At 65.5% G+C, this 48,815-nt stretch carries 43 protein-coding genes and 1 pseudogene (1 of these 44 cut by a window edge); 28 read left to right on the top strand and 16 right to left on the bottom strand.

Annotated elements, in window-relative coordinates; genetic code table 11:
* A partial coding sequence (locus AC16HO_RS16385; protein WP_484335588.1) for a helicase HerA-like domain-containing protein occupies positions 1–1,328 on the bottom strand: 1,328 nt, incomplete at its 3' end.
* Between the two features lie 194 nt (positions 1,329–1,522).
* On the opposite strand from AC16HO_RS16385, the gene AC16HO_RS16380 reads away from it, so the two are divergent.
* The 3 genes from AC16HO_RS16380 to AC16HO_RS16370 all read left to right on the top strand — a co-directional run bounded on the left by AC16HO_RS16380 (position 1,523) and on the right by AC16HO_RS16370 (position 5,506).
* Positions 1,523–3,058 carry a transglycosylase SLT domain-containing protein gene (locus AC16HO_RS16380; protein WP_395642298.1) on the top strand — a complete coding sequence of 512 codons (1,536 nt, stop codon included), beginning with the start codon at positions 1,523–1,525 and terminating at the stop codon, positions 3,056–3,058.
* Positions 3,059–3,107: 49 nt separating this feature from the next.
* Positions 3,108–4,022: an alpha/beta hydrolase gene (locus AC16HO_RS16375; protein WP_395642297.1), complete on the top strand. Its 915-nt coding sequence runs from the start codon at positions 3,108–3,110 to the stop codon at positions 4,020–4,022.
* A gap of 209 nt (positions 4,023–4,231) precedes the next feature.
* A complete protein-coding gene (locus AC16HO_RS16370; protein ID WP_395642296.1) occupies positions 4,232–5,506 on the top strand; it encodes a hypothetical protein in 1,275 nt (424 codons plus the stop codon).
* 88 nt (positions 5,507–5,594) lie between these two features.
* Here AC16HO_RS16370 and asd read toward each other — a convergent pair whose 3' ends face one another.
* Together asd and AC16HO_RS16360 are read right to left on the bottom strand one after the other, a co-directional pair.
* Positions 5,595–6,434: an archaetidylserine decarboxylase gene (gene asd, locus AC16HO_RS16365; RefSeq protein WP_395642295.1), complete on the bottom strand. Its 840-nt coding sequence runs from the start codon at positions 6,432–6,434 to the stop codon at positions 5,595–5,597.
* Between the two features lie 131 nt (positions 6,435–6,565).
* On the bottom strand, positions 6,566–7,207 hold the full coding sequence (locus tag AC16HO_RS16360) for an SCO family protein (RefSeq protein ID WP_395642294.1): 642 nt from the start codon (positions 7,205–7,207) through the stop codon (positions 6,566–6,568).
* Between the two features lie 39 nt (positions 7,208–7,246).
* On the opposite strand from AC16HO_RS16360, the gene prmB reads away from it, so the two are divergent.
* From prmB to AC16HO_RS16295, 13 genes are all read left to right on the top strand, one after another.
* Positions 7,247–8,164, top strand: a complete 918-nt coding sequence (prmB, locus tag AC16HO_RS16355; protein ID WP_395642293.1) for a 50S ribosomal protein L3 N(5)-glutamine methyltransferase — start codon at positions 7,247–7,249, stop codon at positions 8,162–8,164.
* 45 nt (positions 8,165–8,209) lie between these two features.
* Positions 8,210–9,316 (top strand): chorismate synthase, encoded by a 1,107-nt coding sequence (gene aroC / locus AC16HO_RS16350; RefSeq protein ID WP_395642292.1) that lies wholly within the window; start codon positions 8,210–8,212, stop codon positions 9,314–9,316.
* 9 nt (positions 9,317–9,325) lie between these two features.
* Complete coding sequence (locus AC16HO_RS16345; RefSeq protein WP_395642631.1) at positions 9,326–10,303, top strand: 2-hydroxyacid dehydrogenase; 978 nt, start codon at positions 9,326–9,328, stop codon at positions 10,301–10,303.
* Positions 10,304–10,399: 96 nt separating this feature from the next.
* Positions 10,400–11,428, top strand: a complete 1,029-nt coding sequence (locus tag AC16HO_RS16340) for an aspartate-semialdehyde dehydrogenase (protein WP_395642291.1) — start codon at positions 10,400–10,402, stop codon at positions 11,426–11,428.
* 328 nt (positions 11,429–11,756) lie between these two features.
* Positions 11,757–14,171 carry a motility hub landmark protein FimV gene (locus AC16HO_RS16335; protein ID WP_395642290.1) on the top strand — a complete coding sequence of 805 codons (2,415 nt, stop codon included), beginning with the start codon at positions 11,757–11,759 and terminating at the stop codon, positions 14,169–14,171.
* 90 nt (positions 14,172–14,261) lie between these two features.
* Positions 14,262–15,047 (top strand): tRNA pseudouridine(38-40) synthase TruA, encoded by a 786-nt coding sequence (truA, locus tag AC16HO_RS16330; RefSeq protein ID WP_395642289.1) that lies wholly within the window; start codon positions 14,262–14,264, stop codon positions 15,045–15,047.
* Positions 15,044–15,691, top strand: coding sequence for a phosphoribosylanthranilate isomerase (locus tag AC16HO_RS16325; protein WP_395642288.1), 648 nt, complete (start codon positions 15,044–15,046; stop codon positions 15,689–15,691). The genes truA and AC16HO_RS16325 overlap by 4 nt, the downstream gene beginning before the upstream one ends.
* Positions 15,692–15,701: 10 nt before the next feature.
* Positions 15,702–16,700 carry a cupin-like domain-containing protein gene (locus AC16HO_RS16320; RefSeq protein WP_395642287.1) on the top strand — a complete coding sequence of 333 codons (999 nt, stop codon included), beginning with the start codon at positions 15,702–15,704 and terminating at the stop codon, positions 16,698–16,700.
* 245 nt (positions 16,701–16,945) lie between these two features.
* Complete coding sequence (gene trpB, locus AC16HO_RS16315) at positions 16,946–18,190, top strand: tryptophan synthase subunit beta (protein WP_395642286.1); 1,245 nt, start codon at positions 16,946–16,948, stop codon at positions 18,188–18,190.
* Entirely contained in the window at positions 18,187–19,008 is an 822-nt protein-coding gene (gene trpA / locus AC16HO_RS16310; RefSeq protein ID WP_395642285.1) for a tryptophan synthase subunit alpha, read from the top strand. The genes trpB and trpA overlap by 4 nt, the downstream gene beginning before the upstream one ends.
* Before the next feature lie 166 nt (positions 19,009–19,174).
* Positions 19,175–20,041 carry an acetyl-CoA carboxylase, carboxyltransferase subunit beta gene (accD, locus tag AC16HO_RS16305; protein WP_395642630.1) on the top strand — a complete coding sequence of 289 codons (867 nt, stop codon included), beginning with the start codon at positions 19,175–19,177 and terminating at the stop codon, positions 20,039–20,041.
* Between the two features lie 52 nt (positions 20,042–20,093).
* A complete protein-coding gene (locus AC16HO_RS16300) occupies positions 20,094–20,381 on the top strand; it encodes a GIY-YIG nuclease family protein (RefSeq protein WP_395642284.1) in 288 nt (95 codons plus the stop codon).
* 111 nt (positions 20,382–20,492) lie between these two features.
* Positions 20,493–20,774, top strand: a complete 282-nt coding sequence (locus AC16HO_RS16295; protein WP_395642283.1) for a HigA family addiction module antitoxin — start codon at positions 20,493–20,495, stop codon at positions 20,772–20,774.
* A gap of 22 nt (positions 20,775–20,796) precedes the next feature.
* Here the strand turns inward: AC16HO_RS16295 and AC16HO_RS16290 are convergent, their stop codons facing one another.
* Positions 20,797–21,756 (bottom strand): acetyl-CoA carboxylase carboxyltransferase subunit alpha, encoded by a 960-nt coding sequence (locus tag AC16HO_RS16290; RefSeq protein WP_395642282.1) that lies wholly within the window; start codon positions 21,754–21,756, stop codon positions 20,797–20,799.
* Between the two features lie 84 nt (positions 21,757–21,840).
* Positions 21,841–25,404, bottom strand: coding sequence for a DNA polymerase III subunit alpha (gene dnaE, locus AC16HO_RS16285; protein WP_395642281.1), 3,564 nt, complete (start codon positions 25,402–25,404; stop codon positions 21,841–21,843).
* Positions 25,405–25,589: 185 nt separating this feature from the next.
* On the opposite strand from dnaE, the gene AC16HO_RS16280 reads away from it, so the two are divergent.
* Together AC16HO_RS16280 and AC16HO_RS16275 are read left to right on the top strand one after the other, a co-directional pair.
* Positions 25,590–26,723 (top strand): efflux RND transporter periplasmic adaptor subunit, encoded by a 1,134-nt coding sequence (locus tag AC16HO_RS16280; RefSeq protein ID WP_395642280.1) that lies wholly within the window; start codon positions 25,590–25,592, stop codon positions 26,721–26,723.
* A 10-nt stretch (positions 26,724–26,733) separates the two neighbouring features.
* A complete protein-coding gene (locus AC16HO_RS16275) occupies positions 26,734–29,829 on the top strand; it encodes an efflux RND transporter permease subunit (RefSeq protein ID WP_395642279.1) in 3,096 nt (1,031 codons plus the stop codon).
* A 26-nt stretch (positions 29,830–29,855) separates the two neighbouring features.
* Here the strand turns inward: AC16HO_RS16275 and AC16HO_RS16270 are convergent, their stop codons facing one another.
* The 7 genes from AC16HO_RS16270 to AC16HO_RS16240 form a co-directional block, all read right to left on the bottom strand.
* Positions 29,856–30,335, bottom strand: a complete 480-nt coding sequence (locus AC16HO_RS16270; RefSeq protein ID WP_395642278.1) for a hypothetical protein — start codon at positions 30,333–30,335, stop codon at positions 29,856–29,858.
* Between the two features lie 23 nt (positions 30,336–30,358).
* Positions 30,359–31,132, bottom strand: a complete 774-nt coding sequence (locus AC16HO_RS16265) for a hypothetical protein (protein WP_395642277.1) — start codon at positions 31,130–31,132, stop codon at positions 30,359–30,361.
* Positions 31,133–31,166: 34 nt separating this feature from the next.
* On the bottom strand, positions 31,167–32,039 hold the full coding sequence (locus AC16HO_RS16260; RefSeq protein ID WP_395642276.1) for a transporter substrate-binding domain-containing protein: 873 nt from the start codon (positions 32,037–32,039) through the stop codon (positions 31,167–31,169).
* 11 nt (positions 32,040–32,050) lie between these two features.
* Positions 32,051–32,986, bottom strand: coding sequence for a DUF3011 domain-containing protein (locus tag AC16HO_RS16255; protein WP_484335587.1), 936 nt, complete (start codon positions 32,984–32,986; stop codon positions 32,051–32,053).
* A 66-nt stretch (positions 32,987–33,052) separates the two neighbouring features.
* Complete coding sequence (locus tag AC16HO_RS16250; RefSeq protein WP_395642274.1) at positions 33,053–34,213, bottom strand: MFS transporter; 1,161 nt, start codon at positions 34,211–34,213, stop codon at positions 33,053–33,055.
* 18 nt (positions 34,214–34,231) lie between these two features.
* Positions 34,232–35,575 (bottom strand): HdeD family acid-resistance protein, encoded by a 1,344-nt coding sequence (locus AC16HO_RS16245; protein WP_395642273.1) that lies wholly within the window; start codon positions 35,573–35,575, stop codon positions 34,232–34,234.
* 187 nt (positions 35,576–35,762) lie between these two features.
* Positions 35,763–36,968, bottom strand: coding sequence for an esterase/lipase family protein (locus AC16HO_RS16240; RefSeq protein ID WP_395642272.1), 1,206 nt, complete (start codon positions 36,966–36,968; stop codon positions 35,763–35,765).
* Between the two features lie 296 nt (positions 36,969–37,264).
* Here AC16HO_RS16240 and AC16HO_RS16235 point away from each other — a divergent pair, with 296 nt between their 5' ends.
* From AC16HO_RS16235 to AC16HO_RS16225, 3 genes are all read left to right on the top strand, one after another.
* Positions 37,265–37,651, top strand: coding sequence for a YciI family protein (locus AC16HO_RS16235; RefSeq protein ID WP_395642271.1), 387 nt, complete (start codon positions 37,265–37,267; stop codon positions 37,649–37,651).
* Positions 37,652–37,767: 116 nt separating this feature from the next.
* Complete coding sequence (locus AC16HO_RS16230; protein WP_395642270.1) at positions 37,768–38,013, top strand: hypothetical protein; 246 nt, start codon at positions 37,768–37,770, stop codon at positions 38,011–38,013.
* A gap of 6 nt (positions 38,014–38,019) precedes the next feature.
* Positions 38,020–38,697, top strand: coding sequence for a GNAT family N-acetyltransferase (locus AC16HO_RS16225; protein WP_395642269.1), 678 nt, complete (start codon positions 38,020–38,022; stop codon positions 38,695–38,697).
* Positions 38,698–38,725: 28 nt separating this feature from the next.
* Here the strand turns inward: AC16HO_RS16225 and AC16HO_RS16220 are convergent.
* Positions 38,726–39,531: pseudogene (locus AC16HO_RS16220) on the bottom strand (DUF72 domain-containing protein).
* A gap of 91 nt (positions 39,532–39,622) precedes the next feature.
* Here AC16HO_RS16220 and AC16HO_RS16215 point away from each other — a divergent pair.
* From AC16HO_RS16215 to AC16HO_RS16205, 3 genes are all read left to right on the top strand, one after another.
* A complete protein-coding gene (locus AC16HO_RS16215) occupies positions 39,623–40,531 on the top strand; it encodes a carbon-nitrogen hydrolase family protein (protein WP_395642268.1) in 909 nt (302 codons plus the stop codon).
* Between the two features lie 53 nt (positions 40,532–40,584).
* Positions 40,585–42,468 carry a molecular chaperone HtpG gene (gene htpG / locus AC16HO_RS16210; RefSeq protein WP_395642267.1) on the top strand — a complete coding sequence of 628 codons (1,884 nt, stop codon included), beginning with the start codon at positions 40,585–40,587 and terminating at the stop codon, positions 42,466–42,468.
* A 96-nt stretch (positions 42,469–42,564) separates the two neighbouring features.
* The gene (locus tag AC16HO_RS16205) at positions 42,565–43,221 is read left to right on the top strand and encodes a histidine phosphatase family protein (RefSeq protein WP_395642266.1); all 657 of its coding nucleotides are present in this window, start codon (positions 42,565–42,567) and stop codon (positions 43,219–43,221) included.
* A gap of 20 nt (positions 43,222–43,241) precedes the next feature.
* Here AC16HO_RS16205 and ada read toward each other — a convergent pair whose 3' ends face one another.
* Together ada and AC16HO_RS16195 are read right to left on the bottom strand one after the other, a co-directional pair.
* Positions 43,242–44,309, bottom strand: coding sequence for a bifunctional DNA-binding transcriptional regulator/O6-methylguanine-DNA methyltransferase Ada (gene ada, locus AC16HO_RS16200; protein ID WP_395642629.1), 1,068 nt, complete (start codon positions 44,307–44,309; stop codon positions 43,242–43,244).
* A gap of 170 nt (positions 44,310–44,479) precedes the next feature.
* Complete coding sequence (locus AC16HO_RS16195) at positions 44,480–45,430, bottom strand: DMT family transporter (protein ID WP_395642265.1); 951 nt, start codon at positions 45,428–45,430, stop codon at positions 44,480–44,482.
* A 188-nt stretch (positions 45,431–45,618) separates the two neighbouring features.
* On the opposite strand from AC16HO_RS16195, the gene AC16HO_RS16190 reads away from it, so the two are divergent.
* Positions 45,619–46,428: a PDZ domain-containing protein gene (locus AC16HO_RS16190; protein ID WP_395642264.1), complete on the top strand. Its 810-nt coding sequence runs from the start codon at positions 45,619–45,621 to the stop codon at positions 46,426–46,428.
* 29 nt (positions 46,429–46,457) lie between these two features.
* Positions 46,458–47,405, top strand: a complete 948-nt coding sequence (locus AC16HO_RS16185) for a peptidylprolyl isomerase (protein WP_395642263.1) — start codon at positions 46,458–46,460, stop codon at positions 47,403–47,405.
* An 83-nt stretch (positions 47,406–47,488) separates the two neighbouring features.
* On the opposite strand, the gene AC16HO_RS16180 is transcribed toward AC16HO_RS16185, so the two are convergent.
* Positions 47,489–48,013, bottom strand: a complete 525-nt coding sequence (locus AC16HO_RS16180; protein WP_395642262.1) for a 3-hydroxyanthranilate 3,4-dioxygenase — start codon at positions 48,011–48,013, stop codon at positions 47,489–47,491.
* Between the two features lie 140 nt (positions 48,014–48,153).
* Between AC16HO_RS16180 and AC16HO_RS16175 the strand changes: the two genes are divergently transcribed.
* Together AC16HO_RS16175 and AC16HO_RS16170 are read left to right on the top strand one after the other, a co-directional pair.
* A complete protein-coding gene (locus AC16HO_RS16175; protein WP_395642261.1) occupies positions 48,154–48,705 on the top strand; it encodes an isochorismatase family protein in 552 nt (183 codons plus the stop codon).
* Positions 48,692–48,815, top strand: the start of a protein-coding gene (locus tag AC16HO_RS16170) for a GlxA family transcriptional regulator (protein ID WP_395642260.1). Its footprint extends 836 nt past the window's final position; only the first 124 of its 960 coding nucleotides appear in the window; its start codon is at positions 48,692–48,694; its stop codon lies off the right edge, out of view. Before AC16HO_RS16175 ends, AC16HO_RS16170 begins: the two co-directional genes overlap by 14 nt.

Raw genomic sequence — 48,815 nt, 5'->3', positions numbered from 1 at the left:
GCGCCGGCGGGCGCGGCTCCGGCGCCGGCAGCGGCGCGCGCCTTGAGCAGCTCGAACGCCGATTCGCGATCGACCGCCGTCTCGTACACGCCGGCGACGAGCGAATTCGCGATCAGCGCCTGGCGCTGCTCGGTGCTGATCGGCCCGATCTGGCTGCCGGGCAGCAGCACGAACGCGCGCTCGGTCGGGCACGGGCGGCCCTTCGCGTCGAGAAAGCTCACGAGCGCCTCGCCGACGCCGAGCTCGGTGATCGCGGCGCCGATGTCGAGGCCGGCGTTCGGCCGCATCGTCTCGGCCGCCGACTTGACCGCCTTCTGGTCGCGCGGCGTGAATGCGCGCAGTGCATGCTGCACGCGGTTGCCGAGCTGGCCGAGCACGACGTCGGGCGCATCGTCGGGGTTCTGCGAGCAAAAGTACACGCCGACGCCCTTGGAGCGGATCAGGCGCACGACTTGCTCCACGCGCTTCTGCAGCGCAGGGGGGCAGTCGTCGAACAGCAAGTGCGCCTCGTCGAAGAAGAACACGAGCTTGGGTACGTCGAGGTCGCCGACTTCGGGCAGCTTCTCGAACAGCTCGGACAACAGCCAGAGCAGGAAGGTCGAGTACAGCATCGGCTTGAGGATCAGTTGATCCGCGGCGAGGATGTTGACTACGCCGCGCCCGGACATGTCCTGACGCATGAAATCGGCGAGGTCGAGCGCGGGTTCGCCGAAGAACGCATCGCCGCCGGCATTCTCGAGCTGCAGCAGCGAGCGCTGGATCGCCGCGATCGAGGTCGGGCTGATCAGGCCGTACTGCGCGGACAGTTCCCTGGCGTTGGCCTTGTCCGCGGCGAAGTTGAGCAGCGCGCGCAAGTCCTTGAGGTCGAGCAGCAGCCAGCCGTGGTCATCGGCGGCCTTGAACACGACTTCGAGCACGCCGGACTGCACGTCGTTGAGTTCGAGCAGGCGCGCGAACAGGGTCGGGCCCATCTCGGACACGGTCGCGCGCACCGGATGGCCGAGTTTGCCGTAGATGTCCCAGAAAATCACCGGATTCGCGCTCGGGGTGAAATTCGTGATGCCGAGCCTGTCGAGGCGCGACTGGAGTTTGTCGTTGACTACGGCGGCCTGTGACAACCCGGCGAGATCGCCTTTGACGTCGGCGAGGAACACCGGTACGCCGAGCTTGGAAAAACCCTCGGCCATGACCATCAGCGACACCGATTTGCCGGTGCCGGTCGCACCCGCGATCATGCCGTGGCGGTTGCCGTACTTCGCGTGCAGAAACACGTCCGGCGATTTGCTGCCCGCCAGTTGGCTCTTGCCGAGCAGGATGTCGTTGGCCATTGCTACCCCGTGTCCGTCGAAAACTCCGCGTGAATATTCGCATGACCCGGTGTGCCGCGACAAAGCAATTTCGCCGCGACATGCGTTCGATCCCGCGAACCGCGGCTGAATGGATGAGCGTGGTCGTGAATCAAGGGTTGTCGCATCGCTGCGCGCTGTGTAACGTGTGCGCGTTTCTTCGTCGGGTGATCGGAATGTTGAATTTTCGTTTGAGTGTCGCGGTTGTGGTGACGATCGCGCTTGCCGGGTGTGCCGGCAATCCGGCGCAGAAGCAGTCGGCGAAGAACGGGCAGGAAAAGCCGAGCCCAGCGGTCGCTGCGCTGTACACGCGCCTCGCCGACGACGAGAAGCGTTACTTCGCCGCGCGCGACCTGGCCACGTTCAGGGCCGACGAGGCTGCGGCGACGGCGTCGTACCAGTGGGCGTGGAACGACGCGCAGGACGCGGCCGCGCTCTGCGCGAAGACGCACGGCTGCGACACGGCGAAGTTCGATGTGGCATTTGCGCGCATGTCCGGACAGGCGGTGGCTGCGGCGCCTGCGGGCGAGGAGGCGACGACACCGGAGGCGACGACGAATGCGGGCGAGATCTCCGCGGTCGCCGCGGCTGTGCCCGAAGTGAGCCGTACGGTGACGCTGCTCAAGGGCCGCGAGTTGTCCGAGGTGATGACGCTCAACGGCCCGGTCAAGGTTGCGCTCGAAGAGTGGTTGACCACGCTGCGCCCGTTCCTGATGGACACCTACGAAAACTACCAGTACATGCGCTACCTGATGTGGCCGGAGTACGAGAAGGCCAAGCTGCCCGAGGCGATCCTGTTCGGCATCATGGCCAAGGAGTCGGGCGGGCGGGTGCATGCCTATTCGCGCTCGGGCGCGGCGGGCCTGCTGCAGTTCATGCCGGCCACCGGGCAGCGCTTCGGCCTCGGCTTCGTCGACGGTTTCGATCAGCGCTACGACCCGCAGCTTGCGGCGCGTGCCAACGCTGCCTACCTCAACGAGCAGCTCGCGATCCTCAACAACAATCTCGAGATGGTGATCGCGGCGTACAACGGTGGCGAAGGGCGCATGCAACGACTGGCCAAGAACGCGCCCGACGCGAGTTTCTGGGACCCGGAAATTTTTGCCCAGCTGCCGCCGGAGACGCGCGATTACGTGCCGGTCGTGCTTGCCGCGGCATGGCTATATCTGCATCCGGAAAAATACAATCTGGTGTTTCCGAAGATCGATGGACGCCCCGGCACGCTGGTGCTGCAGAAGAGGGCGTCGCTGGCCGAACTCGCCGTGTGCCTGGGTTCGGAAGGCAACGCGCACGATGGCTGGTTCCGCACGCTGCGCAACCTCAACGCTTCGGTCGATCCGCGTGAGCCGTTGCCGGCATCGACGCCCTTGCGTGTGCCACTGCAACTCGTCACGCTGTACGAAAAGAACTGCATGCGCGGCGTGTGGGGCTCGGTTGCCAGCGACCTGCACGAGGCCGTGCTGGCCACGCCGGTGCAGACCGCGCTCGTCAGTGCGACGCGCAGACCGCCGCCTCCACCGCCGGTGGCGAAGGCGCGCTCCAGGGCCGCGCCGACCTACGTCGTGCGTCGCGGCGAGACGCTGAGCTCGATCGCGCGCAAATTCGGCTGCGGCAACGCCAACGAGCTGGCCCACGCCAACGGCATCAAGCCCAGGGACGTTGGCAACGTGCATCCCGGGCGCGTGCTCCAGGTCGGCGTCTGCACGCGCTAGTCCAGCGCCGAGCAAAATGAACGCGTCGTTCGCCATGCGATGCGCATGCATGCTGCCGACGCTGCTGCTTGCGTGTTGTGCGGCGCCGCCCACGCGCCACGCTTCCGCTGCACCACAGGGCGAAATCGTCGAGGCCGGCGCGTACTCGCCGGCGCTCGAAGGCAGAATCGACTATCGCATCTACCTGCCGCCTGGATACCCCGGCTCGACGCAGCGCTATCCCAGCCTGTACCTGCTGCATGGACGCGGCGATTCGATGACCGCATGGGCACACGTCAAGAACGATCTCGATGTGCTGATCGCTGCCGGGAAAATTCCGCCGCTCATCGTCGTCATGCCGGATGCGCCATGGTCCGGTCGCGGCAACTGGTATGTGGACTCCGCCTACACTGGCACCGACCATCCCGGCCGACCGGTCGAGACGGCGTTGACGCGCGATCTGGTTGCAGCGATCGATGCGCGCTACCGCACCGTCGCCGAGCGCAGCGCACGCGCGGTCGGCGGCTACTCGATGGGCGGCGCGGGCGCGCTGCGTTACGTCATCATTCATCCGAAGCTGTTCGCTGCGGCACTCGTGCTCAGTCCCGCGGTCTACCATCCGCTGCCGCCGAAGGATTCCTCGACGCGCGAATACGGCGCCTTCGGCGTCGGCAGCGCGCGCTTCGACGAGGACCGCTATCGCAGCCTGAGTTATGCCGCCGCGTTGCCGCGCTTCGATCCGCATTTCCCCGTGCGCGTGTTCCTCGCGGTCGGCGACAAGGAGCATGTCAATCGTGCAGCGGAAGACGCAAGCCACGACCTCGATTTCGAAACCGCCGTCGTCTACAACAAGCTCGTGCGCACGCCGGGCGTCGCCGCCGACTGGCGCGTGTTCGGTGGCGGGCACGACTGGGACGTTTGGCAGCCCGCTTTCGTCGAAGGCGTGCAGAAGCTGTTTCGCCGCACCGCCACACCGCGCGATTGACATTTTCGCGTCGACCGACACAAACTCCGGGACGCTGCTGCCGCGTGCAGCGCAAGGATTGCCGCACCGCTCGCCCATGCGGCAGGGAGCAGTACGAGGGCGAAGCCCGTCCACCGTGTTCCGTCGCCGAGATCCCGAGCCCGTCCACCGGGCCGGGCCGGCAGCGGCACGGCTGCCGGTTCAAGGTCATTTCGCAAGAGGGTTCTTCGATGAAAGCAATTCGGACGGCGGCGCTTGCCGCCGGCATCAATGCACTATGCCTTTTCGTTTCCGCCCAGGCCGGCGCTGCCGGCGACAGCCGCTGGTCCGATGTGACCAGCAGCATGCGGGTCGCCCCCGCGCTGACGCCGAACACGCTCGGCGACGCCGCGCAGGATCTGGTCTACGTGCCGATCGCACCGTGCCGCATCGTCGATACGCGCCAGTCCTACGGCGGCTCGGGTCCGCTCGCGGCAAATTCGACGACCGCGTTCGACGGCGTTGCCGCCAGCTTCGCCGGGCAGGGCGGCAAGGCGAGTGATTGCGGAATTCCCGCCGGCGCCGCCGCGCTCGCGACGACGATCGGAGTGCTCGATGCGACCGCCCAGGGCGATTTGCGCGTTTGGGCCGCGGACGGAACCGTCCCCAACGCGTCGATCGCGGTGTTCAGCCCGGCCGTTACCGGAGCGCCACAGCCCGGCCAGATATTCTTCAGCGGTGCCTCGGCGATCATTCCGTTGTGCCAGACCGGGTGTCCGCAAGGCAAGGAATTCAAAGTGCTCGCCGAGGCCGCGCAGCTGGATCTGACGATCGACGTGACCGGCTACTTCCGTGCGGCGGTAATGCCCGCGGTCGCCAACGGCGCGGGTCAGGGTCTCAACTGGGGCACGATCGCGCGCGACGTGGTCGGCAACGCGACCGCGCAGCTGCGCAACGACGGCACCGCGCCGCTCGGCACCGGCTCGCTCGAGATCACGGTCGGCAGTGGCAGCGACAAGGTCCATTTCGGCGATCAAGTGTCCTTTGCCGGTACGGCGCTTGCGACCGTCAGTCAGGTCGGCTACGTGGTCAAGACGACGCAGGAAAACATCGACGCGGCCAGTGGCGCCGCGAACATGCCGTCGATTCAGATTGAACTGTGGACCAAGGGCGTCGTCGGTTCCGGCTATTCGACTCTGAACTATTCACCCACGGTCAATTCGACGGCGTATGCGTGGAGCGGCTACATTGACGCCGCTGCCGATACGAGCAACGCCTGGGGACTCACCGGGTCGGCATTCAACAGCCCGGCGACGGCGGCAAATTGCGGCATCAACGGTCCGCGTTGCACGTTCGCGCAGGTGAAGACGCTGCTGACGTCACCGCCCTACAACGCGACCATGATCAGCTTTGGCGTGGGCAAGGGCCGCGACTATCCCTGGCACGGCGAGATCGACAGCGTGCGCCTGAATGGCACGACCTACGACTTCGAGGCACAGGGCGTGCGCAGCGTGCCGACGCCTTGACGCGCCGACGCCGCACCGCGCAGGCCATGCGCGGCGGAAACGACGAAAAACGCCCGCATTGCGGGCGTTTGTTTTTTGCCCGGACCGGTCACGCGAAGCGGGCCATGGCCTGGCCGACCTTGATCGTGGCGCCGGCAGTCATCCGCGGCTCGAAGACGAGCGGCGCCGCGTTGAGCAGGATCACGGTCGAACCCATGTTGAAACGGCCCATTTCGGCGCAACGTTCGAGGCGGATGTGTTTCTCGCGCCAGTCCTTGTGCGTGATCGTGTTCGCGTAAGGCGGGATCTCGAGGCCGCTCCACACCGTCTCCACGCTCGACACGAGCATGGCGCCGACCATGACGACGCAGAACGGCCCGTGCTCGCCGTCGAAATGGCAGACCAGGCGCTCGTTGCGCGCGAACAGCCGCGGCACGCCTTCGACCGTGAACGGCGCGACGCTGAACAGGCGGCCGGGAATGTGCACGGTCTCGCGCAGCGTGCCGGCCAGCGGCATGTGCACGCGGTGATAGTCGCGCGGCGACAGGTACACGGTGGCGAATTGTCCACTAGTATACTTTTGCGCTTCGAGTTCGTCGCCGAGCAGTTCGGCGACGCTGAAGTCGAAGCCCTTGGCCTGGAAGATGCGCCCGCCCTGGATCGCTCCGGCCTGGCTGATCCTGCCGTCGGCCGGGCAGGCGAGCGCACGCGGATCGACCGGCGCGGTGCGCGCGCCCGGCGCGAGCGCACGCGTGAAGAACGCATTGAAGCTTGCGTAGGCGCGCGGGTCGGGCTGCGCGGCGTCGCCCATGTCCACGGCGTAGTTCTTCACCACGGCGTCGATGAGGAAATTCTTCCACGGCGCCCACGTCCAGCGTGTCGCCCGGTAGATAACGCGCGACAGTGCGCGGTGCGGCAGCAGGTATTGCAGGAGTAGGCTGAGGGTCATGGTCGAGAGCAGAGCATCTTTAACACGGATAAAATCTGATGAGAGCGGATAAATGCGGATCAAGATTTGACAGTATTTTCATCCGCCTTGATCGGCTCTTTATCCGCTCTGATCTGCGTTAAACGCTTTCGTTATTTCAAGTTCGCCAGCGTGGTCATGTCGTCGGCGAGATCCTTTGCCGCGAATGGCGGACGGAACAGGCCGACGAGGCGGCCCTGCGGATCGACGATGACGATGGATCCGGAATGATCGACTTCGATGCTGCCGTCGTCCTTCTTCGTGCGTGAATAGACGATGCCGAGCGCGCGCGTGAGCTTGCTCAGTTCGGCGTCGGTGCCGGTCGCCGCGAGGAAGTCGGGACTGAAGAAGCCGACGTACTTGGCCAGCGTGTCGGGCGTATCGCGCTCGGGATCGACCGAAACGAAATCGACGCGCAGCTTGTCCTGCGCGCCGCGCTTGCCCAAGGACGCCCAAGCCGCCTTGAGTTCGGCCAGCGTGGTCGGGCAGACGTCGGGGCAGGTCGTGTAGCCGAAGTAGACGAAGTTCCAGTGACCGCGCCAATCGGCCAGCGTCAGCGGCTTGCCATTTGCCTGCTGCAACTGGAAGTCGGGGATCGTGCGCGGCGCGGGATAGAGCAGGGCGCCGGCGAGTTTCGGTTGCGCCGGTGGGTGCGCGTAGCGGTTGCCGAGCCACAGGCCGAAGGCTGCGACGACGGCCGCGAGGACGATCAGCAGGGCGACATTCGGACGCGTGGCGGGAGCAGGCGAGGTCATGCCGGCATTATAGCGGGGCCGATTCGGTATACTTCGGCCATGACCACCGAACTTTCCACGATCATCGACTGGATCCGCTACGGCGCGAGCCGTTTCGCCGGTGCCGGGCTGACCTTCGGCCACAGCTACGACAACGCGCTCGACGAAGCCACGCACCTCGTGCTGCACACGCTGCATCTGCCGCACGATCTGTCGCCGGCCTACGGCTCGGCCAGGCTGACCGCAGCCGAGAAGAAGGCCGTGCTCAAGCTGATCGAGCGTCGGGTCAAGGAACACAAGCCGGTCGCCTACCTGACCGGCGAGGCCTGGTTCGCCGGGCTCAAGTTCAAGTCCGACGAGCGTGCCCTGGTGCCGCGCTCGCCGATCGCCGAGATGATCTTGAACGGCTTCTCGCCCTGGCTGGACAATGTCGAGGTACATCGCGCGCTCGACCTGTGCACGGGCTCGGGCTGCATCGGCATCGCGATGGCCGCGCACAATCCGGGCTGGCACGTCGATCTCGTCGACGTCAGCGACAAAGCGCTGTCGCTGGCGAAGGAGAACATTGCCTTTCAGAACGTTGAAGACCGCGTACGCGCGGTCAAGTCCGACCTGTTCGCCAGACTCAAGGGCGAGGTCTACGATCTGATCGTCAGCAACCCGCCCTACGTCACCGAGGACGAATTCGCCGCGCTGCCGCCCGAATACGACCATGAGCCGGCGCTGGGTTTGAAGGCAGGCCACGACGGCCTCGATTTCGCCCTGCGCATCCTCGACGAGGCGCCGGCGCATTTGTCGAAGGGTGGCATGCTGATCGTCGAAGTCGGCGAATCGGAGCGCGCATTGAGCGAACTGCTGCCGAAGCTGCCGCTCAACTGGATCGAGTTCGAGGTCGGACAAATGGGCGTGTTCGCGATCGCGCGCGAGGAAATCGTCGCGCATGCGAAGGCGATCAAGGCGGTGTTGAAGAAGCGCTAGCTTCTCCTCTTCCGTCGGGAGAAGGAAATCAAAAGCGAGTCGAGTGTGTCGAGCAATTCTTTCGGAAAACTTTTTACCGTCACGACCTTCGGCGAAAGTCACGGCCCCGCGATCGGCTGCGTCGTCGACGGCTGCCCGCCGGGGCTGGAAATCGCTGCAGAAGAATTCCGCCGCGACCTCGACCGCCGCGCGACCGGCAAATCGCGCTACACCTCGCAGCGGCGCGAGGCCGACGAGATCGAGATTCTTTCCGGGGTCTTCGAAGGCAAGACCACGGGCACGCCGATCGCGCTGCTGATCCGCAACACCGACGCGCGTTCGAAGGACTACGCCGAAGTCGCGCAGACGTTCCGTCCTGCGCATGCGGACTACACGTATTGGCAGAAGTACGGCATCCGCGATCCGCGCGGCGGCGGGCGCTCGAGCGCGCGCGAGACAACGATGCGTGTCGCCGCGGGTGTGATCGCGAAAAAATGGCTCAGGCAGCGCTTCGGCGTTACCGTGCGCGGTCACCTCTCGCAGATCGGCGAAATCGTGCCGAAGGCGTTCGACTGGAATGTGGTCGAGGATAATCCGTTTTTCTGGCCCGACGCGGCGATGGTTTCCGAACTGGAAAAGTACATGGACGCGCTGCGCAAGTCGGGCGACTCGGTCGGTGCGCGCGTCACCGTCGTCGCCGACGGCGTGCCACCGGGCTGGGGCGAGCCGATCTACGGCAAGCTCGATCAGGACCTCGCCGCGGCGCTGATGTCGATCAACGCGGTCAAGGGTGTCGAGATCGGCGACGGTTTCGCCTGCGTCGCCCAGCGCGGCAGCGGGCATCGCGACGAGATCACGCCGCAGGGTTTTCTGTCCAATCACGCCGGCGGCATTCTCGGCGGCATTTCCTCGGGCCAGCAGATCGTCGCCTCGATGGCACTCAAGCCGACCTCGAGCATCCTGATTCCAGGGCGCAGCGTGAACCTCGCGGGCGAGCCCATCGACGTGCGCACGATCGGCCGCCACGACCCCTGCGTCGGCATCCGCGCGACGCCGATCGGCGAGGCGATGGTTGCGCTCGTGCTGATGGATCACGCGCTGCGGCATCGCGCGCAGTGCGGTGACGTGGGCGAGATCGAACCGCGCATTTCGGGTTCGGTCGAAAGGAGCTAGCCCGTGAGCATGCAAGCGGAGCGTCCTCGCGTCTGGGTTTCGCGCCCGCTGTTCGACGACATCCTCGGCCGGTTGCGTGAACATTTCGACATCGAAGTCGAAAACGAAGATCACGACTGGTCGCGCGAACAGATGGCGCAGAAGCTGCGCGACAAGACCGGCGCGATCCTCGGTGTGGCCGACCCGGTCGACGCGAGTGTGATCGCGCACACGCCGTTGCTGCGCGCGGTCGCCAACCGCGGCGTCGGCTACAACAATCTCGATATCGCCGCATTGAAGAAGGCCGGCATCATCGCGACGAACACGCCCGGCGTGCTCGACGAAACCACCGCGGACTTCGCCTGGACGCTGATGCTCGCGGCCGCGCGGCGCGTGACCGAGGCCGAACGCTGGCTGCGCGCCGGCAACTGGAAGGGCATGTCGTTCCACATCATGCTCGGCGGCGACATTTACGGCAAAACGCTCGGGGTTTTCGGCATGGGCCGCATCGGTCAGGCGATCGCGCGGCGCGCGGCCGGCTTCCGCATGCCGGTGATCTATCACAATCGTTCGCGCGTCGCGGCCGACATCGAGGAGGCCTGCGAGGCGCGCTACGTCGATCGCGACACGCTGTTGCGCGAGGCGGATTTCATCGTGCTTGCCGTGCCGCTGAGCGCCGAAACGCGGCACATGATCGGCGCGGCGGAGCTGGCGGCGATGAGGCGCGACGCCTACCTGATCAACATCGCGCGCGGTGGCGTGGTCGACGATGCGGCACTGGTCGCGGCGCTGCGCGAAAAACGCATCGCCGGCGCGGGTCTTGACGTATTCGAGCACGAACCCGAGGTACCGGCCGAGATGCTCGCGCTCGACAACGTCGTGCTGACGCCGCACATCGGCAGCGCCAGCCTGGCGACGCGGCGGGCGATGGCGTCGCTGGCGGTCGACAACCTGATTGCGGCGCTCGGCCATGGCCTGAATGCGGGGCGGCCGCTCAATGTCATTTAGACGTCCAGACGGCTGTTTTACGCCCCCGGATTCGCGTGCTATGCTGCTGCGCAACAAACAAGAATCCACTCCCCGAAGCCGCGAGTTGACGTCACGATGAGCAAGAAAGAGAAATACAAGGTTGCAATGGTCGGTGCCACCGGCGCCGTCGGTGAAACGTTGTTGGGCATACTCGCCGAGCGCAAATTCCCGATATCCGAACTCGTGCCGCTGGCGAGCGAGCGCAGCGCGGGTGGCAAGGTCGAGTTCAACGGCAAACAGATCACCGTGCAAGACCTCGCGAAATACGACTTCCATGGCGTCGACATCGCGTTCTTCTCGGCCGGCGGCAGCGTGTCGAAAGTGCACGCGCCGCGTGCCGCCGCAGCGGGTGCGGTCGTCATCGACAACACTTCGGAATTCCGCTATCAGGACGACATTCCGCTCGTCGTCAGCGAAGTCAATCCGCATGCGATCGCGGGCTACACCCGGCACGGCATCATCGCCAATCCGAACTGTTCGACGATGCAGATGCTGGTCGCGCTCGCGCCGATCCACCGCAAGTACGGCATCACGCGCATCAACGTGGCCACCTACCAGTCCGTTTCGGGCGCGGGGCGTTCGGGCGCGGAAGAACTCGGCAAGCAGACCGCGGCGCTGCTCAATTTCCAGGAATATCCGCCGTCGAAGTTCAGCAAGCAGATCGCGTTCAACGTGATCCCGCACATCGACGAGTTCCAGGCCAACGGCTACACCAAGGAAGAAATGAAGATGGTCTGGGAGACACAGAAGATTCTAGAGGACAAGTCGATCCTCGTGAACCCGACTGCGGTGCGCGTGCCGGTGTTCTACGGCCACTCCGAAGCGGTGCACATCGAAACACGCGACAAGGTCACGGCCGAGCAGGCGCGTGCGCTGCTCGAAACCGCGCCCGGCGTGAAAGTGATCGACGAGCGCAAGGCGGGCGGCTATCCGACCCCGGTCGGCGACGCGGCAGGCAAGGACGAAACCTTCGTCGGCCGCATCCGCGAGGATGTCTCCCACCCGCACGGGCTGGATCTGTGGATCGTCTCCGACAATATCCGCAAGGGTGCCGCGCTCAACGCAGTGCAGGTCGGCGAGTTGCTGATCGCTTCATATCTTTGAGCAAGTTTCGACCTCTCCCTGAGTTTTCCCGGCTCGGAAAAACCTGTCGCGGATCGAGTACGCAGGTGCTCGATCCGCGACAGTCGAGCCCGGGCTTTCCCGGAACCGGGAGCATCCGGAAAAGCCCGGAACCAACTTTTTCGGGCCATCCTTGATCGGGTAGGCATTCCGCGGCCACGCTCGCGTTGCCGAGCCCTTGCGAAAAGCGCAATGGCGTTTCATAGTTATGCCCCTTAGATGATGTGCATTCTAAGAAATGCATGACCGGGGCTATCCCGGTGTTCCAGCGTTGCGCCTGAATCAAATCCGATTCCTCGGGGGAAATGCCATGAAAGGGCCGATCAAATCCGTGCTGTCCGTTGCCTTGGCGATGGCCACAAGTCAGGTGTTCGCGCTGGGTCTGGGGCCAATCCAGATCAAGTCCGGGCTCAACCAGCCGCTGCTTGCGGAAATCCCGGTCGTCGCCGATACGGCGGCGGAAGTCGAGGACCTGCGTGTGGGCCTGGCTTCGGCCGAGGATTTCCAGCGTGTAGGCCTGAGCCGGGCGCGCGTTACCGTGCCGATCGAATTCAGCGTCGCCAGCAACGGCCGCGGCCAGAAGGTGATCCGGCTGACGACCAAGGAGGTCGTGCGCGAACCCTTCCTCGATTTCCTGATCGAGGCAAGCTGGAGCAAAGGCAAGCTGTTGCGCGAATATTCGGTGCTGCTCGACCCGCCTGTGACCGCGCCGGCCGTGCTCGCGACCGCGCCGAAGGTCGCGGAAAAGCCGAAACCGGTCGAGGCCACGCCGCGCGCGCCGGCCAGCCAGCCGCGCGAGGAAACGCCAAAGCCCGTAGCGCAGGCCGCTCCGGTGTCGCGTTCGGCCCCGGCGGCCGCGGCGGCTCCGGCTCCGGCCAAGGGCGAGTACACGGTGCAGCGCGGCGACACGCTGTCACAGATCGCGAACGAGGTCGGCGACAATCCACAAGACTTCAATCGCACGCTGCTGGCCCTGTACAAGGCCAACCCGGAAGCGTTCTATCGCGACAACATGAATGCGCTGAAAACTGGCGCGGTGCTGCGCATTCCGACGTCCGCAGAGGTGCGTGCTGCCGGCTCGCTGAACGAGGCTGCGGCGGCCGTGCGCGCGCAGCAGCAATCCTGGCAAGGACTCAACGCCGCGACGCTGGTCGCGAACACGGGCGCCGCGCCCGCGACCGACAAGCCGGCGGCGGCAGCCGCCGGACAGAAGCACGGAGCCGAGCGCCTGGCTCTGGTGCCGCCATCCGCGAGCACCGGCAACGAGACCGGCACCAGCCATGGCGGCTCCGCGGAGGGCAGCAAGGATGCAGCCGCACTGCGTGCCGATCTTTCGCGCACCAAGGAGGCATTGACCAGCCGCGACCAGGAATCCAGCGAACTGAAGTCGCGCGTCGCCCAACTCGAGGACATCAACAACAAGAGCCAGCGCCTGATCTCGCTCAAGGATTCGGAAATCGCCGAACTGCAGAACAAGCTCAGGCAACTCGAGGCCGGCAAGGGCATCACTAAACCGGGGGAAACCGCCGCTGCAGAGCAGGCAGCCAAGCAGACGGCATCCGCGGCCCCGACACCGGCACCGACAACACCGGCAGCTCCGACGCCCACGCCGGCAGCGCCAGCGGCGGCCGCCCCGACACCCGCGTCCGGATCTGTGTCGGCGGCGCCGGCAACTGCGCCTCCCGCCGGGAACCCGCCTGCCGCGACCCCTGCGGCTGCGGAGCCGTCCGCGGTGGCTGCGAACCAGCCGGCAGCTCCGGCAACACCTCCGCCTTCACCCGCCCCCAAACCTGCCGCAGCCGTCGCCAAACCGGCAACGCCGCCTGCGGCGGCGAAGCCATGGTATGCCGACTACGTCGGCGACAATCCCTATTTGGTCTATGGCGGCGCCGGTGGGGTGCTTCTCCTGCTCGCGGGGTGGCTGCTGAAGCGCGCGTCCGGCGGGAAGAAACCCAATCCGCGCCCCGCGATCGCCGCGATGGCCGTGGCGGATTCCGAAGCGGTCGCGGAAGATCCGCACGCGCAACTGGAGCCGGAATCCGAGATCGAGCACCACCATGACGGTGCGCCGGATGCGGATGCCGCCTACGCCGAGCCGCACGCCGGCGAAGACGACGAAATGGAGCAGTTGCGCCATCATTTCGACGACGGCGACAGCGACCGCTTCGTTGCGCTCGCGCATGAGCTGCACGAGAAATACCCGGAAGATTCGGCCGAATGGCAGGAGGTCGCCGAATTGGGCCGACAACTGCTGCCGGGCAGTCCGCTGTTCGCCGCCGCCGCGTACGTCGGGCATGGCGGTCATGATCCCGACAATTTTTTCTTCGACGAGGAACCGGGTTCGAGCGGCGAAATCGCCGCAGCCGCGGAAATTGACGCCCACGATACCCGGATCAAGGCGATGGACGATCTCGATGAGCCGCTTGCGTTCGAGCCGCACGGGCACCCGGGCGAGAAGACCGACGAGTTGCGCCACATGGAGTTCAAACGCGAGCTCGACAAGCACCTCGACCTCGAGTCCGAACAACTGGCCGAGGAGGAAAATGCCGGCAGCCGCCAGGGCTTCCTCGACGAGGATACGATAGGCACACGCCTGGATCTTGCCCGCGCCTACCTCGACATGGGCGATCCGGAAGGCGCGCGCTCGATGCTCGACGAGGTGCTCAGCGAAGGCAGCGCGGCACAGAAGGAAGAGGCACGCAAGCTGCTTGCCGAATTGAGTTGAGCGTTGCACACGGCCGCCGGCGAGCGGCGGCGTCGACAGAAGGGCGCGCTGATACAATCGGCGCGCTTTCTTGTTTTCGGCAGAAGTCTTTTGCGCATCGCACTCGGCATCGAATACGACGGCACCGACTTTCACGGTTGGCAACGGCTGAGCCACGGGCCCAGCGTGCAGGCGGCGGTCGAAGCGGCGCTGTCCCGGGTTGCCGACCAGCCGGTCGAAATCCTCTGTGCCGGGCGCACCGATGCCGGCGTGCACGCGCGCTGCCAGGTCGTGCATTTCGATGCCGACGCAGCGCGCAGCATGCGCGGCTGGACCTTGGGCGCGAGTTCGAATCTGCCGAGCAGCGTCGCGGTACTCTGGGCGCAGGTCGTCGCCGACGATTTCCATGCGCGCTTTTCCGCGCTCGCGCGCCGCTATCGCTACACTATCCTCAACCGCCCGGTGCGCGCCGCGCTTGAAGCGCGATACGTCGCCTGGGAGCGCGCGCCGCTCGATGCCGCGGCGATGCACGCCGCCGCGCAGGCTCTCGTCGGCGAACACGATTTCAGCGCCTTCCGTACGGCCGCCTGCCAGGCACGCACACCGATGCGTTGCGTGCACGAAATTTCGGTAGCGCGCGAAGGCGACCGCGTGGTCGTCGAAATCCAGGCCAACGCGTTCCTGCATCACATGGTGCGCAATGTCGTCGGCAGCCTGCTGCCGGTCGGGCGCGGCGAGCAAGCCCCCGACTGGATTGCACGGCTGCTGGCAGGCCGTGACCGCGCCGCGGCCGGGCCGACCGCCGTTGCCCAGGGGCTCACCTTCGTGCGACCGTACTATCTTTCACAATATGGTTTGCCAGCCGAATTGGGCTGGCCGGCGGAGGAGGCACGATGAAGCCGGGATATCGGAATCTGCGCACACGCATCAAGTTCTGCGGGATGACGCGAATCGAAGACGTGCATGCCGCGATCGCGCTTGGCGTCGACGCGATCGGCGTCGTGCTGACCGAGCAGAGCAAGCGCTTCGCCGGCATCGAACGTGCGGTTGAGATCCGCATGTTGTTGCCGCCCTTCGTCGATTTCGTCGCGCTGTTCATGGACGACCAGCCGGGCTTCATCGCCGAGGCGGTCGCTGCGGTGCAGCCGGACCTGTTGCAATTCCACGGCGGCGAGACGGCGGAGGAATGCGTGCGTTATCGCGTGCCGTACCTGAAAGCGATCGCGATGGGCGGGGGCGTCGATCCGGCCGCAATGGTGCGTACGCATCCTGCGGCGGCAGGTTTCGTGCTCGACGGTCATGCGGTGGGCGAGCAGGGTGGCAGCGGCAAGAGTTTCGACTGGTCGGCCGCAACGCAGGTTTTCGTCAAGCCCGTCGTGCTCGCGGGCGGCTTGAATGCGGACAACGTCGGCGTGGCAATCCGCGCAGTCCGTCCGCATTCGGTCGACGTATCCAGCGGCATCGAATCGGCGCCGGGGATCAAGGATGCGGCCAGGTTGCGCGCCTTCGTCGACGCCGTGCGCGCGGCGGACGCGGCATAAGCGAACGTGCATGACCGAAGCGATCGAGGAATTCGAAGGCGCGAACGCGTTCGCGCGCGAAGACCTGATCGGTCGCGAGCGGCCGCTCGTAATCCGCGGCCTGGTGGGCGACTGGCCGCTCGTGTGCGAATGCCTTGCCGATGCCGGTTTCGCCGCCCGCCTTGCCGCGTTCGACAGCGGCGTGCCGGTCGATGCGGTGGTGATGCAGCCTGAAGAGGACGGCGTGATCGGCTACAACGCGGACTTCGACGGCTTCAACTACGAACATCACCGCGTTCCGGTCAGCAAGGGCCTGCAACGGCTGCTCGATCTGGCCGGACACGAACGCGTGCCCGGCATCGCGATCCAGAGCGCGCCGATCGCGAAATGCCTGCCGGGTTTTCTCGCCGGACACACGCTGCCGTTTCTCGATGCCGGCGTGGAGCCGCGCATCTGGATCGGCAACCGCGTCACCACGCCGGCGCATTTCGACGAGTATCACAATATCGCCTGCGTGTTGCGCGGGCGGCGGCGCTTTACCCTGTTCGCACCCGAGCAGGTCGGCAACCTCTACATCGGGCCGCTCGAATTCGCGCCGACCGGCGCGGCAATCAGCCTGGCGAGGCTCGACCGCCCGGACGATCCGCGGTGGCCGCGCCTGAAGACGGCGCTCGCCGCGGCGCAGGTCGCCGAACTCGCGCCGGGCGACGCGATCTACATTCCGCCGATGTGGTGGCATCACGTCACCTCGCTCGACCCGATCAACGCGCTGGTCAACTACTGGTGGAAATTCGTGCGCAGCGACGGTTATGCACCGCCCACGGCGCTCGGCTGTCTCATGCACGACATCCTGGCGTTCAGGTCGCTGCCTGCGGCCGAGAAGCGCGCGTGGAAGACGTTGCTCGATCATTACGTCTTCGGCGAGGACGATCCCGCTGCGCATATCCCGCCCGGGCGTCGCGGCATGCTTGGCGCATTGACGCAGGAACAGGTCGCGAAGCTGCGCGAGACGATACGCCGCTATCTTTGATCGGCCGATGCAGCGCAACCGCGCAGGATTGTGTACGCTATGTCCGTACCATGAGCATTTCGCCCCGTCCATTGCCGCCGTCCGGTCGCTCGCTGCGCCGTTGGCGCCGCGTGCCTGCGGCTGCGGTCCGGTAAGCGAGGCCGCACGGCGCGCCGTCGCGCGCGGGGCCATCGCGGCCCGATCACGAATTGAAGCCGGGCTCGCACGATGTTGCGATCGCGGCGCAAACCGATCCGGAGAATCTCATGCTGGCAAAACCTTTCGACAGCGCCGCGTCCGCCGCGGCATCCATCGATTTTTCGCAGTACCCTGACGAGCACGGCCGCTTCGGCGAGTACGGCGGCCTCTACGTCGCCGAAACCTTGATGGAACCACTGGCAGAACTGCGCGAGGCGTATCTGCGCCTGCGCCAGGACCCCGAGTTCATCGCCGAACTCGACCGCGATCTCACCCACTACGTCGGCCGTCCCAGCCCGATCTACCACGCCGAGCGCCTGTCGAAGAAAATCGGCGGCGCGCAGATCCTGTTCAAGCGCGAAGACCTGAATCACACCGGCGCGCACAAGATCAACAACACCGTAGGCCAGGCGCTCGTCGCCAAGCGCATGGGCAAGCGCCGCATCATCGCCGAAACCGGCGCCGGGCAGCACGGCGTCGCCAGCGCCACGGTCGCAACGCGGCTCGGCCTCGAATGCGTCGTCTACATGGGCGCGGTCGACATCGAGCGGCAGAAGATCAACGTCTACCGCATGAAGCTGCTCGGCGCCGAAGTCGTGCCGGTGACGTCGGGATCGAAGACGCTCAAGGATGCGCTCAATGAGGCGATGCGCGACTGGGTGACCAACGTCGCCGACACGTTCTACATCATCGGCACGGTCGCCGGCCCGCATCCGTATCCGATGATGGTGCGCGACTTCAACGCCATCGTCGGCCGCGAGGCGCGCGCGCAGATGCTCGCGCAATACGGCCGCCTGCCCGATGTCATAACCGCCTGCGTCGGCGGCGGCTCGAATGCGATCGGCCTGTTCCACGCGTTCCTCAACGATCGCGACGTTGCCATCGTTGGTGCCGAGGCCGCCGGCGACGGCATCGAAACCGGCCGCCATGCCGCCTCGCTCGCCGCGGGCCGCCCCGGCGTGCTGCATGGCAACCGCACCTACGTCATCTGCGACGACGACGGCCAGATCACCGAGACCCACTCGATCTCGGCCGGTCTGGATTATCCCGGCGTCGGCCCCGAGCATGCCTGGCTCAAGGACACGGGCCGGGCCAGCTACGTCGGCATCACCGACGACGAAGCGCTGGCCGCGTTCCACGAACTGGCGCGTAGCGAAGGCATTCTCGCCGCGCTCGAATCCAGTCATGCGGTGGCGCAGGGCATCAAGCTCGCGCGTGATCTGCCGAAGGACGAACTGGTTCTGGTCAACCTGTCCGGGCGTGGCGACAAGGACGTGCATACGATCGCGGCGCGCGAAGGGATCGCACTATGAACCGCATCGATCGACGTTTTGCCGAACTCAAGGCCGCCGGCCGCACCGGCCTGATCCCGTTCATCACGGCGGGCGATCCATCGCCCGAGCATGTCGTGGCGCTGATGCACGCGCTGGTCGAGGCAGGTGCCGACGTGATCGAACTTGGCGTGCCTTTTTCCGATCCGATGGCCGACGGCCCCGTGATCCAGCACGCCAGCGAGCGTGCGCTGGCCAAAGGCGTGGGTTTGGCGCGGATTCTCGGCTGGGTCGGCGAATTCCGCCGCCGCGATGCGAACACGCCCGTCGTGCTGATGGGCTATCTCAACCCGATCGAAATCCATGGCTACGCGGAATTTGCTGACGAGGCGGTCGCCGCCGGCGTGGATGGCGTACTGCTGGTGGATTGCCCGCTCGAGGAATCGGCGACGATCAAGCCGTTGGCCGACGCGGGCCTGCATCGCATCTTTCTCGCCGCGCCGACCACGCACGACGCGCGCCTCGCCGCGCTGATCCGCGAGGCGAGTGGATTTTTATACTATGTCTCGTTTGCCGGCGTGACCGGCGCGAACCGGCTCGATCTCGCGCCCGTGCGCGCGCGCGTGGCGGCGATCAAGACGCTGGCGCCTGCGCTTCCGGTCGCGGTCGGCTTCGGCGTGCGCGATGCGGCCTCGGCGGCCGCGATCGCCGGATTCGCCGATGCGGTCGTCATCGGCAGCGCGCTGGTCGAGCAACTGGCGAACTCCGCGGGCGCGAGTGCGGTCACGGACGCCGCGCGTGCATTTCTTGCGCCGATCCGCAAGGCTCTGGACGCGGGTTCGGCGAAAAATGCCGCGTGAGCCGGACAACCAGGATGTGCCAAGGCCGGTACAGCCGGTAGAATGGCCGGCTCCGGCATCGCCCGATCCGGTTCCATCCACGCCGCCGCCGGCGGAATCGGCGGCGGAGCGCATCGCCAGCGCGATGCCCGATACCGGACTATTCGATCGCGAGAATGACTACGACATGAGCTGGCTACAGAAATTGATGCCTTCGCGCATCCGTACCGAAGGCGGCACCAACAAGGGCAAGGTGCCCGAAGGCCTGTGGGAAAAATGCGAGGGCTGCGGTGCCGTGCTCTACGGCCCCGAGCTCGAGCGCAATCTGCAGGTCTGTCCGAAGTGCGGTCATCATCATCCGATCGCCGCGCGCAAGCGGCTCGCCGCGCTGTTCGACGAAGGCTCCACCGAGGAGTTGTTCGCCGCGCTCGAACCGGTCGACGCGCTCAAGTTCAAGGACTCGAAAACTTACAAGGCGCGCATCGCCGTCGCGCAGAAGAACACCGGCGAGAAGGACGCGCTGATCGCGATGCAGGGCAGGCTCAAGGCGCAGCCGTTGATCGCGGTCGCGTTCGAGTTCGCCTACATGGGCGGCTCGATGGGCTCGGTCGTCGGCGAGAAGTTCACCCTCGCTGCGGAGCGCGCGCTCGAACGGCGCGCGCCGTTCGTCTGCTTCTCCGCGACCGGTGGCGCGCGCATGCAGGAAGGCCTGTTCTCGCTGATGCAGATGGCCAAGACCTCGGCCGCGATCGCGCGCTTGCGCCGCGCGGGCGTGCCGTTCATCTCGGTGCTGACCGACCCGACCACCGGCGGCGTCTCCGCCAGCCTCGGCATGCTCGGCGACATCAACATCGGTGAACCCAAGGCGCTGATCGGTTTCGCCGGCCCGCGCGTGATCGAGCAGACGGTGCGCGAGACCTTGCCCGAAGGGTTCCAGCGTTCGGAATTCCTCGTCGAACACGGTGCGATAGACCTGATCGTCGATCGGCGCGAGATGCGCGATCGCCTCGCCACGCTGACGGCATTGCTGATGCGACAGCCGCGCGCGGCTTAAGCCCTGCTCGTCATTCCGGCGAAAGCCGGAATCCAGCGCCTTGGCTCTTGCCATGAAAGAACCAGTCGTTTACATCATGGCAAGCGCTCGTAATGGAACGCTCTATGTCGGTGTGACATCGGATCTCGTCAAACGAGTCCATGAGCACAAGTCCGATGCGGTGGATTCATTCACGAAGAAATATGGCGCACACATGCTTGTCTGGTTCGAGCAGCATCCCACTATGGAGTCAGCCATCTTGCGTGAAAAAGCTATCAAGGAATGGAAGCGCGAATGGAAACTGGCGTTGATCGAAAAATCGAATCCCTATTGGCGCGATTTGTACTGCGATCTTCTTTGAAAGCAAAGGCGCTGGATTCCGGCTTTCGCCGGAATGACGAGTAGAGAGCTTGCTGCCCGCAGCATGTTGTATTTGCACAGACGCCTATAGCACCGAAATTGAGGCACGATCATGATTCACACCCATCCCCATCCTGGCGAAATCCTGAAGGAAACGGTTTTCGCACCGCTGAACCTTTCCGTGACCGATGCCGCCGAGCGTTTGTCGATGTCGCGGGTGGCTCTTTCGCGCGTGTTGAACGGCAAGGCGGGTATCAGTCCGGATTTGGCGTTGCGTCTCGAGAAGGCCGGGATTAGCAGCGCCCGCTTCTGGGTCAACTTGCAGGCGAACTACGATTTGTGGCTGGCGATGCAACATGCTCAGCCACGAGTGCGTGCGCTGCAAGCAGCCTGAGCAGGACCAGTAGCCGTCTTCGTTACGCCGCGCGTAGCGCGCCGTACTTCCGCAGTCGCTTGTAGCGCCGATCGAGCAAGGCAGCCGAGTCGATTTTTTCCAGCTCGTCGAGCTGCCCGAGCAGCACCGCCTTCAACCGTATCGCCATGTTGCGCGGGTCACGATGCGCGCCGCCGAGGGGTTCGCGCAGCACCTTGTCGATCAGGCCGAGTTCCAGCAGGCGCGGCGCGGTGAGGCCGAGTGCCTCGGCGGCGTCGCGCGCCTTGTCCGCGCTCTTCCACAGGATCGACGCGCAGCCTTCGGGCGAGATCACCGAGTAGGTCGAATACTGCAGCATGTTGGTAACGTCGCCGACGCCGATCGCGAGCGCGCCGCCGGAGCCACCTTCGCCGATCACGGTGCACAGGATCGGCACTTTCAGTTCCGACATTTCGAGCAGGTTGCGCGCGATCGCCTCGCTCTGGCCGCGTTCCTCGGCGCCGACGCCCGGATACGCGCCGGGCGTGTCGATGAAAGTCAGGATCGGCAGCTGGAAGCGCTCGGCGAGCTGCATCAGGCGCAGTGCCTTGCGGTAGCCTTCCGGGCGCGGCATGCCGAAGTTGCGCTTGATCTTGGTCTTGGTGTCGCGGCCTTTCTGGTGACCGATGACGACCACGCTGCGCCCATCGATGCGGGCGAGGCCGCCGACGATGGCCGCGTCGTCGGCGTAGGCGCGATCGCCGGCGAGTTCGACGAATTCCTCGCAGATCGTCTGCACGTAATCCAGCGTGTACGGCCGCGCCGGATGGCGCGCAAGCTGGGCCACCTGCCACGAAGTCAGGTTGCGGAAAATGTCCGCGGTCTTGCGCTTGAGCTTGTCCCGCAGCTTGCCGACTTCGTCGTCGATGTTGAACGCCTGGCCGTGGCTCGCGGCGCGCAGTTCGGCGATCTTCGCGTCCAGTTCGGCGATGGGTTGTTCGAAATCGAGGAAGTTGGGGTTCATGTACTGCAATGCAGGGCGCTTCGACGCGCAAGGCGGCGGATTATAGCGCAAGGGCGACGTGCGGGACTTGCGCCCGGACCCGGGCTATTCGGAACCGGCGGCGGGTTTGGCCAGCAGCAGTTCCGTGCCGAGCACGCCAGGTAGCGCATCGAGGCTGCGCTTCAAGTCGGCGCTGGCGCGCACGCGGAAGGCGTTGCCGAGTTCGAGTTCGCCGCGACCGAGTTGGTTGGCGTAGCTCAGGCGCAGCGGCGTCTTGCCGCCCTGGTGTCCCGCGATCGCTTGCAGCAAACGCGTGGGGAAACCCGCGTCGACGCCGTTGAGTTTTATGCGCAATAAGCGCGCCTGGCGTGCGAGCGCTTCGTCGAGCGTCGACACGCGCCGTGCGCGCAACTGGAAGCCGCCGTTGAATTCGTCGATCGACAGGCCGCCTTCGACGACGAGGAACGCGTCGCGCGTCAACAGGGCGCGATACTCGACGAAGACTTCACGGAACAGGCTGACTTCGATGCGGCCGGACCAGTCTTCGAGCTGGACGAAGGCCATCGCGTCGCCGCGGTTGCGCATCGACACGACCTGGCCGGCGACCGTGAACGGCTGGTCGTTGAAACGGCCGCGACGCTGGTCGGGTGACGGTGGTTTATGGTGCTTGGCCACGTCGCCGAGCGGCGCATCGGCGAGCTGCACAAGCAGTTCGCGCCAGGCCTCGGTTGGATGGCCCGACAGGTAGTGGCCGAGCGTTTCGCGCTCGCCGATCAGTTTCTGCTGCAACGGCCAGTCGTCGACGATCGGCAGTTTCAGTTCGATCGGCGCGGCGGTGGTCGCGCCGAAGATGTCGACCTGGCCAACCTCGGCGTCGCGCGCCTGCTGCTCGGCGGCCTTCATCGCCTCGGGGAGCTGCACCATCAGCGAGGCGCGGTTCGGCGCAAGCGTATCGAGCGCGCCCGACAGCACGAGTGCCTCGAGCACGCGCTTGTTGAGTCGGGTCGGATCGACGCGGCGGCAGAAGTCGGCGAGGTCGATGTACGCGCCGCCACGCTCGCGTTCACCGGCGATGCTTTCGCAGGCGGCGCGGCCCGCGCCCTTGATCGCACCCAATCCATAGCGGATGCCGCCGTCGTCTTCGGCGCGGAACATATAGACCGAGGCATTGACGTCGGGCGGTCTCACCATGACGCCCATCGCGCGCGCCTCGTCGAGGAAGTTGACCACCTTGTCGGTGTTGTCCATGTCGGAAGACAACACGGCAGCCATGAACTCGGCCGGGTAGTGCACCTTGAGCCACGCGGTCTGGTAGGAAACCAGCGCGTAGGCCGCCGCGTGCGACTTGTTGAAGCCGTAGCCGGCGAACTTCTCCATGAGGTCGAAGATCGCATCGGCTTTGTCGCCGGCGACGCCGTTCCGCGCCGCGCCGTCGCGGAAGATCTCGCGCTGCTTGGCCATCTCGGCCGGATTCTTCTTGCCCATCGCGCGGCGCAGGATGTCGGCGCCGCCGAGCGAGTAGCCGCCGACGATCTGCGCCATCTGCATGACCTGTTCCTGGTAGACCATGATGCCGTAGGTCTCGGCGAGGACAGGCTCGACGCGCGCGTCGGGATAGGCGATGGGCTCGTCGCCGTGCTTGCGCTTGCAGAAGCTCGGAATCTGCTCCATCGGGCCGGGACGGAACAGCGAGGTCAGCGCCATCAGGTCTTCGAAGCGGTCGGGCTTGGCTTCCTTGAGCATGCCCTGCATGCCGCGCGATTCGAACTGGAACACGGCGACGGTCTGTGCGCGCTTGAACAGGGTGTAGACGAGCGCGTCGTCGAGCGGCAATTTGGCCATGTCCAGCAGCGGCTCGCCCTTGACCTTGCGCCGCGCGTTGATCGCCTTCACCGCCCAGTCGATGATCGTCAGCGTGCGCAGCCCGAGGAAGTCGAACTTGACCAGGCCGACCGCCTCGACGTCGTCCTTGTCGAACTGGGTGACGACGCCGTCGCCGCCGCCTTCGGAGTAGAGCGGGGCGAAGTCGGTCAGCGCACTGGGCGCGATGACGACGCCGCCGGCATGCTTGCCCGCGTTACGCGTCAGGTCTTCGAGGCTCAGCGCGAGGTCGATCAGCTCGCGCGCGTCGTCGTCGGTTTCGTAGAGGTCGCGGAAGTCGGCGACGATGCGGTCGGGCTTTTCGCGCGACTTCTTGCTGCGGCCGAGCGCGTCCTCGAGCGTGATCGGGTCGGTCGGGATCATCGGGATCAGCTTGGCGATCTTGTCGACCTGGCCGTAACCCATGCCGAGCACGCGGCCGGCGTCGCGCAGCACGGCCTTCGCCGCCATCGTGCCGTAGGTGATGATCTGGCTGACCTTGTCGCGGCCGTACTTGCGCGCGACGTAGTCGATCACGGCATCGCGTCCGTCCATGCAGAAGTCGACGTCGAAGTCGGGCATGGAGATGCGTTCGGGGTTGAGGAAGCGCTCGAACAGCAAGCCGTAGCGCAGTGGGTCGAGGTCGGTGATGCCCAGGCTCCAGGCCACCGCCGAGCCGGCGCCGGAACCGCGCCCCGGGCCCACCGGAATATCGTGCGACTTCGCCCAGTTGATGAAGTCGGCGACGATGAGGAAGTAGCCGGGGAAACCCATCTTCACGATCACGTCGAGTTCGCGGTCGAGACGCTTGAGGTAGTCCTCGTGCGTGAAGCCCTCGGCGACGCCGTGCTTTTCGAGGCGTTCCCGCAGGCCAGCGTGCGACTGGCCGCGGATATGGCTGTCGATGGTTTCCCCGGCAGGCACCGGGAAGTCAGGCAGGTAGTACTTGCCGAACGTCAACTCGAGGTTGCAGCGCTTGGCGATCTCGACGCTGTTCGCAAGCGCTCCAGGCAGGTCGGCGAACAGCTCGGCCATCTGTTCGGCTGTCTTCAGGTACTGCTCGACGGTGTAGTCGCGCGACCGCTTCGCATCGCTGAGCAGGCGGCCCTGGCGGATGCAGACGCGGGCCTCGTGCGATTCGAAGTCCTCGCGATTGAGAAAACGCACGTCGTTGCTCGCCACGCAGGGCAGGCCGAGTTCGGCGCCGAGTCGCACCGCCGCCGTGACAAACGCGGGCTCGTCGGCGTGGCCGGTGCGGGTCAGCTCGAAATACCAGCGATCGTCGAACCAGCGCAACCAGTCGCGCATCGCGCTGCGCGCGGCGTCGTGCTTTTCGGCCAGCAGCAGGTGGCCGATGTCGCTCTGCCGCCCGGCGAGCGCGATCAATCCTGCGCTGCAATCCTCGAACCATTCCGGCTGGGCGATCACGAAGTCGCCGCGGCGGCCTTCGAGGTAGCAGCGCGACACGAGCCGCGCGAGATTGAGGTAGCCGGCGCGGTCGAGGCAGAGCAGGGTGAGGCGGAACGGACGCTGCGCATCGTTCGGATTGGGCAGGTAGACGTCCGCGCCTGCGATCGGCTTGATTCCGTTTGCCTCGGCGGCGCGATAGAACTTGACCAGGGCAAACAGGTTGCACTGGTCGGTCAGCGCGAGTGCCGGCTGGTTCGATTCCACCGCGCGGCTGATCAGGTTCGGCCGGCTGCCGGCCTTGGCCGGGTCGCCGTACTCGGGCTTGTCCGGCAGGCGGATCGTCGAATCGACCAGCGAAAAATCGCTGTGGACGTGCAAGTGGACGAAGGATGGCGTCATTGCGAATGCTGCGGAATGAGCGCCGATTTTAGCAGCAGCGGCGCGCAGGAAAGCAGGGCAGCGATACACCGGTGCGCAGCGGCGGGGCGGCACCGGGTACTTCGCTCACAATTCATTACTTCCGCGACACGAGCGGCAAGGGTTCGATAGGCGATAATCCGTGTACATCCTCCCCTTGCCCGCCCATGCAACGATCCATCCTCCCCGTACTGCGCCGCCTCGGCGCAGCCGTTCTGGCCCTGTTGCCCCTCGCGTGCTCGCGACCGCCGGCACCGCACGTCGCGACCGCCGCGCCGGTGGTCGTTGCCGTCGCCGCGCGCAAGACGGTGCCCGACCTGCTTGCCGCGGTGGGCACCGTCGAGGCGATCAACTCGGTGGCGGTGAGGTCGCGCGTCGATGGCGAATTGCTCGAAAGCCACGTCAGGGACGGCGACGCGGTCTCGGCCGGGCAACTGTTGTTCAAGATAGATCCGCGCCCGGCGCAGGCCACGCTGGCGCAGGCGAACGCGGCGTTGGCCAGGGATGCCGCCGCGCGCGACCTGGCCCGCGCCCAGGTGGACCGCTACGCGCCGGTGGCGACGAAGGGGTTCATCTCCGCCGACCAGATGCAGCAGTACCGCACCGCCTACGCCGCAGCCGCGGCCGCGGCGAAGGTCGATGAGGCCAACATCGCCGCGGCGCAATTGAACCTCGGCTACACCGACATCACCGCGCCGTTCGCCGGACGCGCGGGGCGCATTCTCGTGCAGCCGGGCAACCTCGTGAAGGCCAACGACACCAATGCGCTGCTGACGATCAACCAGATCGCGCCGATCTTTGTCAACTTCGCCGTACCCGGCGCGTATGTCGAGCGCGTGCGTGCCGCGCAGGCCCGGGGGGCGCTCGATGTCGCCGCGCGGGGCGACGGCATCAAGGCGCCGCAGCGCGGCGAACTCGCCTTCGTCGACAACGCGGTCGATCCGTCAACCAACACGATAAAGCTGCGTGCGCGCTTCGCCAATGCCGACGAAAGCCTGTGGCCGGGCCAGTTCGTCAACATCGCGCTGACCCTGGGCAGCGACGCGGATGCAGTGGTCGTGCCCGAGCCCGCGGTGAAGGCGGGGCCGAGCGGCAACTACGTCTTCGTCGTCAAGGCGGACAAGAAGGCCGAGCAGCGCGCGGTGACGGTGGCGCGCAGCGTGGCCGGCGAAGCGGTGATCGCCCAAGGCGTGGATGCCGGCGAGACGGTGGTCGTCGATGGCCAGTCGCGTCTGACCGACGGTACGCCGGTGCGGATTGCCGAAGCCGCGTCCGCGGGCGCAGCCGCCGTGACGCAGTGAGCCTGCGCCGATGAGCGTCTCCGCGATCTTCGTGCGTCGCCCGGTGATGACCACGCTGGTCATGGTCGGCATCCTCGTGTTCGGCATCGCGGCGTATCGCCTGCTGCCGGTGTCGGATCTGCCCAACGTCGACTTCCCGACGATCCAGGTGCAGGCGAACCTGCCCGGCGCGGCACCGGAGACGATGGCCTCGGCGGTGGCGACAGTGCTCGAGAAGCAGTTCTCGACGATACCCTCGCTCGATACGATGACCTCGGTGAGCGGTATCGGCGTCAGCCAGATTACCTTGCAGTTCTCGCTCGACCGGAACATCGACGCCGCCGCGCTCGATGTGCAGTCGGCCATGGCCGCGGCTGCGCGCCAGCTGCCGCCGAACATGACCACGCCGCCGACCTTCCGCAAGGTCAACCCGGCCGATTCGCCGGTGTACTACGTCGGTATGACGTCGAAAACCATGCCCCTGTCCAAGGTCGACGAATATGCCGAGTCCTTGCTCGCCCAGCGTCTGTCGATGGTCGATGGCGTGGCGATCGTCAACGTCTACGGCTCGCAGAAATACGCCGTGCGCATCGATCTGGATCTTGCCGCGATGGCCACGCGCGGACTCGGCATCGACCAGGTGGCGGCCGCGGTCGGCAGCGGCAACGTCAACCTGCCCACGGGAACCCTGTACGGCGGCAACCGTACCTACAGCGTCATGGTCGACGGGCAGTTCAAGGCAGCCAAACCGTTCGCCAACCTCATCGTCAGCTACAGGAACGGGGCACCGGTCCGGCTCGGCGACATCGGACGTGTCTACGACGGCGTGCAGAACGACAAGCTCGCCGCCTGGGTCAACGACCAGCGCGGCGTCATGCTCGCCATCCAGCGCCAGCCCGGCGCCAACACGATCGCGGTGGTCGAGCGCATCCGCGCGGTGCTGCCCGGTTTCGCCGAGCAGTTGCCGGCCGGCATCGAGCTCAAGGTGTTCTACGATCGCACCGACAGCATCCGCGCATCGGTCGAGGAAGTGCAGTTCACGTTGCTGCTCGCGCTGCTGCTGGTCGTGCTCGTCATTTTTCTTTTTTTGCGCAACCTGTCGGCGACGATCATTCCCTCGCTCGCACTGCCGATGTCGATCGTCGGCACGTTCGCGATCATGTACCCGTTCGGCTACAGCCTCGACAACCTTTCGCTGATGGCGTTGACGCTGTGCGTGGGTTTTGTCGTCGACGATGCCATCGTCATGCTTGAAAACGTCTCGCGTCATCTGGAGATGGGCAAAACCCCGCTGCAGGCGACCTTCGACGGCGCGCGCGAGATTGGTTTCACCATCGTTTCGATGACGATCTCTCTCGCGGCGGTGTTCATCCCGATCCTGTTCATGGGCGGCATCATCGGCCGCCTGCTGCACGAGTTCGCGGTGACCATCGTCGCCGCCGTGCTCGTGTCGGGGTTCGTGTCCCTGAGCCTGACGCCGATGCTGTGCAGCCGCATGCTCAAGGCGCATCACGGCGAGACCCACGGCGCGATGTACCGCGCCTTCGAGCGCGGTTTCGACGCGATGCAAAACGCGTATCGGCGCAGCCTGCGCGTGTGCCTCGACCATCGCCGCATCGTGCTGTTCGCGTTCTTCGCGATTCTCGGTGCGACCGCATGGCTGTTCGTGGCGATGCCGAAAGGATTCCTACCGAGCGACGACACCGGGCAGCTGTTCGTGTTCACCGAGGCCGATCAGGACGTCGGCTTCGACGAAATGGCGCGCAAGCAGCAGATCGCCGCCGACATCATCCGGCACGACCCGAACATCCATGGAGTGATGAGTTTCATCGGCGCCAGCTACAGCAGCACCACGCTCAATCTCGGCCGCATGATCGTTACCCTCAAGCCGCGCAGCGAACGCGGCACACCCGAGGACGTGATCCAGGAGCTGCGTCCGAAATTGCAGAACATTCCGGGCATGAAGGTCTACCTGCAGAACATCCCGATCATCCGCATCGGCGGCATGATGACCAAGACCCAGTACCAGTACACCTTGCAGGACACCGACGCACATGAGCTGTACGCAGCGGTGCCCAAACTGGTCGACGAGTTGTCGAAACAGCGCGAATTTCAGGATGTCACCAGCGACCTGTTGATCGCCACGCCGCAGGTCGACGTTGCCATCGACCGCGACGCGGCTTCAGCCACCGGCGTCAGCGCGGCGCAGATCGAGAATGCGCTGTACCTGGCTTTCGGCCCGGCCCAGGTGTCGACGATCTACACCGCGATCGACCAATTCTGGGTGCAGATGCAGGTCGATCCGGCGCGTCAGGGCGACCCTGACCTGCTCGGCCAGTTGTACGTGGGCAGCAGCAACGGCAAGGTCGTGCCCTTGTCCGCGGTGGCGCGGTTCGACAAGAGCGTGGGGCCGGCGACGGTCAGCCACCTGGGGCAGGTGCCGGCGGTGACCCTGTCGTTCAATCTCGCGCCCGGCGTGTCGTTGAGTCAGGCGGTCGAACGCATGAACGCCATCGTCGCCCGGTTGAAACTGCCCGACACGATCATCGGCTCGTTCCAGGGTGCGGCGCAGGCGTTCCAGTCGTCGATTTCGGGTATGGGCTTGCTGCTGGTGCTCGCGGTGTTCGTGATCTATCTGGTGCTCGGCATTCTCTACGAGAGCTTCATTCATCCGTTGACGATACTGTCTGGCTTGCCGACCGCGGTGTTCGGTGCGCTGCTCACCCTGATGCTGTTCGGCGTCGATCTGAACCTCTATGCCATGGTCGGCCTGGTCATGCTCATCGGCATCGTCAAGAAGAACGCGATCATGATGATCGACTTCGCGCTGGAAACCGAGCGCGCCGGCGCCTCACCCGAAAAGGCGATCTACGAGGCCTGTCTCGTGCGCTTCCGGCCGATCATGATGACCACGTTCGCCGCCTTGTTCGGCACGCTGCCGATCGCAATCGGCTTCGGCGCCGGTGGCGATTCGCGTCGCCCGCTCGGTCTCGCCGTCGTCGGCGGCCTGCTCACCTCGCAGGTGCTGACGTTGTACCTGACGCCGGTGATCTACATCTACTTCGACCACTTCCAGCAGTGGCTGCGGAATCGCCGCAAGGGCATGCGCGCGACCGCGGCGACCTGAATCGCCGGCGACGGCGTCAGGGGCGATCAGGGCTTCGCTTCAGTCGGTACGTTTTCTTCGATCAGCGCGCAGTGCAGCGTGATCGGCTGCACCTTCACCACTTGCGCGACATCGGTGTCGATCATGTCGCAGGACAGGACATTGTCCTTGTTGCTGCGTCGTGACGAATACACGTTCACGTTGACCTTCGCGCTGCCCTGGATCCACCCGAGGCGACCGGCAAGAATCTGCTTCCCGGAAAACCGGGCGCGTCCGGCATGGCCGGGGAGTCGAAGCGTTTCGCCACCAAGATCGATCTGCCCGACTTCGTTCGCGTGCTTTTGCGTGCGCGGTGTCGGGTCGCCATAGTAACGCGCGGAAACGGTGATTCCTTCCTTGGTCGCGCGCAAGCGCTCGGCTGCCCTGGCCGAGAGCGTGATATCCAGATTGAAGCCGAACGGCGGTGCGGCGGCCGTGGCAACGCTGCATGCGAGAACGAGCATGCCGGCAAGGGAGGTGCGCTTCATCGTGATACTCCCAGGTCTTGCCTTCAGTAACACCAGGATTGCAACTGCGACTTGCCGCCGATAAGCACTTCGAGCTGCGCCTTCGCATTCGCCGGAGTGCTGCCGTCGCTGCAACCCGGTTCGCTGAGGATGTAGTTGGCATTGCCGTTGCGGAAATCCCAGACGCGATGGGCGCACTGGCCCGTGCCTTCGAAATTCGCCTTGCCGACGAGCTCGATCGCGGGGGCGTCGGGCGCGGTGTGGGGCTTGTTCCACGAGCGGTAGCGCGAGGTGTCGTTGGCCTGTTCGTCGACGACGATCTGGAAGTGATCGGTGCCGCAGGCGAGCTGCACCTTGCCGCCGCTGGCAACCGCTTGCGTCGCCGCATGTTGCTGCGGCAGGTTCATCGATGTGATGCGGAACGGCGCCGCCAGACCGCTGCCCGGATTGGCCCAGATTTCGCCATCGCCGTACATCACGCCTTCACCATTGCAGAACAACTCGCCGGGTTGTTTCGCATTGACGGCATTTTGCAGTGCCGGCCACGCATCGGCGAGACGCGATTGCAGTGCGGCGGCGCTGTTCACCGACGCCTTGCCCAAGCGCAGCGGGAATTGCGCGAGCTTGGCAAGTGCGGCGGCGTCCTTCGCGGTCACCGCTTCGCGCACGGCGTTGTCGAAGTGCATGAACTCGGTTTCGTTCTGCACACCGAGCACGGAGAGATCACAGCCATCGCCCAGGCGGGAGCCGGCAAAGGCGGAGGCTGACATCAACGCGGCGGACACCAGCAGCAACGCCGTAGGGAGGGAGATTCGCATGCAAGGTTCCTTGTTCGATCGTAGCGTGTGGAAATTACAGCTCGGTGGCCCAAGCGGTGCCGTTGAACCAATAGTCGTTGCGCGATTTCAGCCAACCCGAAGCGCGCTCGTAGGTGATCCAGGCGTTGAGTACGCGCAGCATTCCGGTTTCGTTCGGGCGTACGGCCAGTGCATGCGCGGTGCGTGCGATCGGCTCGTTGCCGAGCGCGCGCAATTTGTCGGGATGAACCTTCTCCAGCACTTGCGGCAGCGGTGCCTCGGCGACGTAGGCGTCGAGCTTGCCGCTGCCGAGATCGGCGACTGCCGTGTTTTCGTTGTCGATTTCCACGATATCGGCCTCGGGCAGCGCGACGCGTGCGAAGTCCACGGTCAGTTCGCCCTTGCGCACGCCGACCTTGGCGTGTGCGAGCTTGCGCAGGTCGGCGAGGCCGCCGTGCGCGAACTTGCTGCGGTTGACGACTACACCGATGTCGAATTCGCCGACCGGGTCGGTGAACTGCACGAAGCGCGCACGCTGCGGCGTCACCGACAGGCCGGAGATGACCACGTCGTAGTCGTTGGTGCGCAAACCGGTGGTCAGATTCGGCCACGATGCTTCGACAACCTGCAGCTTCCAGCCCATCGCAGAGGCGAACCTGCGCGCAAGGTCGATCGAGTATCCGATCGGCTGGCCATCCTTGTCGTGCATCACGAACGGTGCGTTGACCGCGACGCCGACGCGCAGCACACCGCTTCTTTCGATTGCGGTCAGCGTGGACGTGCCGGTCAGCGGTCGGTGTCCGGCCTTCGCCGGTTTCGACGCCGTGGTGGGCGTAGACGCTTTCGTCATGGTTGGCTGATCGGCGAAGGCAGAGGCGCCGAACAGAACGGCGAGTGCGAAGGCAAGCAACGATGCGGTCTTGGTCATGTCGGATCCCCTTATTCGCGAGTCATTTCGTAGCCGCCGTTGCCGCCGCTGGCGAGGCGGAAACCGTCGCGTGCGCGCACGAGCTCGTACTGACGGTTGCCGATCCACGCGCTGGTGCCGCGTACCTGGCCCTGGAATTCCGAGCTTCCCTGATAGCCGTCTATGCGGCCGTATCGATCGACGGCGAATTCGATTTGCAGGCCCGTCTCGCGGTCGACGCCCGAAAAGCGGCCGATCGCCCATCCCGGTACGCCGTTGTTGTCGTAGCCCGGATTGTTGCCGTAGCTTTCGGGGTTGTCGTAGCGGTCGTTGGTGTAACGATCCGGGTTGTCGTTGTGACTGTTGTCGTAGTGGCGACCACGGTCGTAGCGGTCATCGCGGTCGTTGTTCGAGCTGATGATCGCGCCGAGAATGACCGCGGCGGCCGCGCCTGCGACGATGGCGCCGGTGTTGTCGTGGTGGCCGGATCCCGGTCGCCCGCCGTAGTTGAACATCGCCGCGCAACCGTTATCGACCCAGATGCCACGCGCGTCGTAGCCCCAACTGCGTCCGTAGTCACAGGAAGAACTGGAAAGTTTTTGCGCCAGTTGCACGTTGTTGCCGGTATCGGCGCGGCAGTATTGATAGTGATAGCCGGAACTGCGGCATTCGAGCTCACCGGCCGTGGCTTGGCCCGCGACCAGCAGCAACGCAAGGCCGGTCATCGTCATCGATATGCAACGCATGATCTGTTCTCCCCGTGAAAGTGTGGTTTTCAAATATCGAACTGCCATCGAAGGTTTTGCCCTGCCGCACTCACTGCCCTTATTCGGTGGAGCAAGACGGTCGCTGTCACTACTTGCCTGTTCGGTTCGTTGGCCATCGGCCAATCGCAGCGCGGAAACAAGAAGAATACGTAGCAAGAATACATTGGTTCGGCGCCATTCTTCGTGCCCTTCATGTTCCAAGTCTTTCCTGTTTTCGGCAACTGGGCGGACGAGCACGCTTGCGTGAGCCGATGGGTGTGCGCTGGTTCACGCCGATCTGCGCCTGGCCGCCATGAATGCCGCGAACAAGGCGCAACCCGTGGCGACGACGATCGGCAGGCCCCAGGTCCGGCTAAGTTGCATGCCGAGGCCGACGCTGGAAGGACCGACGAGTGCGCCGACACCCCACGCCAAGCCCATCATCGCGTAGATGCCGACGAGTTCGGCACCCGAGAAGCGCTCTCCGACGATCGCGAGCATGACCGTGTAGATGCCGACGAACACGCCGCCCCAGACGAACACGGTGGCGTACGCGAGTGGCGCGTTCGCGAGCACGAACGGCCACGCGAGTGCGCCGAGCGCCGAGACGATCGCGAGCAGCATGACCAGACGCGGCCGGTTCATGCGGTCGGCAAGCATGCCGATCGGCAATTGCAAAACGATCGCGCCGATCATGAGCGCAGTAACGAGGCGCATCGCCTCGGCTTCGCTCCAACCCTGATTGCCGGCGTAGAGTGCGATGAAGGAAAGGCCCGCGGTTTCCACGCCGGCGTTGAGTATGGTCGTCGCCATCGCGACCGGGGCGAGGCGCAGATAGCGCCAGGGCGATGCCGCATGCGGTTCCATTTTTGCCGGGGCGGCAGTCCACGGGCTGACCACCGGCACGATCGCGACGAGTGCGATGACCGCACCGATCAGGTAGGCGTCAGGTCCGGTGCCGACGACGGAGAGAATCGCTGGGCCTCCCGCGTAGCCGAGCGAGAGTGCGGCCATGTAGACGGCCATCGTGCGACCGCGGCTGGATTCTTCGGCGAGATCGTTGGTCCAGGTTTCCGAAAGCACGCCGAGCACCTCGGCGCCGACGCCCAGCGCGAGGCGCATCGGGAACCACAACCAGATGAGCGGCACGAACGGGAACAGCGCGAGCATTGCCGCGCTCAGCAGCAGGGCGCCGACGATCAGTCCACGCTGACCGTAACGCACGGCGAGGCGCGGCAGCACGGGCGCGATCAGCAGTACGCCGAGCGCGTGCATCGCGGCGTTGGCGCCGATCAATGCTTCGCCCGCGCCGCGCGCAGCAAGGTTGGCCGCGATCAGCGGCGCGGTGAGACCGTAGGTGAGGCCGAAGATCGCCGCGGTCGCGATCACCGCCGCGACCGAGAACAGGCGTTGCGATGACGACGGGATCGGAAACGATTCGGCAGGCAAGCGGCAGACTCCGGTGAATCAGGGCGAGTTTGACGACGCGGTGTCTGCCGTCGACGGATAGCGGCGACGCCAGGTGCGCCAGGCGACACGCGCGATCGTCAGCCACGCTACCGGCGACGGATCTACGATCCGGTGCAGCGTGCGCGCGTAGTCGAGCACCAGACCCGGCGTCCATGCCATCGTGTCCGCACGGCGATACAGTTGGGCGGCGACCCAGGTTTCCGGGCTGAGCAACACGCGCGCGAACGTGAACCAGCGGCCGCCGCGCTGGCCGATCACGCCTTCGAGCGCGGTTTCGAGAGCATGCACCGTTGAGCTCGAACAATTGCGATTGGTGAGGTTGTACGTCGTGTCCTGTCGGTAGGCCTGCCAGTAGGCGCGCAGGCGTATCAGGTTGTATTCGTTGAACCGTACCTGCTCCGTCGAGTCGCACCAACCGGCCGCTTCCTCGGCGTAGCTGGGTTGGAATTTGCCGGCGACATCGTTTTCGTGTGTTGCGCGCAGCGTGCTGGCGAAGTCGCTCGGTGAGCGGTCCAGTTCTACCGCCGGGTAGTGGCTTATGTAGATGTCGGGCGCCACTTCGAGCGCGGCGTGACCGGTCGAAATCCTGCCCTTGCCATCGACGGCGGCGATGTAGCGGTCGATCAGCGGCTGGCGCATGGCGCCGTCGGCGGAGCCAACGGGCGTCCAGACGTGCACGATGAGATCGCCCCGCTGCTCGCCTGGAGTGCCGCGCGCCCAGACTACCGGTTGGTTGTCGAACCGACCACCGCGCCCGGTCAGCAGCGATAGCGATGCGGTCGGCGGCAGCTTGCGCAGGCGCAGCGCGAGGCGTAGCAGGCTCCAGCCGGTGATGGCAAGACCGAAGCCGATGCAGTAGGGCACCGTGCCTTGATAGTGCGTCGGCCACGGCTCGAGGGTGAAAATCGCGAACAGCAGTTCGAGCCCGCCGGCCACCATCGCCTGTTTCCAGCCACTGAAACGCACGACGTAGGCCGCCGAGACGCGCAGGGCGCCGGCGATCAGGAAAATCGTGCCGAACAGCATGGCCAGCACGAATTCGCCGTCCGGGTACGGATCGAGGATCAGCAGGGCCGCGACGATGAACAGTACGGCCTTGACCAGCCGCAATCGATTGCGGCGCCGTGAGTCGATGCCATTGAACGCCGCGATGAGGGAAAGGAGGCCCTCGATCAGGATCAGCACGCCGAACACATGGATCGGGAAATACAGTACGCCGTCGAAGGCGTCGATGAAGATTACGATGCCGGCAGCGAGCCAAAGCGCGCCGAGTGCGGCAAGCCACGGCCAGCGACGACGCACGAACTCGGTACCGAGCAGAAGCAAAGTCAGGCGGATCAAGGCGCTACCCCGCGCATGAATCGATCCGGACGGAGTATATCCCGGCCGACGGCGCCTATGGCAACGACCGGCTTGCCGCGCAAGTGCTGACGCGGTGCCCGAGGCCGCGGATCTGCATCCGCATTGACGGCGGGCAGAATGTACCGCATCGTGCGCGCAGCAGCGCCGGGATCGATTCGTGGCGTCGTCAGCGGCGCTGCCGGGATTCGCTCAACCAATGCTTGATCTGTTCGTAGACCGCAACGTGTCCCAGCAGATCCATGTGATTCATGCGATGCCCGATCCATCGTCGTGTCGGCGCGAAGTGCAACGCACGTCGCGCATCCGCGTGCTCGCCCAGCGCGCTCGCCAACGGCACGAGTCCGTCGCCGAACAGACGATCGGCGAGGCTCCCTGTGCGCGTGCCGGTCGTCGCGGCGATGGCATGGCAGACGACGCCTTCAGGCAGCGGCATTCGCATGCGCGTGTCCGAGCGCACGGCGCGATCGCGGTCTTGCCAGTCGGCATCGACGAGGTTGCCATGACGCAGGTCGGTAATGCCGGCGCTGCGGATTTTCCCCAGGCGCGCGAACGGTGCCAGCAGCGGGTTGCGGTCGAGCAGCGCTTCGATCCACGCACCGCTGCGCTCGAGCGGTGCGCCGTGGTGTGGCGTGCCAAGGAAAAAAGCCTTGCATGCCTGCTGTCGCCACGTGTGACCTGCGATCGCACCGTAATGGCACGCGCTGCGAATGACGAGGCCACCCATGCTGTGGCCGATCAATACCAGCTCCTTGAGCGGCGCATGGCGCGCCTGCATCAGGCTTTCGAGTTGCTCGGCGAATTGGCGGCCATTGCTGGAGATGTGTCGGCCGCTGTTGTAATGCAGGTACAGCGGTGTGTAACCACAGTCGCGCGCGAGTGCCGCGCCATAGTCGCAGTCTCGCGCTTGCCAGTGCAGGTCGTTCAAGCACAGGCCGTGCACGAAAACGACGAGCTTGTCGCCCGACGATGCCGACGATGTCGCAGTGGTGCGAGCGTGCAAATGCAGGCGCATGTCGATCGCGAGCGGATTGGCGGTGTCGGCGAGATGGTCGCCGAGCACGCCGTTCAGCGCCGAGCGCACGGCTTCGTGCCGCGGCGAGCGGGTCGCGGGCTGGTCGTGAATCGTTCCGAGCAGTGCGGAGGCAGTGCCGAGAACGGTGTCCAGCGCAACGCCGCTCAAACGCGAGATGCCGCGGATGCTCTTGTACACGATGGAGGTGATGCCGTGCGTGCGTTGTTCACCGGCCCGGCCGAGCAGGATCTGCGCGGGCGACAAGGTGCGATGCATCGCTTCGACCAGGTCGACGACGCCGATGATGGCGTCGGTCGACAGGCGGCCTGCGCCGCGAAGGTTTTCTACCGACGGGTTCATATGCGGACAGCGTAGCGCAGCGGATTGGAGTCAGGTGTCCAGAGTGATGCGGCCGTCGCGCATTCTCCGTCAAGACGCGGCGAAGACGAACGGCGCGGGATATGTGGATAATTCGTGGGCTGCGGAACGGCCCTCATTGTCCAAGACGAGGAAGCCGCTGTCGAATCGACATCGCAACCAACGGGGAAATTGTCCGCGGAAAGTCGATTTCGCCGAAGCTCGTTCGTCGTTGAAGTGGAATCGGCCCGCTGCGCGCGGCGGCTGCGTCTTCATTCAACCTGCATCGGAGAACCACAATGCGATTTCTGTCGCTGATCAAAGTCCAGGAAAACACCGGCAAACAGCCCAGCGAGCGCCTCATGCGCGAGATGGGCCAGCTGATGGGTGAGATGACCCAGGCCGGTACGCTGCTGGATACCGCGGGCCTGATGCCGACCGCGCAAGCCAAGCGAGTGCGCCTGCGCGGCGGCAAGACCAGCATCGTCGATGGGCCGTTCACCGAAACGAAGGAAGTGGTCGGTGGCTACGCGATGCTCAAGGCCGATTCGCTGGACGAAGCGCTCGCACTGACCCGGCGCTTCGTCGATCTGCATGTTGCCGATGGCTGGGAGATCGATTGCGAACTGCGCCAGGTGATCGAGCCGGATTTTGAATCACTCAAGCCGTGCAGCGAACGTTGCTGATTGCGCGGCACTTGCCTGCCGGGCGGCGGATTTTGAACAATCCTTCGACAGCCCAGCCAATGAACCCAGCGTGGGGACCGGCTCGGGTTGGTGTCGAATCACACGAGGGTGAAAGCATGGGCAGTACGCGAGCGGGCGGCACTCCGGGCGGTCTGGGGCAGTTCCTCGTCGGCTTCGTGCTCGCCGTGGCCGGCGGCCGGCCGTTGTTGATGGCCGGGTCGGCGATCGTGTTCGTTGGCGTGATCGCCGGACTACAGGCCCATTTCCGCCTGGCCGGCCTGTTCAATGCGCTGGCGATGCTGGTGCTGCTGTTCGGCGGCATCGGCCTGATCGCGCGTTCGCTGCGCGCGCAGGGCGGGTGAGGGTGCATGGGCCGTCCTGGGCTCGACAATCCGTTCTGGTCCGCGCTGATGAGCATTCATCGCGACATCGCGCTGCGCTCGGGCGAGGCGGCACGCTATCCGCGCGAGTTCGCACCGTTTCTCGGCGTGGCCGATGCGCAGGCGCGCGTGGCTGCCGATCTCGAGGCCCTGGTCGCTCCTGGCGAAAGCGTGCTGCTGCTCGGCATGGCGCCACGCGTCGGCAGCGGGTTTCGACTCGACCGGCTGCATCCGTTGGCGCAGATGATCTGCGCGTCGCCGATCGGGATGATCGACGGGCCGGAGATCGTGGAATTGGGCGAAGCGCACCGCGCCGACGTGCTCGCGCTGACCGCGCTGGTGTATCCGCATTATTTCCGTGAGCGCACGATGGACATGGGTCGCTACTTCGGCATCTATCGCGAGGGGCGGCTCGCGGCGATGATCGGTGAGCGCCTTGGCACCGATTCGGCGCGCGAATTGAGCGCGATCTGTACGCATCCGGATTTCGCCGGCCGCGGCTATGCGCGGCGGCTGACGGCGATGCTGGCCAACGAGACCCTGTCGCGAGGCCGGTTGCCGTTCCTGCACGTGAGCTACGAAAATCCGCGCGCGAAGCGATTGTATGAACGCATCGGTTTCCGCCTGCACCGCGACGTCCCGTTCTGGTCGTTGCGCCGCGATTGAACGCGTTGAAGTGCGATCCGCGTCGGCCTCAGCGCAACCGTTCGAGCAACGCCCCGGCCACGGCGGGATTGTGCTCTTTCGCCGCGCCGATGAAGTAGACATGGACCTCGCGCGCGGCGGCGTTCGCGGTGGCGTCGACAACCGTATTCGTGACACGCGGCAGGTCGTTGGGTTCGGCACCTTGCGCCCATGTCCGTGTGCGCCGTGCCCAGGCATCGAGATCGGCGGCGGAGTAACCTTTGTCGATCTGCGCTTCGCTGCGCATCAGGCACGCGTAGATGAAATCGCTGGTCACGTCGGCGAACGATGGATATTTCGGCGAGTCGGTGAACACGGTGGCGATGCGCTGGCGGCGCGCGAGTTCGAGATATTCCGCGCAGAGGAAGCTCGGGTGGCGCGCCTCGAGCACGTGGCGCAGCCGCAGGCCATCGAGCGCACGCGGCAGCAGGTCGAAGAACGCGGTCAGGTCGGCGCGATCGAAGGTCTTGTACGGCGGCAATTGCCAATTGATCGGACCGAGCCGATCGCCGAATTCCGCGAGTCCGCCGAAGACGAAACCATCGATCGCCTTGCCTGCGTCGGCGAGCACGCGCCGCTCGGTGCAAAATCGCGGCGCCTCAGCGAGAACATGAAGCCGGCGGGCGTCTGGCTGCGCCAGCGCGCGTAGGTCGGCGGTTTCTGCGGGCTGTAGTAGGTGCTGTTGATTTCGATCGAAGTCAGCTGCCGGCTCGCGAATTCGAGTTCGTGCTTCTGCGGCCATTTCGGCGGATAGAAATTGCTGCGCCATGGCGCGTAGTTCCAGCCGCCGATGCCGACTCGGATTGTCGCGCCCATCGCCTGCCTCCCGGTCATTCCGGATCGTATTGAAAACGGGACGGCGCTGCCATACCTCGGTTGCGCATTTTCCCTGAGCTAGACTTGCCTCATGAAGATCGCCCTCGCCCAATGGCGCATCGAGTCGCCGGCCTCGCTCGAGGAATTCGCCGCGCGCGTTTCCGCGGAAGTCGCGGAAGCTGCCGCGTGTGGCGCGCGCATCGTCGTGCTGCCGGAATACCTCGCGCTCGAGCTCGCCTCGACGCTGGATGCGAAGACGCGCGCCGATTTCACAGCGACGCTGGCCGCGCTGCAGGCCGTGCATGCGGACTGGTTGCGCCTGTTTGCCGGCCTTGCCGCCGCGCATGGCATCCACCTGCTCGCTGGCACCTTCCTGCTCGCGCAGCCCGATGGCAGGTATCGCAATCGTGCCTATCTGTTCTCGCCGAATGGGGCGCACGTCTATCAGGACAAATTGACCTTGACCGGTTTCGAAAACGCGCACGGCGTGATCGAGCCGGGAGACGCGCTCAAGGTGTTCGACTCGCCGTATGGGCGCATCGCCATTGCTGTCTGCTACGACAGCGAGTTTCCGCTCTACGCGCGCGCGCAGCGCGAAGCGGGCGCACGCCTGCTGCTCGTGCCCAGTTGCACCGATACCGAAGCCGGCGCCACGCGCGTGCGCATCGGTTGCATGGCGCGCGCGCTGGAGAACCGCGTCTACGTCGCCCGCTCCGTCACCGCGGGCGAGGCGCCGGGCAACCCTGCGCTAGACACGAACACGGGGCGGGCCGAACTGTACGCGCCCAGCGATCGCGGCCTGCCCGACGACGGCCTCGTGGCGGTGGCACGGCCCGCTGCCACCTGGCTGATCGCGGAAGTCGATCTGGCCGCGCTCGAAGCCACGACCGTGGATGCGCAGGTGGCGGTGCCGGCGGATTGGGGTCGGCAATGGCGGCCGGAGGTGGTGCGCGCACGCCTCGAGACCTGGCAAGACGATGCCGGCACCGACTTGAAATAGCGCGAGTGCGCCCTTATCCGTCCCGCAACTCATTCCATCAGGGAGCCTCATCCGTGACCGCCAGTGCGCAAACCCACAAGTTCGAAGCCGAAGTCGCCCAGGTGCTGCATCTGGTCACGCATTCGCTTTACTCGCACAAGGAAATCTTCCTGCGCGAGCTGATCTCGAATGCGTCCGATGCCTGCGACAAGCTGCGCTTCGAGGCGCTGGGCAAGCCCGAGCTGCTCGGCGGCGGCAGCGAATTGCGCATCGACATCAGCGTCGACAAGGACGCGCGCACGCTGACCATACGCGACAACGGCATCGGCATGACGCGCGAGGAGGTCATCGCCAACATCGGCACGATCGCCAGCTCCGGCACGCGTCGGTATCTCGAAGCGCTGTCGGCGGAGAAGAAGGCCGACGCCAACCTGATCGGCCAGTTCGGCGTCGGTTTCTATTCCGCCTTCGTCGTTGCCGACAAGGTGACGCTGACCACGCGCAAGGCGGGCGCGGAAGCGGGCGAAGGCGTGCGCTGGGAATCGGCCGGGAGCGGCGAATACACGCTGGAGACGCTGGAAATCGCCGCGTGCGGCACCACGGTGACCTTGCATCTCAAGGCCGACGAGGACGAGTTTCTGCAGGCCTGGCAACTGCGCAGTCTGGTCGCCCGCTATTCGGACCATATCGGGTTCCCGATCCGCATGCCGGTCGAGAAGGACGGCAAGGCCACCGAGGAGTGGGAAGTGGTCAATCAGGCATCGGCGCTGTGGACGCGACCGAAGAACGAGCTGACCGACGCGGAGTACCAGAATTTCTACAAGCACATCGCGCACGACTTCAGCGACCCGCTGGCGTGGACGCACAACCGCGTCGAGGGCAACCAGAACTTCACTTCGCTGCTCTATATCCCGTCGAAATCGCCGTTCGATTTCATGGGCGGAGGGCGCGACGAGCGCAAGGGGCTGAAGCTCTACGTCAAGCGCGTCTTCATCATGGATGCGGCCGAACAACTGCTGCCGGCCTACCTGCGCTTCGTGCGCGGCGTGGTCGATTCCGACGACCTGCCGCTCAACGTCAGCCGCGAGATCCTGCAGCAGAACCGCAACCTCGACAAGCTGAAGGCCGCGTGCGTCAAGCGCGTGCTCGACCTGCTCGACAAGCTCGCCCGGGACGAGCCGGAAAAATTCGCCACGTTCTGGAAGGAATTCGGCCAGGTGTTCAAGGAGGGCGTGGCCGAGGACTTTGCCAACAAGGAACGCATCGCCAAGCTGCTGCGTTTTGCCTCCACCCATACCGGCAACGCCGAGCAGACCGTCTCGCTCGACGACTACATCGGCCGCATGAAGGCCGGTCAGGACGACATCTACTATCTCACCGCCGACGGCTACGCCGCGGCCAAGGGCAGCCCGCAGCTCGAAGCCTTGAAGGCGCACGGCATCGAAGTGCTGCTGCTGACGGATCGCATCGACGAGTGGCTGTCGAACTACCTCAACGAATATGCCGGCAAGAAGCTGCGCAACGTCGCCAAGGGCGATCTCGACCTGTCGAAGTTCGGCGGCGCAAACGAGGAGAAACGCAAGGAAGCGGAGAAGGCGGCCGAGGGCGTGGTCGGGAAGTTGAAGGAGCTGCTCGGCGAACGCGTGCGCGGCGTACGCGTGTCCGCGCGTCTGACCGATTCGCCTGCGGTGCTCGTGCTCGACGAGCACGACATGAGTCCGGCCATGCAGCGCCTGCTCAAGCAGGCCGGCCATGAAGTGCCCGAGTCCAGACCCCTGCTTGAAATCAACCCGACGCATGCGTTGGTCAAGCGCCTCGAAGGCGAAAGCGACATTGCGCGCGCGACCGACCTTGGCATGCTGCTGCTGGAGCAGGCGCAGATCCTCGAAGGCGCGGCGTTGGAAGACCCTGCCGCGTACGTGCGCCGCGTCAACAGCCTGCTGGTGAACGCGGCCTGAGCGCGTCCGCGCACGGCGGGAATTGGTCGGCTTCGCACGAGGCATTTGTGACAATATCGCGACGCCGCCGCCGGCGGTATTTTCCCTGAGGTGGGCATGACTTTCGGAATTGCGCGTGCCGTGCTGGCGATTTCTTCCGTGATCGGCCTTGGCGTTTCGGCCGGGGCGTCGGCCGTCGAAACGCTGGTTCTCGTGCGTCATGGCGAAAAGCCGGCGAACGTCGACAACGGCCAGCTGACCTGCCGCGGGCAGAATAGGGCGCTGGCGTTGCCCAACGTGTTGATTCCCAGGTACGGCGTGCCCGGCTACGTGTTCGCGGTCGCTCCCACGCAGAAGCAGGACGACAACGGCACCGACTACTGGTATCTGCGCGCGCTGGCCACGATCGAACCGACCGCTGTGGCCGCTGGAGTGACGATCAATCTGAAATTCGGCAAGAGTGACATCGACAAGCTCGAGACGGAACTGGCGAAAACGAAGTACCAGAATGCAACGGTGTTCCTCGCCTGGGAGCACAACGAGCTCGTCAACTTCGCCACCAACGTCGTCAGGCACAACGGCGGCGATCCCGGCGTCGTGCCGGATTGGCCGAGTGACGACTACGACAGCGTCTACGCATTGACCCTCACGCGTGCCGGTGGCGTGACCTCGGTCGCGTTCGCGCACGACAGCGAGGCGTTGGGCAATTATCTGTCGCCGGACTGTTCGCCACAGCCGCGCGGCCTCCTTCCGCGTCCGCCGGTGGGTCGTTAGCACGTTTCGACGCTGCCGCGTCAGGCCGCCGTCTCGCGCTCGAGCAGCGCGCGTTTGCGTTCGACGCCCCAGCGGTAACCCGACAGCGCGCCGTCGTTGCGCACGACGCGGTGGCAGGGAATTGCCACGGCGATCTTGTTGCTCGCGCAGGCTTGCGCCACCGCGCGCACCGCCTTTGGTGCCCCGATGCGCTCGGCGATCTCGCGGTAGCTGGCGGTCGTGCCCGCGGGAATCCGGCGCAACGCATCCCAGACGCGCTGCTGGAATGCCGTGCCGCGCACGTCGAGCGGCAGGTCCAGCCCGGCCTGCGGCATTTCGACGAAACCGACGACACGGGCGACGAGCCGGGCAAACTCCGCGTCGTCGCCGATCAGTTGCGCGTTCGCGAACTGGTCCTGCAGGTCGCGTGCGAGCCGATCCGGATCCTCGCCAAACAGGATGGCACAGATGCCCTTGGCGCTGCATGCGACGAGAATGGCACCGAGCGAACATTGGCCGATCGCGAAGCGGATTTCGGTCTTCGCGCCACCGCGGCGCCAGTCGCTCGGGGTCATGCCGAGCAGCGCGTTCGACTGTTCATAGAAGCGCGCGTTCGAGTGGTAGCCGGCATCGAAGATCGCGTCGGTCACGCGCTGGCCACGGCTCAGCTTCTCGCGTACGCGATTGGCGCGGTGCGCGGTCGCATACGCCTTTGGCGTCACGCCGGTGATCGCCTTGAACACGCGATGGAAGTGATAGGAGCTCATGCCGGCCTGTGCCGCGATCGTTTCCAGGCGCGGTGTTTCCTCGGCGTCCTCGATCCAGCGGCAGGCGGCCAGGACCACGCTGGCGTGCTGCTCGGCGAGCGAAGGCTGCTCCGGTTTGCAGCGCTTGCATGGCCGGTAACCGGCTTTTTCGGCGGCAGCGCGGGTCGGGTGAAACGCGATGTTTTCCGGCCGGGGCAGGCGCGCGCCGCAGGATGGGCGGCAATAGACGCCGGTGGTCTTTACCGAATAGTAGAAACGGCCGTCGACCGCGGCGTCCCTCGCCACGATGGAAGCCCAGCGTGGATCGGTTTCGATCGTGGCGAGGGCAGTGCATTTCTGCATCGCGTTCATCTGCGTTCCTTTCGGTTTGCGTGGAGATGAACGCAGTTTGGGGGTACTCATGATCGCAAGCACTCCGGCTCTTGCTTTCGAATTCGGACAGCATTCCCGCATTCGTTCGTGAATGCGGGAATCAACAGGGCGTCACCTGTGGCGGCACTCGCCACGCAAGGTCAATCGACCGCTCCGGCGACATTGGTCTCGACCCGGTGCGGCCGGCGCCGCTCGAGCATCGGATGCACGAAAACCGCACCGATGATGATGGCGACGCCGAGATAGAACGTGACATCGAGATCGCGCTGCTCGCCGAACAGCGGAATCGCAAGCAGGATCGCGTAGACCGGTTCGAGGTTGACCGCGAGTTCCACCGCAAACGCCGACAGGTGGCGCAACGCAACCAGTGACAATGTGAACGGCACCAGCGTGCAGGCGATCGCGAGCACGAGAAGGAAGAACGAATCGTGCAGGTTCGGCAGGTCGAGCACGCTGCCTTCGTGCGGAATCACCGATGCGATCAGCCACATGACGAGTCCGCCGGTGCCAAGCTCGATTGCGGTTACCGTGAACGGATCGGCGCGATCGACCAGGCGCTTGTTCAGCGCGCCGAACACCGCGCAGAAGAACGCCGAGACCACGCCGACGAGCACGCCCAGGCGCATCTCGCCCGGAATGCCGCCGACGACGAGCGCGACCCCGGGCACCACGCCGACGCCGATCCACAACTCGTGCCAGCGGAACTTCCGGCGCGCCAGCCACGGTTCGAGCACGGCGAGGAACACCGGCGTGATCGCGATGCAGGTCGCGGCGACCGAGGCGTTGGCGAGTTTGATCGAGGCGTAGAACGCGAGCCAGTGCAGCGCGACGAACAGGCCGACCACGGCATAGGCCAGCAGCAGGCGTGGTGATATCGCGCGCAAACCGCGCCAGACCTTCGGCGCGAGCAGCAGCGCAAGGGTGACAATCAGCATGCGCCAGCGCACAAGGGCGAGCGCGGGCAGCGAAATAAGTTTGCCGAGGATGGCGGTGAATCCCCACAGCAGCACGCAGAAGTGGATCTGGAACTGCGCGATGCGCAAGGTGCGTTTCGAATCGGGAAATGCGGCAGCGGGAACGGGCGACGACATGGTGGTTTCAAGTGTGGTCGAAACAAAAGTCCTGTGCGGTTCGGCGGCATGCGCGCATCGGATGCGGGCGCGAACCCGACCGAAGCAGGCAAGGGTGCGCTCGCGCAGCGACGGGCCGACACCGACGCGCACGATCGGGAAACTCGCGCAGCGCATCTTTAACTTGCAAAGCGTTACTATCGCCGCGTATGCGCATTCTGTCCATCGTGGAATCCCGCCGCTTCGCGGTTTTCGTGCTCGCCGCATCGCTGCTCGGAGGCTGCGCCTGGTTCCGGCGCGCGCCCGAGCGCGAAGCGCCGGGGGGCGTGCCGGAGCAGGTCGTGGTCGAACCCGGCCGCTACATCGTCGCGCCCGAACGTGGTGCCGACGTCGTCGCCGAACTGCGTGTCGTGCCGCCGACACAGACGCCGGAGATCGCCGACGGCATCGACATTGCCGCGGATCAGGGCAGGATGAACGCGAAGAGCCTCGTACGCATCGGCACGGGTTGCCATCGCGACGCCGATGCAGCCGCGCGCGACTGGGTCCTGCGCATGGCGCAATCGCACGGCGCGGAAAAGGTACTCGTCTATGTCCTGCCGGCGGAGGCAAAGGCTTCGGCGAAGCTCGCCGCGGAGATGACCGCCGCTTGCGCCATGCCGACCGGGCCGGAGCCCGCCGCGCTTGTCGCGACCTACTACGTGCGCTTCAAGCTGCCGTTCGGCGCGCAGTTCCGCAACCTGACCGCGGACGAGAAGCACAAGCTCGGAGTCGGCGGCGGCGTAGAAATCGGCAAGGTGATTGACGGCACGCCAGCCGCGGCAGCGAATCTGCGCAACGGTGACTTCGTGCTCAAGCTCAACGGCACCGCCGTGCGCGACCTCAACGATTTTCGCCAGATGCTGCGTACGAACATGGGCAGGCGCGTGACCTTGACGATCAGCCGCGACGGTGTCCAGGTCGATCGCATGGTACGGCTTGGCGTACTCGCGGCCGAGACGCGCGAGTCGAACAAGTAGCATCCAATCCAACGAAATGGGGAACTGCGATGGAAGTGGAATTCCGCCGTCTCGGCGCTGCGTGCTTTGCGGCATTGACCTGCATGACGACGGGCGCGGCATTCGCAGCCGATGGCGGGGCGGCGAGACCACCGACGATGGCCGATGTCGTCAAGGCGGCGAAGCCCTCCGACTGGCACGCGCTCGATCCGGCCAACACGCTGTATCTCGATCTCAAGGCCGGGCGCGTCGTCATCGAGCTTGCGCCCGCGTTTGCGCCAAACCACATCGCCAACATCAAGGCGCTGGTCAGGGAAGGGTACTTCGACGGCCTCGCCATCGTGCGCGTGCAGGACAACTACGTCGCGCAATGGGGAGATCCGTACGCGGATGCGCGCCGCGGCGAGGCGAACCAGCCGCGGCCGATCAAGACCGCCAGGCGCGCGATCAAGGCAGAATTCTCGGTGTCGCCAGGCGACAAGCTGCCGTTCGTGCGTCTGCCCGATGTCGACGGCTGGGCGGCGCAGTCCGGGTTTTCCGGTGACTTTCCGAGCGCGCGCGACCCCGCGCTCGGGCAGGCCTGGCTCGCGCACTGCTACGGCACGGTCGGCGTCGGCCGCGATCTCGATGCCGATTCGGGCAGCGGCGCGGAGATGTACGCCGTGATCGGTCAGGCGCCGCGCTGGCTGGAGCGCAACATCACCGCGGTCGGGCGCGTCGTGCAGGGCATGGAGTTGCTGTCCAGCTTGCCGCGCGGCGGTGCAAACATGGGCTTCTACGACAAGCCCGAGCAGCGCGTGAAGATCGAGCGCGTACGCCTGGCCGCCGATGTGCCCGCGGCCGAGCGCACGAACCTCGAAATCATGCGCACCGACACGCCGACGTTCGCCGCGTTGATCGAATCGCGGCGCAACCGCATCGACGAATTCTACAAGGTGCCGTTGGGCCACATCGACGTATGCGGCGTGCCCATTCCGGTCAGGGCGTCCGGCAAATAGCGTTGCCATGCCAAGAGCGACGATCACTTCCCTTCGTTCGCCGGGGCTTCCTCGCCGGGGCGGAGCTTTCCTCGTTGCGCCGCTCAGGCTGGCCGATATTTCTCCGGCACTGCGGCAACTTGCCCGCAGGCCTTGCAGGTGCGCGCCTCGAGCGAGCGATAGTAGCGCTCGAATACACGCGGGAAGTCTTTCTCGATGTCGTGCAGGTGGAAGTATTCTTCGTAGAGCTTGTGGTTGCAGTCCGCGCAGTACCAGAGCAGGCCGTCCCGTTCGTGCGCCAGGCGCTTGCGTTCGATGACGAGGCCGATGCCGCCGGCCATGCGTTGCGGCGAGTGCGGCACGCGCGGCGGCAGGTAGAACATTTCGCCGGCGCGGATCGGGATGTCGCGCGCACGGCCGTCGTCCTGCACCTTGAGCAGCATCTCGCCTTCGATCTGGTAAAAAAATTCGGGGCCTTCGTCCCAGTGGTAGTCGCTGCGCGCGTTCGGGCCGCCGACGATCATGACGATAAAGTCGCCGTCGACGATGCATTTGTTGCCAATCGGCGGCTTGAGCTCGTCGCGATGCGCGGCAATCCATTTCGCAAGGTCGATGGGCGGAGTGAGCATGCGCGGTCTGTCCGGTTGTGGTGTCTTTTGTGGCCGTGGAGAGTTGGCCCGATTTGTCCCATACTCGTCTCGAACGCGGCTCGTTCGCGCGACGCGAGTGGCGCACGATGAAGGCCTCACGAAACTGCAAGGAGTTTACCATGGGCGAAATCGACACCGCCGTGCTGAGCATCGATGTGCAGCAGTCCTTTCCCGCGCGCGACTACTGGCGCGAGGACGACGTGCCGGCATTCCGCGCGAACATCGTCAAGCTGATCGATGGCGCGACGACGAAGGGTTGGCCGGTCGTGCGCATCCTGCACGAGGACGGCGATGGCCCGTTCGCGCACGCCAGCGGCCTGGTCAAGCCGCTGCCGTGGATGCCGGCAACGCACGCGGTCGAGTTCGTCAAGCACGTGCACAATGCGTTCACCGACACCGGGCTCGACCACTGGCTGCGCAGGCGCGGAATCCGCCGCCTGATCGTGGCCGGCATCCGCACCGAGCAGTGCTGCGAGACGACCGCGCGCGTCGCATCCGATCTCGGCTACGAGGTGGATTTCGTCGGTGACGCGACCTTGACCTTCCCGATGACCGATCCACGCAGCGGCAAGACCTTCAGTGTGCAGGACATCCGCGAGCGCACCGAACTGGTGCTGCGCGGGCGCTTCGCACGCATCGCGCGCGTGGAGGAAGCGCTTGCGCACGAGTGACGCACGCGACGTGGAGCCGATCGACGTCTGGTTCGTCCTGCCGCCCGATCTGGTTCTGCTCGACTTCGCCGGGCCGGCCGAGGCATTCCGCATCGCTGCGGCGCGCGGCG

The organism is Rudaea sp. (assembly GCF_057139185.1).
The sequence above is the reverse complement of the archived record's forward strand: the minus strand, read 5'-3'. Positions and strand labels throughout refer to the sequence as shown.

What these genes read in the sequence shown, in the direction of transcription:
- AC16HO_RS16205 (WP_395642266.1), top strand. Translation starts at nt 42,565, where the DNA reads ATGACTTTCGGAATTGCGCGTGCCGTGCTGGCGATTTCTTCCGTGATC.
- AC16HO_RS16225 (WP_395642269.1), top strand. Translation starts at nt 38,020, where the DNA reads ATGGGCCGTCCTGGGCTCGACAATCCGTTCTGGTCCGCGCTGATGAGC.
- AC16HO_RS16185 (WP_395642263.1), top strand. Translation starts at nt 46,458, where the DNA reads ATGGAAGTGGAATTCCGCCGTCTCGGCGCTGCGTGCTTTGCGGCATTG.
- AC16HO_RS16240 (WP_395642272.1), bottom strand. Translation starts at nt 36,968, where the DNA reads ATGAACCCGTCGGTAGAAAACCTTCGCGGCGCAGGCCGCCTGTCGACC.
- AC16HO_RS16280 (WP_395642280.1), top strand. Translation starts at nt 25,590, where the DNA reads ATGCAACGATCCATCCTCCCCGTACTGCGCCGCCTCGGCGCAGCCGTT.
- AC16HO_RS16270 (WP_395642278.1), bottom strand. Translation starts at nt 30,335, where the DNA reads ATGAAGCGCACCTCCCTTGCCGGCATGCTCGTTCTCGCATGCAGCGTT.
- asd (WP_395642295.1), bottom strand. Translation starts at nt 6,434, where the DNA reads ATGACCCTCAGCCTACTCCTGCAATACCTGCTGCCGCACCGCGCACTG.
- AC16HO_RS16375 (WP_395642297.1), top strand. Translation starts at nt 3,108, where the DNA reads ATGCTGCCGACGCTGCTGCTTGCGTGTTGTGCGGCGCCGCCCACGCGC.
- trpB (WP_395642286.1), top strand. Translation starts at nt 16,946, where the DNA reads ATGCTGGCAAAACCTTTCGACAGCGCCGCGTCCGCCGCGGCATCCATC.
- accD (WP_395642630.1), top strand. Translation starts at nt 19,175, where the DNA reads ATGAGCTGGCTACAGAAATTGATGCCTTCGCGCATCCGTACCGAAGGC.
- AC16HO_RS16275 (WP_395642279.1), top strand. Translation starts at nt 26,734, where the DNA reads ATGAGCGTCTCCGCGATCTTCGTGCGTCGCCCGGTGATGACCACGCTG.
- AC16HO_RS16175 (WP_395642261.1), top strand. Translation starts at nt 48,154, where the DNA reads ATGGGCGAAATCGACACCGCCGTGCTGAGCATCGATGTGCAGCAGTCC.
- dnaE (WP_395642281.1), bottom strand. Translation starts at nt 25,404, where the DNA reads ATGACGCCATCCTTCGTCCACTTGCACGTCCACAGCGATTTTTCGCTG.
- AC16HO_RS16190 (WP_395642264.1), top strand. Translation starts at nt 45,619, where the DNA reads ATGCGCATTCTGTCCATCGTGGAATCCCGCCGCTTCGCGGTTTTCGTG.
- AC16HO_RS16335 (WP_395642290.1), top strand. Translation starts at nt 11,757, where the DNA reads ATGAAAGGGCCGATCAAATCCGTGCTGTCCGTTGCCTTGGCGATGGCC.
- AC16HO_RS16360 (WP_395642294.1), bottom strand. Translation starts at nt 7,207, where the DNA reads ATGACCTCGCCTGCTCCCGCCACGCGTCCGAATGTCGCCCTGCTGATC.
- ada (WP_395642629.1), bottom strand. Translation starts at nt 44,309, where the DNA reads ATGCAGAAATGCACTGCCCTCGCCACGATCGAAACCGATCCACGCTGG.
- AC16HO_RS16345 (WP_395642631.1), top strand. Translation starts at nt 9,326, where the DNA reads ATGCAAGCGGAGCGTCCTCGCGTCTGGGTTTCGCGCCCGCTGTTCGAC.
- AC16HO_RS16370 (WP_395642296.1), top strand. Translation starts at nt 4,232, where the DNA reads ATGAAAGCAATTCGGACGGCGGCGCTTGCCGCCGGCATCAATGCACTA.
- AC16HO_RS16180 (WP_395642262.1), bottom strand. Translation starts at nt 48,013, where the DNA reads ATGCTCACTCCGCCCATCGACCTTGCGAAATGGATTGCCGCGCATCGC.
- AC16HO_RS16235 (WP_395642271.1), top strand. Translation starts at nt 37,265, where the DNA reads ATGCGATTTCTGTCGCTGATCAAAGTCCAGGAAAACACCGGCAAACAG.
- AC16HO_RS16380 (WP_395642298.1), top strand. Translation starts at nt 1,523, where the DNA reads ATGTTGAATTTTCGTTTGAGTGTCGCGGTTGTGGTGACGATCGCGCTT.
- AC16HO_RS16265 (WP_395642277.1), bottom strand. Translation starts at nt 31,132, where the DNA reads ATGCGAATCTCCCTCCCTACGGCGTTGCTGCTGGTGTCCGCCGCGTTG.
- AC16HO_RS16290 (WP_395642282.1), bottom strand. Translation starts at nt 21,756, where the DNA reads ATGAACCCCAACTTCCTCGATTTCGAACAACCCATCGCCGAACTGGAC.
- AC16HO_RS16320 (WP_395642287.1), top strand. Translation starts at nt 15,702, where the DNA reads ATGACCGAAGCGATCGAGGAATTCGAAGGCGCGAACGCGTTCGCGCGC.
- AC16HO_RS16230 (WP_395642270.1), top strand. Translation starts at nt 37,768, where the DNA reads ATGGGCAGTACGCGAGCGGGCGGCACTCCGGGCGGTCTGGGGCAGTTC.
- AC16HO_RS16215 (WP_395642268.1), top strand. Translation starts at nt 39,623, where the DNA reads ATGAAGATCGCCCTCGCCCAATGGCGCATCGAGTCGCCGGCCTCGCTC.
- AC16HO_RS16295 (WP_395642283.1), top strand. Translation starts at nt 20,493, where the DNA reads ATGATTCACACCCATCCCCATCCTGGCGAAATCCTGAAGGAAACGGTT.
- trpA (WP_395642285.1), top strand. Translation starts at nt 18,187, where the DNA reads ATGAACCGCATCGATCGACGTTTTGCCGAACTCAAGGCCGCCGGCCGC.
- AC16HO_RS16195 (WP_395642265.1), bottom strand. Translation starts at nt 45,430, where the DNA reads ATGTCGTCGCCCGTTCCCGCTGCCGCATTTCCCGATTCGAAACGCACC.
- AC16HO_RS16325 (WP_395642288.1), top strand. Translation starts at nt 15,044, where the DNA reads ATGAAGCCGGGATATCGGAATCTGCGCACACGCATCAAGTTCTGCGGG.
- prmB (WP_395642293.1), top strand. Translation starts at nt 7,247, where the DNA reads ATGACCACCGAACTTTCCACGATCATCGACTGGATCCGCTACGGCGCG.
- AC16HO_RS16340 (WP_395642291.1), top strand. Translation starts at nt 10,400, where the DNA reads ATGAGCAAGAAAGAGAAATACAAGGTTGCAATGGTCGGTGCCACCGGC.
- AC16HO_RS16260 (WP_395642276.1), bottom strand. Translation starts at nt 32,039, where the DNA reads ATGACCAAGACCGCATCGTTGCTTGCCTTCGCACTCGCCGTTCTGTTC.
- AC16HO_RS16300 (WP_395642284.1), top strand. Translation starts at nt 20,094, where the DNA reads ATGAAAGAACCAGTCGTTTACATCATGGCAAGCGCTCGTAATGGAACG.